We start from the raw sequence: 57,671 nt of genomic DNA, 5'->3' as shown, positions 1-57,671 counted from the left end.
TCTTTGCTGCGGGATGGACTCAACAGCAGGTGTTAGAAAAATATCCCGCACTGACTTCGGAAAAGTTACGCGCTGCTTTGGCTGCTGCGGATTCCCACTTAGTCTCAGCCATCGCTAATCCAGAATTACAAGAAATTATTGATCAAACTAGAGAATAATTGAAAAAAGGTAAAAAGTTGTTGCTTGAGGATATTGAGGGAGATGTTTGCTAGTAAAGAACGATATTAAATCTCAACTTCCCCTTAAATTTTCTCTAACTCTTTCCCGAAACTCCAACACAGCCTCAAGGGGGTCAGGCCGTTGTACATACTCTGCAATCACTGATAAATCCAAATTCGGCAGCAACTCGCTTTGCTGCATTTTTTCATATTCCTCTCCCCGAAGATGATAAACCTCAAAGCGACGATTTTTCCAGAACCAAACCTCTGTGATTCCGAGCTTTTTGTAAACTGCTAACTTGTCCAAACCGCCACTGCTGAGTACAACCTCGATCGCCAAATCAGGAAATTCTTTTTCTGTACCGATACAATAGCACTCGTCCGGTTCTGTACCGCCCTTTTTTGCTTGAATGCGGAAGGTAGTTGAACCCAATCCCCAAAACCGAGTCCGTGTTTCTTGAAAATACGCTTCTAGCAGCATCCCAATATTGGTTTTATCTCGATCGTGACGGCGACTTGGGGCCATAATTTCCAGCACTTCATCTAAATAAGTAACGCGATACCAAGGACTATCTCCGAGTTGAGTCAGTATTTGTTCATACTGTTGCCAACTTACCCCGCTGGTAATAAATCTTTCCACGGGATCTTCGGTGAAAAGCTCTAATTCGGTTGCTAAATCTTTGATTAATATTGAAGTCACCAACTGCGCCTCCCAAGTTTAGAGTCTAGTAGAAGATTGTGATTCTGTCATCAATGATTTAACTGGCGATCGCTACCTCATTTTCACTATCATCCTCTTCATTAATGCCAAATTTTTTGCAAATTTCATCAAGTGTCTGAGGTTGAATGAGTCTTGATTTAGCTCGCTTCAGTGCCGTTAACAAACGAGTTACAGTGGCAGGCGATCTCAGCAAATAAAGTGTTTCTAGCAAACTTTCTAAGGATCGCGAATTAAATAATTTACACTCTTGAAAGTGGGGAGTAGGGGTTGGGCCTAAGAGCCCGCCCTTTCTGGACGGGCGGGACGCCCATCCCACAAGAACCATCACGCATTGTAAGTTATTTAATTCTCATTCCTAATTAAACCTCAGAAATCCAAACTGCATTGTTGCCGTTAGGTCTAGTAATAATTATTACTTCCCCAGTTTCAACAGCGCGATCGCAGAGATTTTCTAAATTTGCTTCAGCGTCAGTGTATGTAATCTCAGTTGACCTACAATTCTAACTCCCACTAACTTTGCGAGCATGGCCCGCGAGCTTAACTCACGAGCCATGCCCCATTATATCACTTGTCATCCCTCACAGGCAGTGACGTATCAAGAATTTCCATCAACAATTCCAGTCGCGAAGGACGGCTCAACATCGGCACTAAATTCGGTAAGGAGTAATAATCACCCGCAAACGTAAAGGTTTCTACCGATACTTGTTTGTCCTTCAATTGCTTCTGGACATATTCGCACCAAGCACCAACTCGCACAATCACAACATCAGGAATTACCCCCAAACTGCGGCAGTAACTCTGATAAGTATCTGCAAAATAAGGTGCAGCGTTTTCGCCTTCATCTGTTACGATAATGAATTGCTCGACAACCTGCTTTTTAATTCGCATTGCTTCCACCGCGCAACCGCAACTTGTGCCGCCGCCAGCGCGAATGTGCTTGAAAGCGCGTTCCCAGTCTGTCAATTCGCTGCCGTTTGCTTGCACTGGATACGGCATCGTGTCAAAGGCATAAACGAACAGTGCAGCCTCGGAAATGCCGGAAATCAAAGCAGCGAGACGCTTTCCAACGTCGATCGCACTTTCCATTGAACCCGACTTGTCAATCAACAAACCAGTTGCTTTGGCAATCTTGCCGCGCTTCTTCACCTGTTCGTTTGTCACCGCTTCCAGCTTCGTCGCCGTTGCTGCGTCGAAGTTCGCGCCCGCACCCGCAACACTCGCTTTGTAAGCAGAAACCCGATCGCACTTTGCCGCTTCATCCAGCTTCGAGTCAATCAACTGCTTGACTTCCGGGTGTTCCATCGCGCCGCGCGACTGAATCGATTTCAAATTGTTGATAACTTCCTGCGGCGACATCGAGTTAATCAGCGCCGCCAAAACCGTTGGCGTTAGCTGTTTGATCGCACCAACTGCGATCGTATACGGAATCTTGTACTCAACAATCAAATTCGCCTGTTCCGCAGGTGTCGCCGCCTTTGCCAACTGCTTCAAAACGAATGCCAGAGAGTCTTCCGGCGGATTGTCTTTAAACAGAATAGCATTAGCGCGATCGCTCGGCTTGACGTGCAGCGTTGCGTACAAATGCTTCATCGCCTTGCGGTTGCGGATGGCGGCGCGATCGAAAAACTGTGCATTCTTTTCCCGCGATTTCAGATAGCGAGTGACAGCAGTGCGCGCGCTGCGAGGCATCTTATTCTGGTGCCGCTTCATAAAGTCCACAATCCGCGAAACTTCGTAGGGAGGGAACTCTTGCAGCATCATAAACCCGGCATCCCGGTGTTCCGTCAGCGCCGAAGTTAGCAAATTTCCGACAAAAACTTCCTTGTGGTCGCGCACGTCGCCTTGACGCTGATACCAGACTGCTAAATGACCGTAAAATATTGGGTCTAATTCGATAATTAACTTGTGGATTTCTGCTACTTTTTCTAATTGGCGGTGAGGAGTTGTCAGCAGGCTGTTGAGCATTTCCAAACGCAAATCGCGCTCTGCTGTATTCATATTCATTGGTGTTACCTTCCTATTCGATTTTGGATTTTGGATTTTAGAAGTATTCAAAATCGGTGGTTGGCAGTTGTTGCACGCTAGCAAGTGAAATTTAAAAATCACCGCGCAAGTTTGGGGAGCTTTTTTTTAGTAAACCTATGGCTAAACCTAATAGGGTCTGTATGTAAGCTCTCGCGATTGGGGCGCGGCAAAAACTGCGATTTTAAATTAACTATTTCAGGGAAACTGTTTCTAATTCGATCGCTCTCAAGTCTGGTTCAACCCAGCTATTTCGGGCTTCCCAAGACATCAGCCGATCGCGCGTGTAGTAGCGAAAGGGTAAAGTGCGATCGGCGTATTTTGCAATCAAACCGTTAGCCAAATGTACGATCGAGCGATTTTGGCTTCCATCGGCGAGATACCCGCGAATAGTTCGCACCCAAAACAGGGTTAGTGTTTCGTGATACCCGCTGTTTTTTGTGGTTTCAATTCCTTGAGCCGAGTTGTAACGTTTAATGCCATTGCGAATCGCATTTATCGCTTCTTGCTCTGAGTCATAACACAGATACCAAAGGGCAACGGTTAAATGTGCTTCGTGCGTCCATTGACTTCGCGACAGGTTGCCTTCTTGGAAGGCATGAATCAGACTGTCTATCTCCTTGGGCGATCGGTAAATTGCCAGTTTTTTTCTCATGGCTAATACCCAATTTATTTTTGAGGACGGAAGTCTTCAATACAAACAGGATTACTTAATTATTATCCTGAATTAACAACAAGAGTTTATAGCGCCTAAAAGGTCACTTCGCGCAAGTCAAGAAAGCCGTTGGCACATACGCAGGAGTTGAACCCGCGACCAGTTCCTTAAAAGGGAATTGCTCTACCAATGAGCTAGTATGTAAGCTTCCTTTGTTGGGGCGCGAAGTGGAACTTTTAAGCGTCGGATAGATATAAAAAATTTAGCTATAAAAGGCAGCGCACAAGTCAGAGAAGCTTTTTTTCACGCTCTCGAAAGGTAGGAATTGAACCTACTATTCGATTTTAAGTGGAACGTTTTTAGTTTGTAAGCTTCTTTAGTTGGGGTGCGCTGTCTAATACGTGCTTTAAGTGAATTTCTAGCCGTAAACAGCTTCTGGCCGGACAATTAAATCACCGCTGGGACGGCGATCCAGAACGTAAGACTCGAAGCGAGATCCCTTGACATCAAAATGATTTGCCAGACGTTCCTTAATAGCCTTGTCGCTCATTCCTGCCGCGATACCCAGTTGGTCTTCGGCCAGATCGTAGGAACGTCCTTCAAAACGAATGTGAACCATTACCGATACCTCCTAGAGCAATTTTGGATTTTGGATTAGTAGCTTATCTGCTCTCGACTTTGGCTTTTTGTGAGACTTAGCAAATTGCCAGTATCGGTAAAGATTCACGAAATCTGATAATCTTTACTGAAAGAAGCGCCGTTCTAAATGATAAGCTTGTTTAATTTGGCGGATTTGCTCAGCCTTTTTGGTTGATTGAAATCTGGCTGAACTTGTCTGTTCTGAATCCGCATCAAATTCGTTGAAATTAGACTGATTTCGTACAACATCTGACTCTAACAGAGTCAGTTTGTAACCGAACAGTCTCGTATAAAGTAACAACATGACCATCGAGTCTATGTTACAAGACTTTCAAATTGATGTTCATTGAAATTTTGAGCAATATTTAGTTGTCAAGGTTCAGAATTTGCACGAGAAATACAGGTTTTTGCTTGTCCTGCGCTTTCCATATTTATATACTACACGCATACTACATAAGTGTCAAGGGGGTAGCAAAAGTTTTTTTAGATCGGATATCTCGCACTATTGTCAGGAACAGGCAAGATGCCTGTTCCACAAAGAATGAATTTGATTGTGGGGAGTAGGGGTTGGGCAGGAGATCCCGCCCATAATTAGATAGGACTTATGCACGGGTAGCCCGAAACCGGGTTGTTTCACCAAAAAATATCGATTAAACATCCTTAACATAGGAAATGCTGTTGCGAATATTGTGGAAGCCAGCAGACTCGTAAAGTCGCATCGCACCTGATGAATTTTCAGCATCGACGCCGATAATAGCAGTAGCCACACCGGCAGCTTTGAGTCGATGCAAACCACCGAGCAACATCGCTCGTCCCAATCCCATTTTGCGGAAGCCGCGCCGAGTGCCGAGACAAGCAATCCAGCCTTCATTGCGCCCGGTACGATCGCACTCTTGCACACTAATCTCGCAGTAACAAAAACTGACAAATGTGCCGTCATCAGCAACAGCAATCAAGTCTAAATCATTTCTGTAATCGGGTTTAGCTAACTCGTGCTTAAATTTATCCACCGTTAAATCGTGATGATTCCAGTGATCGATAAACGACTGGTTGAACATTTCTACCCAAGCTGGGGCATCCTGTTCGCCGGGGAACTGACGCAGCGCGAAACCTTCGGGGAAGTGCGGTTCTGGGATCGGTTCAGAGAGCGATCGCGCCATGCGGCAAAAATAGCGATCGACCTTAAAACCGCAACTTCCCAGCACAGAAATGCGATCGCAATCCTCAGCGCGAGCGTAGGTTCGCAGCTTCACGCGCCCGCCCCGCATTGCAGACACTTCGCGCATCCGCACTTCACCCCAGGCGATCGCGGCTGCTTCCACATCGCCTCCGCGCGCCTCCGGGTGGACGCGAAACCACAGCCAACCGTCAATTACTTCCCCAGGCTCAGAAACTGACAACTGAGCAAAACCGATTAATTTTCCCTCCGCATCTTCCCAAAGGCGGATATCGCGTGCTACATCTAGGGACAGTTGGTTAAATTCTTGTTGTAGTTCCGAGATGGAAGTGCCTTCATCGAGCCGATCGACTTCTTCGCAAGTATTGATTAAATGGGCGATCGCATCTAAATCGCGATCGCCCGCATAGCAGCGCGCCGAGAGATTTGCCATTATAGCTAATCACCATTTCCTGTTGTTATTCAGTTTAAAAATAGCTTGGGCGATCGCACTTTTATCGATCGGATGAGCCGATTGACATTAAAAATCCGACCACGCAAACACCCCGGCGCATCAAACCGCCGCGAGTTTCGATAAATTCAGGTTCAGGATTTGGGATGCGAGTAGAAGGAGTTGAATTAGCACGTTGCTGTTTCGGGGCTACCACGGGGAGTAGGGGTCGGATTGCCCCTACGGAAAACCAGGGTTTTGTAGGGGCGGTGACAAGAGTGCCCGCTTAGCCCATAGACGAGCGGATCGGGGCTTCAGATATCGGGGCTCTTCACGAGGGATTGCCCCTACAAGAGAATGAAACAGCCGTGCGCGGGTTCGGGGAGGGTTGGGGCGGGGTAAAAAATTTACGACTCCCGCAAGGATTGCTATCTCTGCGGTGAAAAATTCCCAACGAGGAGAAACTCGATCTAAAGTTGCGAAACTCCGATCGGCCTAACTGCCCTATTCCTCTCAAAAACAGCCCTCGGTTTCAAAGCAATTCTCAACAACAGCCACAACGATCGCCATTCTCCGGGAGTTTCCTGCCGCTGCCACTGGCCGGGCCGACAGTACAGCATTTCGATCAAACAGCGGTGCTGGCTAATGTTCAGGCGATCGAACGCAATTCGCACAGTGGGAAATTCCACAAAACTGCCGTCTTTTCCATCCCGAAAACTCGACTCCAACTGAGATTTATCGCTCACCAACTCAATCTTAGCCACAGGAATAAAACAGTTCTCTTCCATAATTTTCAGAGTCGCCGAATCGCAATCAATCAAACCTTGGGCCAAAGGACGCTCAGTGCCCAACTCAACAACAGAGGGCGCTACGGATCTCCTTGCTTTGACTGCCGCACTGCGAGAGAGCGCTTTTATTTTACCCTGCAATAAACTTGTCTGAACGGCATATTTTGGCAAAATCTCTGCTGGGGTCAAACTCTCTTTACTACCATTACCTTTCACCGCAAAACTTGGCCACTGCGTCAGAGCAACTTCAGCGCCACTTTCCGAAATTACAGTAGTTATACCCCAAAAACTTTTACCGCCAATATTTAATTGTACCACCCTGCGTAAATTGAACCATTCGTAAATGTCCGGCTTAGGAATATCCACCAAAATTAGTAAGGCAATCCCGATCATCAGCAGGTTGTACGCGCTCCAAACCCATCCCAAACTCATTCCTTTTGACAACAACAAATGTGCACTTTCTGATATTGACTGTACGGTGCCTACATTTTTCACTAAATTAATGTTTAAATTGTGCCATAAACTGAATGCTGTAGCTGCGAACAAGACAATCAAAGGCCATCCCAAATTCCAGTTAAAACGAAAGCGATCGCTCGCAATTCCTTTTGGCGTCACCTGAAACCCTTTCCCAAAGGGATTCAGCATGGAACTCACCACCGTCACCGCTAAAGGAATACACTGGACGAACGAATAAATATCGGAAAGTAAAGCCGATCCCGATCTGCGGTTCAGCCAAGAAAACACAGTAAGTTGCACCAAATAGTAAGGCAGGAAAAAGTACAGCAATTCCGGCGCACTTGCCCGCAAAGGAATTATGCCGAGAAATGAATAAGCTAAAGGTATCAACAGATATAAAACCTTGGTTAAACTGGTAAACCAGTGCAGCAATCCTTCCAAATGAGATAGCCTCTGTACGAATGTAAGACCGCGAATTGTTAAAGGATTGGAATCAATAAAAAATGCCTGAAGCGTGCCTCGCGCCCAGCGTAGCCTTTGATTTAGATGAGCCTCTATATTTTCAGCCGCCAAACCCGCACTCAATTTTTCATCTAAATAAACTAAGCGATATCCAGTTGCTGACAGCCGAATTCCGGTAAAATAATCTTCGCAGATTGAATCTGTGACCAAGCCTCCCGCTGTTTCTAAAGCACTCCGCCTAACTACAAAAGATGTACCGCAACAAACCACGCTGTCGGCGCTGTCTTTGATGATTTCAATTTGCCTGTAAAAAATTTCTTCTTCCGGCGCGATCACATTTTCTAAACCTAAATTACGGGAGATGGGGTCGTGGTTGTAAAAGCTTTGCGGTGTTTGAACGAGGGCGATTTCGGGATTTTGAAAAAATCCAACTGTTCGAGTTAAAAAGTTTTTAGTGGGAATAAAATCTGCATCGAAAACTACAATTAGTTCTCCATTAGTTAGGGGTGTGGCATGATTAATGTTTCCAGCTTTGGCGTGAATATTATCGGGTCTGGTTATATACTCGCATCCCAGTTCTTTTGCCAGCAACTTGATTTCAGGGCGCTTGGTATCGTCGAGCAAATATATTTTTTTGTGGGGATAATCTAAAGCTTGACAGCCGATTACACTGCGCCGTAAAATAAAAGCCGGTTCGTTGTAAGTTGGGATAAAAATATCTACGGGCGGGGTGAAGTTTCCAGCTTCAACTGCAACTGCCATGCGATCGGCTTCTCGACGCCGGTCTTTCATTCTCAGCATTAAATACATTTGAATACTGGTGTTGAAAACCAGTAGCATTTCTAGGAAAAACAGCCCTAAACTAAAGATACCGTTGAGGGGATCGGTTAAATTTAGAGTAGCGAGCGATCGCCATAAAACGTAGCGAATGGTTAAAGCTAGAATTATTGCAACTACCACAGCGCGCGACCATTTCTGCGGTTGAGGCGAAATTTTAATTGCAGCTAAAGCGGCCGAAACCAGCATAAAAGTCGGCACTAACAAATACATCTTGCTCGTAGCAGGCACTTGCAGCCACACAGGCGGGTTTTGCTGCCAAATGTTGATTGTGGCAAAAATACCGCTGACTGTACCTTCACCGGCAAACCAGGCCCCGGCGATCGCACCTGCGAAAGCAACCGCCCCCAACACGACTAGCGTTGCCGCCCGCACCCGCGAAATCCGCCAAAAGTGGCGTTTCAAGTCTTGAAGATCAAATCTTGAAGTTGTCATAAAATAATTTTAAAGTCCCGATCGTGCCTGCAACAGTAAGGGTTTCCTGCTGTCCACTTTTTAATTCAGTTGAAAATTCCGACACACCCCAATTACTATTTTTACATTTTTTAACATTCTGACCCTTGTATGATAATTCATCTTGCTTGCTGTTGGCAAACTGCTAAGCGAGTCCAAACCTGGCCAAATATAGCAGAAGCAAGAAGGAAGAAGGCTTGAGTTACCGAGGAGAGAATTCATATCAATTGCGGTAACACTCTTTATGATGGGGAGTGGGGAGTGGGGGAATGTGGAATTGCGCGACCTTGACTTTATTATTCCCACCCAACCGGAAAAGATATCAGAAGCAATCTTCGGCAAGGATTTCAGCAATGTCAGCAACAGGCTTTCCGGCCGATTCCATAATAAAAAATATTTGGCGTTGCATAATTGCGGGATGATTTTGATTGTTTTGTGGGATGGGCCCATGAGCCCGTCCTGTGTATTTTCACAACAGGCGGGACGCCTAACCCCTACTCCCCACAAGAATCATCCTCAAATTATGCAACGCCAAATATTTCTTGTGGGCCGTTTTTGCGACGCGGCCCATAAAAAGCTTATTGAAAATGCTGCAACATCTCCGTCCTAACCCTCGGGCGCGTTTGCTATAGTTCAAAAAAAAATTATCAAGTCTACAAATCAAAGAGGATTGCTATATCAGACTATAGCAATCCTATTTGATTTAACAATTAGACGAATTTGACATCTAACTAAAGGTAGATTAATTTTATATTTATTTAAAAAAATTACCGCGATCGCAGCACAAAATCCCAGCCATCACAAAACTAATCAGCAATTTCTAATTGCGAGATTGCATAGCGGGCGACAGCCAAACTAACTCTGGCTTGTTCTATTTCCGACAATTGGGCCCAAGGTCTTTTAGTCGCCATGACCAATTCCCCCCCTTCCGAATCAACATCTCGCATCGCATAAGCCAAAGGACGTGCCAACACCTGCAAATCTTCCTCAGCCCACTGAGGCAAAATATCTAAGACGCACTCTACCATTTGGTCAGCTAAAGATTGATACTTAACAGTTGCGTTTTGTACGCTTTGAGCGATGCGGGCCAGAAAGTCTTGAGGAACGCGAGCAAATTTCTCGCGCAAAGACTTTTGCAGAGCAGTCGTCAGCCAAACTTGTTCTAATTGCGAGAATAAAACTTGCGACTTCAGGGCAATATCGCTGTCGCTGAATGAATCAGATAGCGCAAATTCCTGCTCTAGGGCAGTTAAATAAGATTCCGATTCAAGCTGGGCAGGATTCCAGGGGTAAGCAACATCAGTCTGAACAATTGTGGCGAGAAGTTCCATCTGGGCCTGAGTTTGAGAGTCGCGAAAATATTCAGAATCAGCAGATTGGGTAGCCATGATGTAATACCTAAGTGGGAGAAGGAAAAGACAGAGGGAGGACTGTGCCAAGAGCGGCGTTGCGAGCTATCAGTGGTGAGTAACTCTTTTAAATTCAGACTGGACACTCAACGCCCAGAACTTTGCTGTGCCAGTAGCCGCTTGTCTTCATTAGCTACACCCGCACCTTAATTCGTTCCGCAATCCGTCTCACTGTACCCCGAAGTTTTAGGAACCTCAATAGTGAACTCAAAAATCTGACCTTGAGAACTGCCAAATTTTAGCTGAGTCCCGCTGCGTAGCAGCAATTCTTGGTGGTGAACTCTCTGCCATCCCTCAGAGCCCAAAACTAGAGTCCCGTAGCGAGAAAAATCGCGCAGGAAGTAGCTAGGTTCTTCGCGGCTATCTCCGATAGTGTTTCGGCAGAAAATCTCGGCGTGTTTTTGAGAAACCCACTGTTCTCGAATCACTACGTCGTTTTCTTCCCAGCGTCCGACTCGAACCATACCTGCGCGAATCGGCCAAACCTGATTGGTCGATTCGGTGGATTTGGCATTTGGTCGATCGCGCCCCCGCAAATAAGCACAAGACGGCAACCGTCCCAGCCAAGTAGAAGAATTTAAAGGCAATTCAGTTTTGAGGTCATCTACCGGCTCAGTTAGCTGACCGTCAAACTCAGGGTGCATATACAGCACAGGCAGCGTCCAAGCCGGTTGATTGAACTTGTAGAGCGTTAGTAACTGCTGTCTGGCGACGGCGACTGCCCGATCGATCGACATCCGTCCGGCCAAAGCTTGGGCAAAACTTTGGATAAAACTCAGGGCCTCGCGATCGGCGATCGAGTCCCGCATCCCCAACACCGCCGGCACCCCGTGATGGATCAGTACCTCAGCCAAACTGCTGCGGGCGATCGCCTGTTGCTGGCCGTTAGTTGAGTGCAGCCTCTCCACCGCCGGCTGAGCTCCCCAGCAGGCATTAAACACCGCCAGCGTCACGCGGCACCGAACTAAAACCTGAGCTAGTTCAGTGCCATTAATCACCGTTTCCGGCCCCAAAAACAGCAAACCGCCGTCGGGGCCCGGTATCCCGTGGCCGGCGTAGAACAGAATGTTGTAACCTTGCGTTTCCAGCCGAGAAATGAGTTCCGCCGGAGTAGGTTCGATCAGAGTATCGACACGAGTCGCAACGCTGATGTCAGAATATTTGCCGCTGTCGTCGGTTTGAAAAGCGCTTTCCAGAACGCCAGCTAGGGCGAGTGCTTCTGCTTCCAACTGCAAATGACGGTTATTGCTGCTGGAAAATTGAGAATTAGCACCGCGGCCGGGTTCTGCTTGTCCCAAAACTAGCAAAATGTTGAGCGACTCCGCAGGATGCAGGGGTGGCAAAGGTTCAACATTGCTGGTAGTGCGGCTGAAAAGCAGTTGCTGCGACAGAGAAATTGCCGGTTGACCGGCTTGAGGCTGCATAATTTCCCAAGGCAAAGCAATTAAATACGGTTCGCGCAAGTCTAAGCGCACTCGCAGGGGTAGATTTTGCCCGATCGCGATACCTTTACTTTCCTGGAGACTACCCTGAATCGGCCCTTCAAACAGCCACTGCCAAAGATTAATCCCCAAATGCTGCATCAGGCGGCTGCTGTAGCTTGCCGGTGGCCGAGGCGGATGCTGATCCCCTTTGTCGCCCCACCCTTGTTGACCGAGGTGGAGCGGCACAGAGGGCGTCGGTATTCGTTGTTCAATTTCTGCCAGTATATTCTGGTTGTTTTCCGCCGAGACGAAACTGCCATCAGGATTTAGGGGCAATTCGTGAATTGTCCCGGAGGGCGAAAACATTTCCTGCCAAGCTTTCCATGATTGGGAGAGGGTATCGGGCCACATACAATCGTGGTGAACGTACCCGCTGGGATAGGGAGCTTGTAGAACCCAAGTGGCAAAATGGTTTGCCCCAGCGGTTCTCAGGCGAGCGATCGCTATACTGAGGCAAGGACTTTCAGGGCGCGCCATTCACAAAAAAGCTCGGTAAGTGGGAAGCTCAGAGACTTTAGTCCTGAGAGGAAAACGACCCGGCGATTTCAATCGCTTTGAATCCCCTTGCGGGGTAGAGGGGTATGGTTGCCCCTCTGGTGAGGTATGGTTGCCTCGATCTCCCTTGCGGGGTAATGTTAGCTTGTCGGTCAATGTTATAGAGGCTTGTTAGGCTGGCAGCACTGCCGAGCGTGACTTTAAGGCTGTTTAACTACTAGCGACAGAGCAAGGGACTAGCTTCGCATCAAGCGGGTGTCGTGACCTAAATAACGTAGCCAGTTAAGGCGATAGCTGGTCAGTACAGCTTGCTCGATCGCTCTTACAAGCGAGCGTGGCTTTAGCCCGCTCGTTACTGACAACTACCGACTCTGGATATAGGGTGGGATTGAGTTTATCTATTTGTAGTTTATCGGGTTTGGGGTGCGATCGAGTGCGTGAGATTGCTTTGGCAGTTTTTACTTTTACTTAGTGCCCAAAAATTTATCTATACTCGGTAAATCTACCCAAGTTCCCGTAGCATTCGACTCCTGGGTCAAATCCATCAACAACTGCGAGTAAACCCCTTCTCTGAGGGAGGGTATCAAGGATTTACCGGCATCTATTGCTTCAACCCACCTATCTACTACTCGAATAAACGGTGCAATTCTCCCGTCTGGATAAACTTTAGGAAACTCCAATCTTTGAGGAATTTTGATTTCAGCTAAAGGTTCTCCACCTTGGGAACCCCACAAGCGAAATCCGTGGACGTAATCTTGCTGGTTGTCGCTTCCTAACACCAACGTACCCTTACTCCCGTATATTTCCACCCAGTGTCCCCGCCCTTGATAAGTAACAGAACTCAAACAAACTTGACAAGGCGTTCCCCCGGCTAATTCCAACATCAACGTGCAAGAATCATCTGCATCAACTAATTTTAAATTTCCCCAATCATTCGGATCGGGCCGCCGCGAAATTCCTGTAATCAATTGCCCAGAAAGCCTTTGGGGCGGGCCGAACAGCCAGCTAATATAATCAAAAACGTGAGAACCCGTCGCGCCCAAAACTCCGCCACCTCGCTCTTTTTGCGCGTACCAATTCCAAGGGCGACTCGCATCAGCGCGGCTCGACACCAGCCAATCAATCTTAATTAAACGCTTTTCTCCCACATATTCTGCTGCCAATAATTCTGCTAGCATTTGCCATGCGGGGATGAATCGAAACTCAAAGTCCATTGTGGCAATTGCTCTCGAACCACCATTTTTAAGCTCGGTTAGAGATTCGTTGTTTGCCAATCTGTAAAGTTCCCTGGCTTCATTTGCTGTCAGGGCTGTGGGTTTTTCTAATAATAAATGCTTGCCTGCTTCCAAGACGGTTTTTGCCATTTCAAAATGCAAAAACGGCGGTGTGGAAATGCTGACGCCCGCCACTTCTGGGAGGGCTACTATATCGGCGATCGAGTCGCAAGCGTAGGGGATATTGTGGGTAGAGGCGAGATCCTTTGCTTTGTCTAAATTCCGGTGGTAAACAGCCACAACCTCTGTCCGGTGATGGGCCTGGAATCCGGGAAGGTGTACTTTTTGACCAAAACCTGTACCGACTACTGCAACGCCAATTTTTGACATAATTTAATAATTGGGAATGGGGAATGGGGCATTGGGCATTGGGCCTTGGGCATTGGGCATTAGTAGCAACTATAGCGGTTCTCAAAAAAGTGAGGTATGGGGGCGAGTCCTATGCCTATGCCCTATGCCCTATGCCCTATGCCCGCGAGAGCACCTCATGTTAATGAGAAAGGCTATAACAAATAACTAATGACTTCAACATCCGCCTGACGCTCGATAATTAATCCGTGTATCTGTGTCGTGCTTTCCTTCTTCCCTCATCCTTCTTCCTTCTTCCTTCTTCCTTCTTCCTTCTCCACCCATTCAATTACTTGTTTGCCCAAACTAACGCCATCAAACAAGTCAATTTCTCTGATCCCTGTAGGGCTGGTGACATTAACTTCTGTGAGATAACCGCCAATGATATCAATGCCGACAAAGTACAGTCCGTCCCGTTGCAGCACGGGTTCTAACTGAGCGCAAATTTGCAGTTCGCGATCGGTAATTTCGGTTTTTGCGACTCGGCCGCCGACGGCCATGTTGCCTCGAAATTCATTGCCGGTGGGAATACGGTTGATAGCACCGATGGGTTTACCGTCCAACAATATAATCCGTTTATCTCCCTCTTTTGCTTCCGGCAGATAAGTCTGAACCATCACTGGAATTTGCCCTTGTTGAGTGCTAATTTCGACCAGGGAGTTGAGATTGCGATCGTCGGCTTCCAAAAATAAAATCCCCTCGCCAGCTTTGCCGCCCAAGGGTTTAAGAACTGCCGCTCCTTTTTTCTCAACAAATTGCCGAATTACCTGCTTGTTTTGAGAAACAATTGTTTCGGGGATCGCTCCCTCAAATTGCAAAGCATACATCTTTTCATTCGCCGCCCGCAATCCTTTGGGACTGTTAACTACCAAAGTTTTAGCCGGATCGATGCCATCTAGAAGGTAAGTAGCGTATAGGTAAGGAATGTTGACTGGGGGGTCTGTCCGCATAAATACTGCGTCCATTGCTTCGAGAGGCTGCAAAGTAGGATGTTCTACCTGGTACCAAGCCTCAGCCGCCTCCCAGCGTCCCTCTACCACTTTTACTGGGGTGAGGGCTACCCGACTGAGCATTGCCCAGGTTTTGCCGCCGATGACGCTTAGTTCGTTGGCTTGAGTCGCCCAGACTTCGTGACCCAAATCTTGAGCTGCCTCCATCAGCGCTACGCTGGTATCGTGTCCTGGAATTAGTCGCGCGAGGGGATCGATGATGAATGCAAATTTCATTGTCAATTAAAATTAAGAATTGGTCGCAGGAAAATTTGGGCTAACGGAAAATTCGACAGGGAATGCCTCATTTTGCTGCTAGCAGGGGGTCTAGCTGGCCTAGAGCATCGAGTTTGTGCATTTCGTCGCAGCCGCCTATGTGTTGGTCGTTAATGAATATTTGTGGCAGGGTGCGGCCTCCGTTGGCTCGATCGCTCATTTGAGCCCGTGCTGCTTCATCTCCGTCGATCGCGTACTCTGTAAAATCAACCCCTTTTCGTTTCAGCAGTGCTTTGGCACGAATGCAAAACGGGCAGGTTCTCCAAGTGTAAATTTCTACTTTAGGGGTCATGGGACGCTCAAGCAATAACAATATTTTTTAATTGTAATCTTAACCATAGTGCGGACTGTTTTTACTTCCTAGGCTGAAACCCTCGATTTTTCGTTGGTAGCAAACTTGCCTAGGAGCCTTGAAACCCTTATTCTACGGTAGGCTCTCAAAAACTGTCCGAAGGATTGATCTTAACCAATCTTATTTTAATTTTTATATTTTAATTTTTTTTATATATAGCAACCTTATCTGTTGCACCGGAGGTTATTCATTGCTGAAATCCTTGCCGGGAAGTGCATTTGCCTTCTTCCTTGTTTTTACCCTGACTGAAGTCGCTATAGCTTTCTTCCTTCAACATCCGGCTCTATTTGCAGCGCACAAGCTAGGTGTCAAGTTATTTTTTATATAAATTTAAGTAAACAAATACTCACGCTTAAAAAAACGGAGACATTTTGAAGGCAAACAGGTTGGTCATCAGCCTGCCTAGCGCTGCGGACCAACCTGCTTGTTTCGCTTTCTGCACGAACCGATCATTGCTGCACCTGTCAGTAGGACTGCGATCGCAGTACCCGGTTCAGGAATAGCAGTTGAGTTTCTCGAAGGTGTGCCTTTGTATATTTGGGACAAACTCGGCTGGGTCGCCGGCGGTTCAGGTAATGGCGGCTCGGGTTTGGGGGGTGGTGATGGCGGGCTGGGGAAACAGACAGGAGAATAATTTCCAGGCCCACACACATCTTGTGCTGAAGCCGGAGGGGCGGCAGCTAGATAGTAAAACGCTGTTGCCATTGTGGCAGAGAGTCCAATTGCTAGTTTTGCCAGTGGCGTACACATAACTATTTAGTTAAACAGTGGTAAAATCGAAAAATAGAAATAGTCCTAGAGATTAGCGCTGTACGACGGGCAAGGATTTTTGAGTTCTTACAATAAATGGATGTATTCTCTGACCGACGTCTGTAAAAGATAGTATAGCGCTTGAGGTGAGTGCCCAAACACTTTCATAATAATATTATTCTCTTTCACCTTGACATCGCGTACCGTGGTTGGGCCAGAGTGAAGCAACATCTTTTTGCAACCTCTGAACCAACAGCCCTTACAGCCATTAACAAAGAGTGTTTTGACCTTGACCGCGGCCTCCGGAAATTATTTATTTAACAACCGATCGCAAAATAGAGCTGCTGTATTGTACTTTGCCATGCACAATCTGACTACTCTTTTATAATCTCATAGTTCGACTATATCTGTCCTCAGTATATGTACGTATATTCCCCGATGTCAACTATTCAAAAGGAATATTTAAGTGTTTACCGAGGGTAGAGGGCGTATTGAATGAGCTGAGCTAATCGGTCGCGGAGAGTTTCCATCCCCAAACCCTTGGCCGCCGAAATAAATACTGCTTGAGGAAATTCTTCTCGCGCCAGGGCGAGAGTCTCTCCATCTACGGCATCAATTTTGTTAAAAACTACAAGGGCTGGCCCTGGAGTTACGGGCATATCGGTCAAAATATTCATGACCGATCGAATTTGGCTCTGCCACGCGGGATGGGAGAGATCGACGAGATGCAGCAAAGCATCGGCGTCAGTGACTTCTTCGAGGGTAGCCCGAAAAGCGTCGATCAAGGCGGGAGGCAGTTCGCGAATAAAGCCCACTGTATCTGTGAGGACGATCGACAGGGGTTCCCCGGTGACGCCGGGAATGGTCAACCGTCGAGTTGTGGGGTCGAGGGTGGCAAATAACTGGTCAGCGGCATAGACTTCGGAATTTGTGAGCAGGTTGAGCAGAGTAGATTTACCGGCGTTGGTATAGCCAACGATCGCCACTGAGGGTACCTCGTGATGATGCCGATTCTGCCGCAGCCGGAAGCGGTGCGCCAGCAGTTGATTTACTTCTTGCTGCAATCGAGAAATGCGTTTGGCGATCGTCCGCCGTTCGGTTTCTAGCTTGGTTTCCCCTGGGCCTCTGGTACCGATGCCGCCACCCTGTCTCGACATTGCCTGACCGCGACCTCTGAGCCGGGGCAGGGCGTACTCTAGCTGAGCGAGTTCGACTTGCAATTTACCCTCGCTCGATCGAGCTCTTTGGGCAAAGATGTCGAGAATTACCTCTGTTCGATCGACTACGCGGATACCTATCTGAGTTTCCAAGTTCCGTATTTGTGCGGGGGTCAGGTCGCGATCGAATACAACGAGGTTAGCGCTAACCGTCTGAGCGGTGAGGGAAATTTCCTGAACTTTGCCTTCGCCGACGACTGTCTGCGGATTGGGGCGCGATCGTTTTTGGCGCACTGTTTGCAGTACCTGACCCCCGGCGCTTTCAACCAGCCGCGTGATTTCTGCCAGCCCGTCCTCAAACTCCAACTGAGTCATGTGCTGAGTCATTACACCTACCAACAGCACTTTGTCTTGGTCGGCATCGACCTCCCCCGCGACAAACTCTGCTTCAAACTCTGCTTCGAGTCCTTCCACCAAATCCAGAAAGTCTTGGTCGGCGAGTTCGTCCAAATTCAACGGTTCTGATATTTTCCAGGGAAAGTGTGGACTTTTGATTAGTGACTTTTGAATTGAAGGCTCTTCTATTTCATCAGTTGCATCTGGTTCTAACTGAGCGCTCAAAACAGAGAACTCAAAATTTGGCTGATCTCCCTGGGGTATCAGGTGAGCGAGATAAGCTTCTTGGATGTAACCAGTCGCACCGCCGCCGCGGCGCTGAAATCCTCCCCCCGTCAGTGTCAGCCAAACCAGAGCGTCCAGGCGCTGAATTGCCATTGCTGTGAGGGCTGCTTCGCTTGGGGTTTCTGGCTTTAGGTGGGTGGCGATGCAGCGAATGCCGCTGAGGCGACCTCCCCCGTAGCGGGGCAATTCTAGGGGCGCAATCTGCGTTTGGCGGGGTGTACCCACGCCGACGCGAATTACTTGTCCGCGGCGGTTGATGTAGGTGCAGATTGGTTTGTCTATTTCCGTGCTGATGGCTGCGACGCGCTGGGCGAATTCTGCAGTGGTGATGCGATCGCCCGGTAGTCGCTGGTGGTAAAGCTTTTCGAGTTGCTTGAGCTGGCTGGACTTTAAACCTTGAAGATTGCCGTAGATGGTTTCGATAACTGTTTCTCCCGATCGATCTGTTTATCTCTTATTTTAGTTAACTCAAGGACGATCGTGTTCGGGTTTTAAGTTCCAATTTAGTAAATTTTCTTGCCTCTATCAGAGCGCGGCTTCAGTATTGTCGAGTCACCAGCGCCGTTGTTTGCCGCTACGGGGCGATCGGGCTTTTCACAGCAGCAATCTCAACTTCTAGTTTTATTTAGTATCTACAGATACAGGCGATCGCTGAAAAATCTCGCGCAACAAAAGTTAACACTTTATTTTTTGTTTCTAAATCCTCCTTTAGACTTGTGTGTATCTTGAGCCTAGAGACAGATAGCAAAGCAGAAATTAGGTCGCTACCATGAGAAGCGAACATTGTTAAGGAATGTAAAAACATGGAAACTCGTCCTACTAACCTGCCTCCTACGGCTAATGCTTACAACGGCAAAGATCGGAATGCCTTTTTGTTTGGCTTCAACCCGCAAGCAGAACTTTGGAACGGTCGCTTAGCGATGATCGGTTTCTTAGCTTATTTGCTCTGGGATGCTGCTGGATATAGCGTTCTGCGCGACATTCTCCACTTTCTGCCTACCTACATTGCTCAGTAATGACGAGCAGTCTATCCTGTCTGGCAGCGTGAGAAAATGCCACCACTGCCAGACAGGCTAAAAGTTACAAATGGCAGCGAGTATGGTTTTGTCCCTTTGTATCTTTCGTTACTTTTGAATGGCATTAAAAGACTTCTTGCCGTGATTCGATGATTATGGGTGGGGGCGCTGTCGCTGGCGCGGTGAATATTAATAGCAACAGATATTTATTGCGTAAAGGCGATCGCCCCTGCTGTATTTTTGGCAAGAAATCTCATCGAGCATTTCTGATAATTTATGAAAAATAGGAGCATCAACGATGATTAACTCAAATTTACTGGCAGTAGTAGCATCGACTGTGACTGACACAGCATCAGGAAATTGGCAAAAGCCTCTGGTGATGTTTATTTGCAATATCTTAGCATTGCTAGTTCTCAGCCGCCGAATTTGGTATCCCCACGTCGGGCCGAAAATGCCTTTGCCCTTCCCGTCTTTGTTCAACAATGTTAGCGTACCGGCATTTTTGGCTTGCATGAGCGCAGGTCATTTGCTGGGAGTATTCACGATTTTGTCACTGAGTACCGGCAAGGCTATCTAGTAGAAATTGAGCTCCTTTTGTGGCGATTTCTTGCTGCAATTAGTTTGTTAAAAAGCGGACAAAAAATGGCTGGGGTAAGTGAAAAGCACTCACCCCTAATTTTAATTTTATATATGGAGTGGCGCAGAAAGCGGTTTTTTTACCATCCACATTAGATCAGCTTACTATGCTTAAACCCTTCAAATTTGACTGCAAAGCCATCACCTTGGGGAGCCGCACACATTAACCCAACTTGAAGGATTGGTGACTCAGTTAGATATGCCAGTCGCATCATTGAATAGTCTGACCCATTCAACGAGTATTGCACTTCCACCGTTTCAGCTCGGCGCTTTACCCGCAGCCACAGGGAAACAGGCGGCACTTCAAGCGGCATAACAGACCAATCGGAATAGTCTCGTGTCACAACCGCACTCACGTTTTGCACTCCCTCAACAAACTCAATGCCGCACTTGAGCCAGATATTTTCGCTCTCTCGAATCATCAATCCTGCTTGATCGTAGAGCGATCGATAGCAACCAGTAATTTTGACTTCGGCTGTAAAGTCGCCTGATACTTGACGGTAGTAAAAGTTGCCGTTATCGCGAATAAATCAGTAATGAGTTTGCCGCCAAAAGTCAGTCTTTGGGCCGGCGGTAATGTGGATAACATCGTTATCCTCATGCCATTTTGACATCCTCACGCCCGCTAAAGCGACGGTGATTCCAAACATCACTGTTTGGGCTTCCTCTTTCTGCGACCCGACTTACTTGAAGGAGTTTCCTCACTCAAACAGAGGTCGATGTCTCCAGAGGCATTATAGGTTCCCGTGTGCCCCACGGTACGCAATCCCAGTTCTAATATATTTCGCGCAGCATTCCAATCGCGGTCTAAAACAAATCCACAATGCGGACAAATATGTGTTCTTTGACTTAGCGATTTCTTCACCACCTTTTCGCAATTAGAACAATTTTGGCTAGTGTAGTGCGGTGCGACGGCAACAGTAGCTACTCCAAACACTTTGCCAAAATATTCAATCCAATTCCTAAAAGCTGTCCAAGCGGCATCAGATATAGACTTGGACAGCTTTTTGTTTTTGACCATGTTACGCACCGACAAGTCTTCGTAGGCTACCAAGTCGTTGGACTGGACTACGCACCTTGCTAATTTCACAGCAAAGTCTTTACGCCGCCTACTTACCTTGAGGTGTTTTCTGCTTAATCGATTCCGCGCCGCTTCTCTGTTCTTAGAACCTTTCTGGGTTCTGGAAAGTCTGCGATTAAGCTTTTTGAGTGACCGCTCAGACTTTCTTAAATGACGCGGGTTCTCGACGGTATTACCATCCGAGTCTGTGTAGAAATGGGTCAATCCTACGTCTAAACCAATGGTTCGTCCCGTAGGCTCTCGCTGTTCATTCCGTTCAGCATCAATACAGAATTGCACGTAGTACCCGTCGGCTCGACGCACTACGCGCACTCGTTTGATTTGACTTCGCTGGTAGAAATGCAAGTCGCGAGTTCCCCACAACTTAAATCTTCCTGCTTTGAAGCCGTCGCTAAAGTTTATGCTTCTGAGATCTTCTGAAAGCTTCCATCCACAGGTTTTGTATTCAACAGAATCGCGGGTTTCATGCTTTTTGAAACGTGGAAATCCTTTCTTTCCCGGTTTTGCCTTTTTGCAGTTGTCGTAGAAACGAGCAATTGATGACCAAGCTCTCTCTGCGGAAGCTTGCCTTGCCATTGAGTTGAGCTTGGCAGCCCAAGGGAATTCTTTGGCAAGCACCGCACAGTAGGCACTCAAGTCGTATCGATTCACACCCTTCGTATCTATCCAGTACCTGATGCAGCTATTACGAATAAAGCGAGCAGTACGAATGGCTTCGTCTAGCCTCTGGTACTGCTCGCTCTTTCCTTCTAGCTTGGCTTCAAATACTAACATTTACGTCTTGGAACTGGATATAAAACACTCTATCACAGTTCTGGGGAAATTAAAGCCGTCCTAAAAGGACGGGGCTTTAGACCCCTTTTCTTGGTAAAGGTTCGTTGTACCATTGCATTGTTTGCATCTCCTGCTAACTTCCTCCAATTCCGTGCAGTACCAAATCAGCCAAAAAATGAGATAACATTGCGTATTCTAATCCCCAACGCCAGTAAAGAAAACCAAAGGGAATTCCTAAGAGGGCATTGAGTGTAATGGTGCGGATAACGACGATCGGGGTTAATGCCCAGACATTGGCAGCCGCGGGCAAATGACCCACACCAAACAATATTGCAGCCGCCACGATGGCCAGCCAAAAAATCAATGTAGAGGGTTGCGGTTTGTCTCGCTCAAACATCTTCCAAAGTAGCCACGCAATCAATGTCATACCGAACAGTCGCAGCAAGAGTTCTTCGGTGATGCCTCCGTAGAGTGAAGCTAATATGCGTTTCCAGAGGTCAATCTTTAACGCAGTTTTTGAAGCCATTGGCGGCATCCAAGGTTCAAACCCTAAACTCAATCCTATCAGGACGATTCCACCGATGCAGCCTACAATTAGCGCCGTGTTAAGGGCAGATTTAGATATTGGCGCGAAAGGCTGTCGATATACCAAAGCACGAGCTATGGGCGTATCAAGTCCGATCGAGTTACCGAGGCGCAGTCCAATCCAACAAAAGAGAATTAGAAAAATTCCGGTTTGCAGGGCGGAGGCGATCGCCACAACAGGTAGCGGTGCAGGCAATTGACTTACTGCCGGATTGAGAGACAGGGCATAAGGGAACACCGCCAAGCTTCCCAAACTACCCAGAAACGCCCAGAACAATGCCAATCGGAAGTAATGATTTTTTGCAGTGTTAGCAGACATCATTTTTGATAAAAAAACGCATCAATTACACTAAATCAGTCTTGAATATTTGAAACATTAAAGCTCGATCGCATTTATGCAACTTGTCTCAGGCGGAATATAGCCTCGGCTAAGGTGCTAAAAAAGCTGGGAATGACGCAGGAAGGTAGCCAAAAACAGCGTGTTTTTCACCGAGGGCAGTTTGAAGAGCTCGAACTTTACAGTTTAGTTAAGGATCACAAGTGTTGAGTCTTGTTACCAAACTTTACTTCATTGCCGATATTCCTCCTACACCCCCTAAATTTATCCGGTAAAAATCAGTTTCTCTTTCCCAGTTTGAGGGTAGTGCTTATCTAGTAGATTTTTCGGTGGGCGATGTATGATTTATTATCTTAGCATTTCATATTTACCAAAGTTGCTGTGCAAAGCTTCAAGACGCTTGGCTTCTGCTGCTTGATGAAGCAAATCAGTTTCAATTTCTTGGGTGTTGGCATGATAGTAGGTGAGTGCGGCGTAGACTTCGGCGAGGGTGAGATGTCCGATGCGATCGCAAATCTCTTGAGCATTCTATCCTCGCTTGTACCAGGTTACGATCCGGCGAACGGTAACGCCTTTACCGAGGATGTGGGGACATCCGCCATGCAGTCCCGGAGTGCGTGTAATGAGCGTACCAATGTCAATAGATATTACTGCGGTGATAAATTTTAGAATTTTAACTATGCTGATAATAGATGAAAACCCTATAGAGGCGCACTGGCTATGAACTGGAAAGCACACATTCACTCAAATCCTAAAATTCTGCTTGGCAAGCCTGTAATTAAGGGGACACGAATATCAGTGGAGTTCGTTCTAGGGTTATTTTCAGAAGGTTGGACGCAGCAACAAATTCTAGAAAACTACCCAACACTTAATGCTGAATCTTTACAAGCTGTGTTTGCTTTCGCGGCGGAGTGCCTCAAAGAAGACGTATTTTACACGCCTTTACTGTTTGCTGAGGCAAGTTAATGCGGATGAGGAACGGGTGATTTTGACGTTCGATCGCGATTACGGCGAACTCATTTATCGCTTGCGGCTGCGATCGCCAAGAGGTGTCATTTATTTGCGGTTTCGTCCTCACACACCGGAAGAACCAGCATCAATATTGTTAAATTTATTACAGACCGAAGGATTGCAATTTGAGGAACGGTTTACAGTGGTGGAGCGCGATCAAATTCGTCAACGCCCCCTACCGTAGTTATTGCCGGAAGCAAGTAGTTGTGGGGATTGAGGCAGGCTTTGGGTGACGATCTTTTAGAGTATTGAGCTTGAAGTGGCGATCGAGGAATTATATCGCGGTGTGAGTTTCGATCGATTGAGCAACGGGTAATTTTGACGTTCGATCGCAAGGTGCAAAATATTATATCCCTTGGTGCTTCTGGGCCCACCGCTTCCAGGCCGCCTCTGATGCTTCTCTCACAACTAAGCTCAAATCACACTGATACAAGGCTGAACACGATAGAAAATTAATCTCTAGAACGTAAGCCAAATTACCAGAACAACAAAGATCTAGAACCCAAATTGGGTCAGGCTGCCATTGTTGTTGCGCCACCGCTTCTGCTACTTGTCGCACAATCTCAGGCATTCCGGATTGATAGTAAGGTTTCTCAATCTGCCGATATTGAGAAGCACACAAGATTTGCCCTTGGGCAATAATCACTCGCCATTCTGCTTCAATGGACTGTTCCGGTGCAACCACCACCAAAATGTTCGGGTCTTCGAGGTAATGGCGTTTCATAAAACTGTCTAAGTCCGTCACTTCTCTAGGAGAATACAGACTACCTGCAAAAGGTTTAAGTGGACTGTTGGGACGGATAAACAAACGTTTACTCTCCTCAAGATTGAAAAGTGATTTAGGCTTTTCAACCACAGAGGAAGACAACTCTGATAGTGGCAAAATATAACCCCCTGCATTCAACAGCCAAGGTTTAAGATGAGGATAATAGGCTGTGCAATGATAATGTTCAATAGTCCCGATAATTCCTGGTGTCCAAGACAAATCCCAACTGAGAATCTGTTCAGCTATATAGAGTGACCCATAGAAGATGACACACTCTGTTGGGGGAAAGAAGCGTTGATAGTCTGTTATGCCTCTGGTATAGTCAACAATCTTAACATTGTGTCCTTGCTTGCGAATCTCCGTTGCAAGTGGAGCCATAGAGCAGCCAAATACACCATCTTCTAGAATCCAGCTAACCATCTAGCTACCCTCGCCCAAGTCATATGCCAGATTAATTTATTATTGTAGCGCAAATTTCGACTAAAAACCCGGAGCGATCGCCCACACCAGTCTTGTTATCATTAAAATCAATGGCTGCAAAAGGAAGCTTAGACACTGACAGGTGAATGCCATGCAAGCCAAACTTCAACAACAACTTTCTCCTGCTGATGCCGAAGTCATTTTGAGACGCTTGCCAGAACGAATTCAAGCGGCTCCGATCACGCGATCTGCAAAAATTGAATATCCGATTTTCCCTAGCTGGTTGCCGTATTAGTTCAGCAAAATCTACAAATTTTGGGCAAACTTGCAGCGATGTCACTCAAGCGAGTGACACTCATTTGAGGTAACTCGAAAAAGTGACTAGGCGATTGCCTCAAACTTTAGCGAGAATGAGCGCAATGAGGAAAACTCGTCAGCTAGATTTACTAACTGAAGGTAAGGGTAAACTCAAGCTGAAATTAGCCACCACTAAAATTAGCAAACTCCCCCTTATTATAGCCCAACGCATTACCGTTTAAGCGTTGGTAAGCAGCCCTACTTAACTATTACTAGGAGAAACACAATGGATTCTATTCTGTATTGGAATGAAGTCGCACTCGAAGCCAATCGCATTAGTTTTACTAACGGGAAGAACGAGCAACCAGGCCCCACTCTAAGTTCTCGCGCTTTGGCGATCGTTCACTTAGCTATGTATGACGCTTATGCAGGGGTACAGGGTAATCCAGTCGTTCCAGTTGACTTATCCCCTTATCTTCCTAACTTACCTCTTCCGAAACCCAATGCCTCAGCCAATGCTGCAGTAGCCGCCGCTGCCCACGCTACATTGTCTAGCTTGTATCCCAGTCAAAAATCCTTTTTTAATCTGAAACATACTCAAGCAGGTTTACAAGGAAACGGCCTACAAGAAGGTCATGAATTTGGTCTTTTGGTAGCTCAAAAAATCTTAGAGAAGCGGCAGGACGATCCTAGCGCTAGCGATAATGGCTATGCTGCATCAGTGGCTCCTGGCGCACACCGTCCCGATCCAGATAATAGCCCTCAAGGTTTTCATGCGCCCTTCTATGGCGCACAATCAAGAGGTTTTGCTGTCACTAACCGTCATGAGTTAGATGCTCCACCTGAGCTAGATAGTCCTGAGTATATCAACGCCCTGAGACAGGTGCGCGGGAAAGGGATTGCACCTGAATTGATGGGAACTTTGCCTGCAGATATTTCTCGTCGAACTGCAAATGAAACACTCATCGGCATCTACTGGGGCTATGATGGCGCTGTTGAGTTAGGGACACCCCCTCGGTTGTACAACCAGATTGTCCGTGCCGTGGCGATCGCTCAGAATAATACTGTCGATCAAAATGCTCGTCTTTTTGCGCTAGTGAATGCTGCAATGGGAGATGCGGGTATTTTAGCCTGGGATCAGAAATACGTTTACGATTTATGGCGACCTGTCGTGGCCATTCGGGAACACGATCCCTCATTAGGCCCAACCGCTACTGGCAATAACGTCATCTCTGAGGATGCTGACCCCTCGTGGTTACCGCTAGGGGCACCGAATACGAATTCCACCGGGAAAAACTTTACGCCACCTTTTCCAGCCTATCCTTCTGGACACGCTACGTTCGGTGCAGCCGCGTTGCATATTACCCGACGGTTTTATGGCGTAACTAGCCACAGCGATGACTGCTTGTTTGATGGGATTACCTTCGTCTCTGATGAGTTCAATGGCATTAACCGAGACAATAAGGGAACTGTGCGACCCAAACACGTTCGCAGTTTCCCTGGTGGGCTGTGGCAAATGATTATCGAAAATGGCCTGAGTCGTGTCTTTTTAGGAGTGCATTGGGTATTTGATGCTTTTGCTACAGATTGTGCAGGCAATCCCGACCTCGGTCAGAATATTGGTGGTATTCCGCTTGGACTTCAGATTGCTGACGACATCTATGATAGCGGCTTGAATCTATCGACTGTCGGACCTAAGAATTAAAACTCTTTGCCCTATTAATCCTATCCCTGGCGCGAGTTAGAGGGGTTAAGCTTTACATAACAAAGCTTGCCCCTTTACCCGTTTTCTGAGTAAATGGCGATCGCCAGCGATTGTCTAAAATCTTCGTCAAGACTAGAAACTATGCGCGAGCATATCCAGTGTACTCTCGGACTTCCGGTGGATGAAAAGCCAGAACAATCCGATCTTTGGGTACGCCAGAGGCGACGAGTTCATCAGTGATGCCGTCTTCAATACCATCATAATGAATCCAGATTTTGTCATTGCGAATTTCGGCATGAACCACAGTACCATGAACTCGCAGATGATTTTCCCAACCTTCATGTATCAGCATAAAATGGTTGCGATCGCGGCTGACCACCACATAGGTAATCACATCCCCATAAGTATAAGGAATATCCGCATAGTATTGGAGAATTTTCTCCAACGTCTCACGCCATTCGTCTACGGGTTGATTTGCGGTTGCCATTGGATAATCTCCTCCGTGTTTGGGTCAAAAACTATCAGGCGAAAACCTGGTTCTTCTAGCAGCAATTGCCCAGCTTCTTCTTTAAACAACGTTTCAAAGGTGTTGCGATTAACAGCTAGGTATAGACGACGCTCTGGCTCTCGTCTTTGCAGCGTTCTGGCGTACATAAAGAACTGCCCCCAAGCATTTTCGAGGTCATGAATGGGCGAAGGGCCAAGAAAGCTTTTGATCTCGATCGCAATTTTTTCAGACCCTCGTTCAGCCGCAATTAGTTTCTGGGCACCCAAATCGACAAAGACCGAGCGGCCCCCAATTTTTAGAATCAGTGGGTCATGAGTGATTGTCCAGCCATCTTTGATGAGGGCAGTGCAGACAATATCGTGATAAAGGTCTTTGGCAGGCATAAGGGCTATTCTTTTTAGCTTCCCTGTCTATCTATCGTATACGACGCAAGTTCAGAATTATTTTAACTTGACTAAGATTCTCCGAAACCGGGTTTTTGACCAAATCTGCAGGCGGCAACGAAATATCTTCCTCAAAAACCCGGTTTCTGAACCCCAAATTAATTCGACTGAATTTGCGAATTCAAAACCTTAGAAATACGATCGCGCGTTTCCTCCAAATGAGCCCGCGTATAAGCATCAGCATTCCGATCCAAATTCCGAATACTTTTGCTCAAACCCTCCCGCAACTGTCGCAACTCGTACCAAGCCAAACTCCGCGCATCCTCTGGAACATTCGTTTTTCGCAGCACCATTCCGATCAAAATTGCTAAATGTTCCCGCTGCAAAGAACGCCGAAAAGTGGAAATTTGCATCTTCTTTTCCGGCTGCAAAACCTCTTGCCAGATATCCTTTTGCACAGTGTTCAACACTTCCGGCAACCTCAAAGCAGTTTCCGGCCCCGATTTTAACTCGGCATCCCGCAGTCGCGCCAAGCGCGTCGGAGATAGCAAAACCCGCAACACAAACCGCTGCAAAAAAGTAATTCGATCGCCGATCGGGTAATCTAGAGGAAACACCAAAGCCGGACTCCCCCAGTGATCCCAGCGCGACGGTGCCAATTTATTCAGCAATTCCGGCGCAAAACTAAACGCATCCGGTGCAAAAACGTACTTCTCTAATGTTGCTAAAGCTTCTCGCTGCTGAGAAAGTTCGATCGGCACAAACGGCAACTTCGCATTAGTATCTCCAGGGCGAATCCGATTAAACGACTGTCCCCCCACATACAAAGTCGCATTCATCACCTGGTTGAGATAATACCCGAACACCGAATCAAACATCACCCGCAGTTCGTTATAACCATCTCCCCCAACCGGAATTCGCTTTTCCAAACGCTTCCACATCGCCCTAGCATTATCCAATTGCCATTGCGAATACCTCAGCATATTGGCGCTGAGATCAAAGCTATTTGCAGCGGGATCGAGAATATCAACAGCATCCTCATCCGGCGCGTAAGCTAATTGCGCTTGGGCCCCGCGGCTGGCAATTTGTTGCAGCGCTGGTAAGTCGCTGTTCGGGTCCCGGCCGCCCATCACCTTGTAACCATACTCGATCGCCCAATCGTCATAAGGCCCTACAATCGTTGGAAAATAGTCGCCCTGCACAGTTCCGGCAGGTGCCAAATTAATCGGCACATAATCCATCACCGACGCTACCAAACCTTGCGTGCGAGTTACCTGAGTATTGTTCAAATCCTCCGGTTGCAGCATCGTACTCCCGTGAAAATTGTGCCTCAAACCGAGAGTGTGACCGACTTCGTGGGCAGCCAAAAATCGGATATATTCATTCACATAATTGTCAATCGTCCCACTGCTAGCCGCTGCATTTTCCAACAGATCGATCGACATTGCCCCCATCGCAAACTGGCGGCTCGATTCCAACCCAAAACACATATCCGAACTCGACATCAACCGCGATAAAGGCGAGCGCTTTTGCTCTTGGTATCTTTCTACCAAAGTCGGCAAATCATCAGCCATTCCACCTTGAGCATTTTCCCCGCTGCTTTTTCCTAAATCCCCATTTTCTAGCACATTCAAATAACGAGAATACATCCCGAACTGACAGGGATTGGTATTAGAACCGTTTCGCCCTTGAAAACTCTTAGATAGCGATCTATTTTGTTCCACCAAAGACCGATAACCCTGTTTGATTTCCCGGACAACATTAGCATCCAACAGAATGTCAGCATCCAAAATTTCCCCCGTCAGCGGGTTAGTGCGAGACGGCCCGATGCCGGCAAACTGAGGCTCAAAAGAACTCGACCAGCGGATAGTATTGTAGCGAACGTCAGCCGGGTCCCATTTAGCATTGTCCGGCATTTGTTTGACCTGAATTGCGTCAGTAAAACCTGCCTTTTCAAAAGCTTTGTTCCACTCCAAAACGCCCTCGCGAATTGCGTTTCGGTATTCGGGAGGCACATTATTTTCAATCCAAAAGACGATCGGCTGCACCGGAGGCGACATCGGCGCTGTCGGGATTTGCTTTTGCAAATGCCAGCGATTGATATAGCGCACAAAAGGCTCCCGGCTGCTCTTGTCAGAAAAGTCCTTATATGCTGTAAGGAAATAGCCCACTCGCTCGTCCGCAAGTCTGGGGCGGTAGCCGTTATTTAGCGGCACTTCCGAGAAACTGTAGTGAATGCGGAGGTTAAAAGCCCGACTGTCAGGAATCGAAGGTAAATAGTTAAGCTCACTGTCATTATCGCTAGAAAAACCATAGACAGAAGCAATCTCCACATTCAGCGGAAACGCTTTAACATCTTTAAAAGAAGACTTGTCTGCATCGATCGAGTACGAAGCGCCCAAAAGCATCGGCAAAATCGCTTTTACCCCGGGTAAATCGCGCTTTTCGCTCATCAGCAAATCGCCTAAATCGATCAGCAGAGTTTGTCTTTGCGGATGAAGGCTTTTGAGAGGCAAAGAATAGAGAATCGACTCGCTAAATCCCCGTGCTACCGAACCTGCTTGCGGATCGCCCGGACTTGTGCGAAAATTTATATTTGGTATCACAAACTGCACGTTATTTTGGACGCGCCGCAGTTGAAACAAGAAATCGCCGATCGGCATTCCGCTCAAAATGCCCGCTTCCCCCAAACCCGATGCCAATGTCACAAAGCACAGGAACTTTTTGTCGAGTTGTTGCGGTTTAATTTCCAGATATACTTTATCAGTTGCTTGATTGCGGTAAAGGGTAAATAATCCCTCTAACTTTTTCGCGTCTTTGACAACCTCTTCAAAGGGTGCCAGAGTTGGCTGTTCGCTACTTTGTTCGGTGCTGGGCGGCCCAGATGATAAAGCTACAGGTAAGAAGAAACCTTTATACAAACTGAAACAGAAAAATGCTAAAGATAATATAAAAAATATCAAAGGCAGATTTTTTCTCGGATTTTTTATCTGTGTATTTTTGCTATTTTCACGAAATATCAATCTTTTCATTTTCAGTCTTTAGCCACAGGAAAGAATAGTTTTGAGATTGTCGCGCCGCACTCGCAACGTTGGGAGCATTTAACTTCTAAAATAACTCACCACTCAAAAATTATAACTACTGTTTCGCTGGCCAGGGAATCATGGGATCTTGAGCCAACCGCTTAGACACTGCAACAGCACCGTAACGGTTGAGGTGGCTGGGGTCGGAAAAAGATTCTCGCGCCTGGGGCCACAATAAACTCTTATCTAGGAAAATTAGTCCGCTTTGAGCTGCTAATTCTTGCATATATTGCCGGAATTCTTGTTCGTAACCTGTCCGCACCGGGTCTAAATAATCTTCAGTCAGAGGCATATTCACAAACACGAGATTGATGTTGCGAACCTTGGTAAATTCGATCAGATTTTTGAGTGCTAGAGCTTGTTCGCCTACCAATTTAAAATTTTGATAGTCGGAGTCGTAATAACCAGATACTTTCGGGTGCTTCTGAAAGTAAGTTTCGGGATTGAAGCGTATATCGATCGGCAAAAAGCCATTTGGTTGAAACTCGCTGACGGGTTTACTCCCAGCGGTTGGCTGGGCGTTTTCAGTTGTTGGTTGGCCCAGAGGTGCGGTTTGGGGGATCTCGGTTGCAACAGGGGCTGATGGATTAACGATCGATCGCAAAAACCCTTTGAGTCGATCGCGATTTTTGTAAGTTGCAGAACCCTCCACCAACTTTTGATTCACCACTTGCTGAACAGTAGCTTGAGCTTGTCCCAAATTCTGCACCAATTCAGTCGCAGTCGCCACCGGATTGTTGGCGCTTTCCTTCGATGTTTCGGATTCTAATTGATTGGTGGGGATCAGAAAACTACCCCGGCTCAATTGCCTGTAACCTTCCGAAGAAGCGATCGCGTTAAAAGTCAAATCCGGCCGCCCGCTGTTGAGAGCCCTCGCCCCATCCGCCAACACCAGCAATTTTGGCAGTTGTTGCGGCGGCAAAATCCGGCGGATGAGCGAATCTACAACCTGGAGAGTAGCTCCATTAACTCCAAAATTGTAAGCCCTCAGCCCCGGATACCCCGAATCTGCCAAAGCTGTTTCCAAAACCGCCGGGTCGATGCCCCGCAGCGCCCTCGAACTACCGACAATTAAAATATCCGGCGGTTTTTTGTGCAGGTGAATGTACTCTTGATAGCGCGCTATCTGATCGTCAAGCTGCTCGCTCCTCAAAGTTGGGAACACCACAGGAGCAGAAACATCAGCTACAGGAACGCTAGTATTTCCCGGTTTCGTAAACCCAGAGCCATTGAAAGCCTCTTGCTGGTTCGCTTCCGGCGACGGTTGCAACGGAATTCGAGGCAAATTCACCTCCTCAGCAGGGGGAACGGGGTTCGCGGTTTCGTTCGGAAGTCTGGCTGTAACGTCGCCTAAAGCCTTGGGAGCTGAATTTTGACAATTTGGCCCGCTGCAAACTTCGGAGGCGCTAGGAGCTTGACTGACCGTCGCAGATTGCAGAAATAGACCGAGGAGCCAATCGGTATTGAAAGTCAGCAGACAGCCGGCGATCGCCCAAATCAAAGCCATGCCCGCGGCGCGATCGGCTCTCACGCCCCCCGGCGCAGCAGCATTCGTTGACAAACCATCGTTAGGAACAAACAAACCCGAAGCGACAAGCGGCTGCACCGCAGCTTGAACTAATTGCTCGCCCAGATTGTATCCGGGGAGTCTGATTTTGAAACGGGGGCGCCAGGAGTTGGGCGCCGGAGCATCGAACACCAAATTCTCGCCCAAACCCGAAAAACTCCCATCCTCCGCCGGCGCAAAGTCTGGTACCGGTTCCTTTTCCAAGACAGCCACTTGGGAGGGAGCCGGTGCGGGTGTCGCTGCTGATTCCTCGTCAACAACCGTTCTGAGGTCAATTGCGTAGCGCCACAGCGGCACTTTCTGGCCGGCGCGACGCCCGTAGACTCGCACCCCTGATACTCCCGGAATTTGTAACTGCCGCAAAAATTTAGCCACCGGCGGGCCTACCTTCGACTGAGAAGGGCAAGTCAGAGCTTCAGTCATGACGTGCAGCACGTCGGCTTTTTGCAGCACGACAGCCCGAATCCCTCCTGTTTCCAGCTTGCGCCTGAGACTGGGGTTGAGCAACCTGTTCAATAAAAAAGTCAAAGCCAATTGGTCGCCCTCAACTGCCAGCGTTCTAGCGTTTGCAGCCAAGTCGGGGTGGTGGGCTGCCGGCAAGTCCACCCAGTCTATCCACACCGGGGACTCCGGCGCCGCCTGAGAGTCCTTGGCTGGTTCTACGCCGTAGATAGTAGCTGCGCGGATGCCTTGGGGCGCGAAGGAGGCTAACAAAGGGGCGATCGCGTCGGTGGTTTGCTGCTTGTCGGGGTATTCTTGCCGTTTAGGCTTTTGTCCTTTTTTGGCAGTTTTGCTGCAAAACAGGTGGAGGGTTGCTTCTTTGAGGGTAGCCCGCACTTCGACTCTCGATGCTGCCAAGTGTTGATTTAGCAGTTTGGCGATCGACTGTACGTCTCCCCACCTGGCCCATTCCTTAAGAATTTTGTCGGGCGAAGTCAAATCCACCCGCAGCAGCCAGTCCGGCTTCGCTTCGCCGCTGACTTGGCTGGCGATCACGGCTTCCCGGAAATCCTCTAGTTGCAGTTTCCGTAGCCTGCCGGCGATGGGTTCGGCCAGCAAGGAGGGGTCGGGGCTGTAAGCTGACTCGCACAGCACCAGCAGCCGGCGTTCCTTGGGCTTGATATTTTCCGGCCCATTCACCGGCTGGGTTTCTAGGCTGGTTTTGAGTTCTTTTTCGCGAATGCTTACTTTCACCGAAACTCCCATTGGCCCTAGGATTTCGCTGAGATAGCTGGCGATCGCATCTGGATAGCCCCGGCGCGCCAACGTTTCCGGCGAAACCGTTAATGTTCCATCAGGATCGCCCTCGCCTGAGTCAGCTTGGGGGGATTGAATCAAAGCCACCGCGCCACGGTTGGCTTTGTGCTGCGGGGGAACGCCGGAACTAAAAGCTTCCCGCGTCGCAGCAGCCGAAGTGTCGATCGTTACGGGGGAAGTTTCAAAAGCTTCTGGGTATTGAATCCGGGAGGCGATGGGCAGACTTTCGGCGTCAAAATCCAGTTCTTCCCGTACTTGCGGCGGGTTGGCTGCTGTTTCTACCGGTTTTGGTGTCTGTTTGAGTTTCTGGTTGTCATTCTTAAATCTGCCGAAAAATCCGCCTCTTTTAGGGCTTGCTGGCGGTTCGTCGGGGGAAGTCGCGGGCGGCGGCACTTCGGCAACTTTTGGTTCCGGTTGCTGTGGCTGTTGCTGTCGCTTGGGACTGCTACAATCGAGCCGGACTGTCCAGTCATTTTGTCGGGAACCGATTTTGCGGCCGCACAGAAACAACTGGTAAATTTTAGGTCGATCGGGCAGCAGTCGCGTTAAATCACTGTGTTCGAGGGCGTTGGTAAATCGCGCCGTCACCAATTCTTGAGACGGACACTGCGCTGCTTCGCACAAAATGTGCAGGTGATTTCCCCGCAAACGCGCTTGTACTTGAACTTCGGGAAGCCCTAAAGCTTCTTGCGCCCACTGCGACGCGGCCGATCGATTGTCTGCCAATATGCTCCCGTTCGCATTCAACATGAAACTCTAAATTTTGCCAAAGCTGGTTTTGTTTTCTAGAAATAGCACAGTTACAGATTTTACAGACAATTATTTGATTTGCCGAGCCTAACCGTTTTGTCTGGTTTAAGCCGTGCTGGACTTAGTGTCTTGTGTTGTATCCCCTCGGCTTCGAGCCGTTGGGGAATATTTTTTTGATAATACCTCGACATTTTGGCACAGATAGGTTCAAATTAAGCCAAGCAACAAGTTATTCGTCATTAGTCATATCGTTTCCGTTTGCATCCGAATAATAATTAGACCTCTCTCATAATTCTTGTGGAACAGGCATCCTGCCTGTTCAAGACTGGCTTTTCTGGAAATGTCTATTATTTTCCGACTGTAGTGCTGTGGTTTCGTCATACTTTGCGGAGAGAGTCGCACGATCGATCGCAGTCGGGGATTATCCCGATTTTATACAAAACGTTTTTTCCGAGTGCGAGCCTAATATCTCGCGAGAAGATATTTATAGACTTGGCTACGCGGGGACGATCGCCTGCAGGATATCTTTCGTGGGATGTCACCGGATTTGATCTCAGAAGTCATTCGATTTTAGATTTTAGATTTTAGATTTTAGATTTTAGATTTTGGAGGCGATCCCACGGATCAATTCGGGGGCTTGAGGATTTTAGATTTTAGATTTTGGATTGATTCCACGGATAAATCACGTGGCGGGTACCACCTTTGAAATTCTTGGTCATTAGTCAGAAAGCAGCGGTCAAGAGGATTATTTGCCATGTAAACTGAGGATTACGGATTGACACAGGAGGAATTTATGCCGTCGGAAAACCCAGACTTGCTCAAAACTCAAACACCTAGTCCAAAGTTGCCAGTTCCCTCAGACATCTTATTGAGCTTCGTCGCCTTACCCATGCTGGGCGGGTTGGTGGTGGCTAAAGCTGCTGCTGAGTTTGTTGCGTCGATCGGCGTTGAAAGCGAAGAAGTCTTTCGGGGTTCGCGCCTTCCCGTACTCAACTTTCCTCAATCACAGGATTAGAAAGCCCAAGGAAGGATGCTGCAGCTAGAAGTTAATTTTTTTGACCCCGCCCAAAAACGGATACTAGCCCGCGACTTCTGTCTTGGAGAGATAAAAATTTTCGACCCTAGTTCAACTTCCCAGATTCATCTTGGGAGTAAATCTAAAATCGTTCGACTTAGCGCGACTGGACGCTCGCGCTAAGACGTTCGTCTCACGCCGATCGTCTAAAATCTCAAACTGCAAGTCAAGTGATCTAAAAGCTTGACAATAGGTACAATCCGTGCTGTGAGAATTAATCTTTCCTTATACTTTGTACATAAGTGCCTTCTACTTTCTAGGTTGCAAAAAGAGTCTCAAATTTGACTGCAAACAAAAGTGTTTTAGGCGAAACTAAACCATACAATTTTCTTGACACCCGCAGCTATTGAGGAACAGCCCGATGAGTTCAGTCCTCCAGTCTTCAGAACAGGCTATTGATGCAACATCTATTTCCCATTTTCCCGCTTACTCCAAATCAGACCTGTTTCTGCGAAATCGCCTCAAAGTTGTAGAGGACTTGTGGGAATCGGTGCTGCGACAGGAGTGCGGGCAGGAATTGGTGGATTTGCTCCAACAAATGCGATCGGTCAATTCCGCCGAAGGACAAGCCACTCACTTTCGCGAGTCGAATGTCGTACAGCTAATCGAAAAGCTCGACCTCAACGCCGCCATCCGCGCCGCTAGGGCTTTTGCACTGTATTTTCAGTTGATCAACATTGTCGAACAGCACTACGAACAGCGAGACCAACAGCTAGCTTACGCTAGCAGCAACGATGCTGGTGGGCGGATGTTTTCTAAGCTGCCAGGACAAGCAACGGATGCCCCCGATCGCCCGCGGCACAGGGAAGGCCCAAGCCCGGCCCAAACGGCTCTGAGCAGTGCAGACAGCAGCGAGACGATCGCCCGAGATGCCGGCACTTTTCACCAACTGTTCCCGATGCTGCTGCGCTTGAACGTGCCCAGCCAGCAAATCCAGCGGTTGATCGATCAGTTAGACATCCGCTTGGTATTCACCGCTCACCCGACAGAAATTGTCCGCCACACGATCCGCACCAAACAGCGGCGAATGGCGAAGATTCTCCAACAGCTAGACCAAGTTGACGAGAAATTTCAGGCGATCGGAACCGACTCTCAAAGCCCCTACCCGGTGTCTTGCTGGGAAGCGGCGGCTCTCCAAGAGCAACTGATGGAAGAAATTCGCCTCTGGTGGCGCACTGACGAACTGCACCAATTCAAGCCGACTGTACTTGACGAGGTGGAATACACTCTCCACTACTTCGAGGAAGTTCTGTTTGATGCTATTCCCGAACTCTACCAGCGCTTAAAGCAAGCGCTCCACGCTTCTTATCCTTATCTGAAACCGCCGAGTTACAATTTTTGCAAGTTCGGTTCTTGGGTGGGTTCCGACAGGGACGGCAATCCTTCTGTGACTCCAAAAGTTACTTGGCAAACGGCTTGCTATCAGCGCCACTTAGTGCTAGAGAAGTACATCGCGGCGGTGAAGCGACTGAACGAACTTTTGAGTTTGTCGCTGCACTGGAGCGACGTGCTGCCGGAATTGCTCGAATCTCTCGATCGCGACAAATCGGAATTCCCGGAGGTTTACGAGCAGTGGGCGATTCGCTATCGGCAAGAACCTTATCGGTTGAAGCTGGCCTACGTGCAGCAGCGACTGGAAAATACGCGCGATCGTAATTGGCGGCTCTACAAAGGAGACGAATTGCAGCGGGAGCGCGAAGCTTTGTCAGCAAATCCCGGAATGACCGGCCTTTATCGATCGGGCGCTGAGTTTTTGACCGAGCTCAAGCTCATCGAGCACAATTTAGTGGAAACAGGTTTGAGCTGTCGGGACTTGGAAAATCTGCTGTGCCAAGTAGAAATTTACGGATTTAATTTGGCTTACCTAGATATCCGCCAAGAGTCAACAGTACACTCCGAGGCTTTGAGCGAAATTGCTGAATACTTGCAAATTTTGCCCAAGCCTTACAATCAAATGTCGGAATGCGATCGAATTATTTGGCTGGCAACGGAACTGCAAACTCGCCGCCCTTTAATTCCAGCAGAATTGCCCTTTTCTCCCAAAACTTGCGAGACGATCAATACCTTCCGAATATTGCGGCAAATGCAGCAGGAGTTTGGCCCGGAAATTTGCGAAACTTACGTCATCAGCATGAGCCACGATGTCAGCGATTTGCTGGCGGTTTTGCTGTTAGCAAAAGAAGCGGGACTTTACGATCCGGCTACAGGAATTAGCAGTATTCAAGTAGTTCCCCTGTTTGAAACGGTGGAAGATTTGAAAAAAGCGCCGGAAGTAATGCAAAAAATCTTTGATCTGCCGCTTTATCGAGCTTTGCTAACAGGAGGATACGCGCAGGAACTAGCGGTAAAAAACGCAGACAATCTCAAATGCCCAATCGAAACTCTCAAATTGCAAGAGGTGATGCTGGGCTATTCCGACAGCAATAAAGATTCTGGTTTCCTCAGCAGCAATTGGGAAATCCACAAAGCTCAAAAGGCTTTGCAAATGGTTGCGGAAAAACACGGTGTGGAGCTGCGAATTTTTCACGGCCGAGGCGGTTCTGTAGGGCGCGGCGGCGGGCCTGCTTACAAGGCAATTCTCGCTCAGCCTGGAAAGAGTATTAGCGGGCGAATTAAGATTACTGAACAAGGCGAGGTTTTGGCTTCTAAATATTCTTTGCCGGAGTTGGCGCTTTACAATTTGGAAACGGTGGCGGCGGCGGTAATTCAAGCTAGTTTGCTGCACACTGGTTTTGATGGCATCGACCCTTGGAATGAGATTATGGAGGAGTTATCGGCGCGATCGCGATCGCACTACCGCCATTTAATCTACGAACAGCCGGATTTAGTCGATTTCTTCCACCAAGTTACCCCGATTCAAGAAATCAGCCAGTTGCAAATTAGTTCTCGTCCGGCCCGGCGCGGTGGCAAAAAAGACATCAGCGGTTTGCGAGCAATTCCGTGGGTGTTTAGCTGGACTCAAAGCCGCTTTTTGCTGCCTTCTTGGTACGGTGTCGGTACAGCTTTGCAAGAGTTTTTGCTGGAGGAACCGGAAGAACACATGAAACTTTTGCAGTATTTCTACTTGAAATGGCCGTTTTTTAGAATGGTAATTTCTAAGGTGGAAATGACTTTATCTAAGGTGGATTTGCAGATTGCAGAACACTACGTGCAGGAGTTAGCTTTGCCTGCTGATAAGGAGCGTTTTAACGCTTTATTCGATCAAATTGCGGCCGAATTTCACTTGATTCGCGATTTGGTTTTAACGATTACCGGACACCAACGTTTGTTGGACGAAGATCCATCGCTGCAGCGATCGGTGCAGTTGCGAAATGCGACGATTGTGCCTTTGGGCTTGTTGCAGGTTTCGCTGCTGAAACGCTTGCGGCAGCACGGTAGTGGCGGGGTTCCTGGGGTGATTCACTCGCGTTATAGCAAGGGTGAATTGTTGCGGGGAGCTCTGCTGACGATTAATGGAATTGCTGCGGGGATGCGGAATACCGGCTAGGCAAATAATTTTGAGTTTTGAATTAGTGGTGAGGTGCGCGATGGAGCACCTCACCACTGGTAGTTTCAGAATTCAGGCGATCGCCCATTGTAGTCACAGCCATAGAAAACTGTTCGCTATCCTAGCTGAGATTTTTTTATGTCTAAACGCAAACAGTCTGAAGGTTGTCGCCCGATACTGCGGCGCACTTTTTTATTTTTAACGGGCATAGCTTTGGCGCGGGTTGCGGCTGACTATTTTGCGATCGCCCAAAACCGAGATAGTTTCTTGACTCTGGCGGCTCAACTGTGGCAAAAGTCACTCGCTTTTTTATCAAGTATACAATCAAATCAAACTCCTCAATCTCTTCCTAGCAATCCCATTGTAAAATCGGCAAAAACCAATCAACCTCTGCCGAGTAATCCTATTGTAAAATCGCCCGAAAATTCTCCGGCTGTGCAGCCGTCTCAACCTCAAATTATCAAACGTTCTGCTAAGCAAACAAAACCGGTACAAGTCAGCAGCCAAAATGTAGCTGGCGCAAGTTTTTATCTCACAACTATTGACCTCGCAGACCCAGAAATTTATATCACAATTGGGTTAGCTAATAATGCAGATTTTGCCAATACTTCTAAAGTCACGCGGGGCGATGAACCTTTTGAAAATATGGTAGCGCGTTACCGGGCTGCTGTTGTTGCTAACGGGACTTTTTTTGGTAAAGATGAGCAGAAATCTGTGCTGGGAAATATGGTGGCGGCGGGTAAGTTTCTGAAATATAGCCGATGGGAAAATTACGGCACGACTTTGGGGATTAAAGCGGGAAATCAATTGGAAATGGTGACGGCTAGAACTGAAGGTAAGCCGGATTGGAGTCAACATTGGTTTTCTCTGACTTGCGGGCCGAGATTGGTTAAAGGGGGGAAAGTTTGGCTGTCTCCTTTGTCGGAAGGATTTAAAGATGCTGGTGTTTTGGGCGTGGGTTCGAGAACGGCGATCGGCTTTCCGGCTTCGAGAGATAAGTTATTTTTGGTGACTTTTCTTGATAGTTTGTCTTTGGAAGCAGAAGCTAAAGTTATGCAGAGGATCGGCTGTTTTGAAGCTATGAATTTGGACGGGGGCGCTTCGGTGGGTTTGGCTCATCAAGGGGAGATTTTATTGCCACCGGGACGGAATTTGACGAATGTGCTGGTGGTGTACGATCGCGAATATCCGGCGCCGGCTCAGTTAAAGGAGTCCTGGGAACGCTTTCAAAAGGGATCTCGACCAACGCCGGACAAATCAGTGTTTTTTGATTGATCTAGCAGAAGGAAATTCGGCAACGCGCACTGAATCGGGATGTAACGGATGGAGGAAAGAACGAAGAAGGAAGAAGGAATCGAGGGAGCATCCAGATTTTGGGTGGTGCTCCCAAGGGAAGGATGAAATCATTAGAGATAATGCTATAACCAGTGGTTGGGATACGTCCTTTCTGCCGCTAAATTATTAAAGATGACGGCGCACAAGACCAAGATTATTGATCCCTCAAAAGCAGGTGTTAGCAAAAATTTCCAGTCTGGTTGGGTCATCATGACGACTAAGGCAACTGCTCCCGAAGGCGGATGTAGAGTTCTGGTAATCTGCATAATTCCGATCGCAGTAGAAACAGCCATTCCCATCGCCCAGGGAGAAGAACCGAGAAAATGCAGAATTATTAAACTGGTGAGAGCAGCGAAGAAATTGCCCCCAATGACATTCCGGGGTTGAGCCAAAGGGCTGTCAGGGACACCAAAGATCAGAACGCTTGTAGCGCCAAACGGAGCCATTAGTAAAGGAGAATTAGTTTTTACAGCCAGATAGGACGTTGCAGTAATTGCCAAAAAACTGCCAATCCAACTCCAAAAAATATGCCGAGGATGAGGTCTGTCTATTGGGCAGGCCAATGGACACGATCGCCATCTCCCAAAGGTTTTAAACCAATAACTTTCCCATTTCAGTTGAATTTTTTTACGGTCAATCATAAATCAGGTTACTTGATAACCAGGTTTCTTAAATTGTCGGAACTAGCCTCCGCTAAAGTTAAGATATCATAACAATTTGTCAAAAAGTAGCTAAAGGCACAGATTTTTTACTTCTAGGCTACTCAAGCTGCTGCTAACCACTCGGTTGGAACTCACATCGGGCACCATTCTCAAGAACAGGCTTTCCGGCCTGTTCCACAAAGAGTAGATTTTCCTCTTGTGGAACGGGCCCCAGAGCCCGTTCATCAAAGGCTTATTGACAATGGTGCAACATCTCAGTTGGAACTGACTAGCGAGTTTGGTCGGTTTGGCAACAGACGTTATCGGCAGTCGCAAAACTTCACCGTTAGCCGTCAGAGTTATTGATGAGGGTAAAGCGAGAGGTTATTTGTAAGGTGCGAGGCCCAGTAAGCGTAAGCTGGATTGGAGTCAATATAGGTTTTCTTTGACTTGCGGGCCGAGATTGGTTAAAGGGGGGAAAGTTTGGCTGTCTCCTTTATCGGAAGGTTTTAAAGATTCTCATGTTGTGGGCGTGGACTCGATAACGGCGATCGGCTTTCCGACTTCGAGAGAGAAGTTATTTTTGATAATTTTTTTTGATAGTTTGTCTTTGGAAGCAGAAGCTAAGGTTATGCAAGCGATGCGTCCCGCCCTCGCCCGTGCTACGGCTGTTTTGAAGCGATGAATTTGGACGGTGGTGCTTCCGTGGGTTTGGCTCATCAAGGGCAGATTTTATTGCCGCCGGGACGGAATTTGACGAATGTCCTGGTGGTTTACCATCGCGAATATCCAGATCCTGCTCAATTAAAACAGTCTTGGGAACGCTTTCAAAAGGGATCTCGACCAGCACCGGACAAACCAGTGTTTTTTGATTGAATCGGCAATTACTATAATATGAAGTAAGCTTTTGCAGGCAAAGATTATGACAGCAACAAGAGAAAAAATCTGGACAGTGGAAGAATATCACCGCATGATTGAAGCTGGCATTCTCACTGAAGGTAATAAGATTGAATTGCTAGATGGGAGAATTGTTGAAATGAGCGCACAAACTCCACCCCATGCTGCTACAACCCAACGCAGCGATCGATATCTACAACACCTGCTAAGAGATTTAGCATTAATTCGCGTGCAGTTGCCAATTACTTTAGCAACTTCGGAACCGGAACCAGATATAGCTATTGTTTGTATCGAGCCGGGAGATTATCGCGACCATCACCCAAATCCTAGCGAAATCTTGCTGTTAATTGAAGTTTCCTACTCGACCTTACAAATTGATCGCCGGGAAAAGGCACCGATTTATGCGAGAGCAAATATCGCTGAATATTGGATATTAGATGTAGCGGCCCGCGAGGCATATATTTATCGGAATCCTGCACCGGGAGGCTATCAATCTGAGATAGTTGTTGCAGATAATGCTGTGATTAGAATGCTAGCTTTTCCTGAGATTGAAATTAGTTTTTCAGAACTGTTTTTGCCTGTTTAGTTGGTGTTTTACAGCAACCAAATATGAACAACGAATTTACTTCGAGCAAATCTCAAACTGACTGGCCACGCCTCGATGCCATAAGCGATCGAGATATTGATTTATCTGATTGCCCTGAAATTACGCCTAAAATGTTTGCGCTTAGCAGTAGTTCGGCGAGGTTTGCCCAACCCTCAGACTAAAGCTCAACTCACCTTACGCATAGACAGTGATGTTTTGGAGTGGTTTAAACCTCAAGGTCGTGGTAAGATAGAAAAATGAATTCAATGGCGTTTTATGTCAAATCTTGAATTATTAGACCAACTTCGGCAGTTATCCCCTGCCGAGAAGTTTCAAATGATGCAATTTTTAATGGCTGAATTGGCGAAAGAAGAAATGTTAAAGCCATTGGATAATGGCGCGGCTTATCGTGTTTGGTCGCCTTATGATTATGGTGATGCTGCTCAGAAATTAATGAGCTTATTAGAACAAGAAGAAACGAAAGAAAATGCGAAATTCTAAACGATTTTCTTTTATCGAACGAAGGAATCAAGCAGGAGAAACTAATTTTTTTCCCTGTGTACCCATAACTTTAAGCTATCGGGATTGTATTTCGGAGACTTTGGGTTTGTTGGATACGGGATCGAGTCTTAATGTTTTACCGTACCATGTTGGTTTAGCGTTGGGAGCTGTTTGGGAGGAGCAAACGCTTTCAATTCCGTTAGCAGGTAATCTTGCGCCAGTGGAAGCAAGGGGTTTAGCTGTGGTGGGACAAATTAGCGATTTTCCACCTGTTCGTTTGGCTTTTGCTTGGGCTAAATCTAACGAGCCGCCTATTATTTTAGGCCAGTTAAACTTTTTTATGGAGTTTGATGTCTGTTTTTATCGTTCACAGTTGGCGTTTGAAGTGTGTCCTAAATTTAGGGATAGTTGAGATTATGAATATGATAAAATGGTGGGTTGCAGCATAGATATGGGAAAATCTTAATTTTTTTGAGTCGAGATTGACACTACGCTCTGCAAGTAAACTCCGCTCAGAATGACATAATTACAATGACTTTCCGTGGGCCTAAAATCTCTTCATCCGCCTTAGCGCGATACACCCACAACTTAATCAGCCCGCATAACCCCCCTACTCAATAGTTTTTGGATAAGTCCTGCATTCCCTACGGAGAGTTTTCCCACTCGGCGGTAAGCTTGCGGAAATTGTATTTAGATGCACCGGGATGACAAGTAACACAACTGCTGATATTTGCGGGTTGCGACAGCTTGACTTTGGGGTGCAGAGCTTTGAAATAGCGAGAACTGGCGACTCGGTAGGCGAGTTCTTCGTCTTTGGCTTGGGGACGGGAAAAAGTTTGCAGGTAGTTCCAGACTAGCAGGCGGGGCGGGTCTACTAGCAGTTTGATGGTTTGTCCGTAGTGTTGGGGATCTTGCAGCAACCGGCGCCAAGTTTCTGTAGGTAATACTTGCGGCGGTAAAGCGATGTGACAGGTGGCGCAGTTTTCTAGATAAAGTTGCTGTCCGAGTTGGTAGTTTTCGGGGATGCGATCGACCGTACCAGTATCCTCGATCGAAGAAACCTGAGCAAGTCGCGCGGGAGTGCGAGAGTAGGCAGTCTGAGCTGCAACCCATCCGCCGCAGGTACAGCAGATAATTATCAACACCAGCAAAGTTGAATAAAGCCCCCGCAAGCCTACTCTGCGACGTTTGCGGGGTTTTTCCTGTTTCATAATTCTGAATTTATTTTTGGTTATTAAATCACTGGTATGCTCATGCCTTCGCGGGCTAAGCAGCTATTGGCGAACGCTGCCTGCACGTCTGCTTCTACGCCATCGAGAAAATTGTCGTCGTGGCCCGGATCATGGTGAAACATCACGATTTTTTTGACTCCAGCAGCTTTCGCTATTTCTACTCCTGCTTGCCAAGTAGAGTGTCCCCAGCCGACTTTCGGGGTTTTGAAGTCGTAATACTCTTCGTTGGTGTAGTTGGCGTCGTAAATCAGCACGTCGGCGTTGCGAGCTAGGTGTAACACGTTGTCGTCTAGGCGATCGGGAAAATGTTCTGTATCGGTGCAGTAGACGGCTGTGTGTCCCTCCCAGGTGACTCGATATCCGATCGCGGTGTTGGGATGGTTGAGCAGTGCCGTTTCTATTTTCACATCGTCGAGTTCGAGAATATCCCCAGGCGTCAAATCGTTAAATTTGAGGTCGGACTGCATGACTTGGATGGGGACGGGAAAATTGGGGTGTACCATTTGGTCGGCAAGACGGTGTTTGATTGTAGTGCCGTTGGGGGCGATCGCACCGTAAATGTGAAAGCAGTTCCCCGGGATAAAGGCGGGAGTAAAGAACGGAAACCCTTGAATGTGATCCCAGTGAGTGTGGCTGAAAAACATATGGGCTTCCACCGGCATTTGTCGCAGCAGGTTGAGGCCCAGAACTCGCAGGCCCGTACCACCGTCAAAAATCAGGCGTTTTTTGCCCAAGCGCATTTCTACACAGGAGGTGTTGCCTCCGTAGCGCAGTGTTTTGGTGCCGGGGGTGGCTATGCTGCCCCGCACGCCCCAAAACTGAACGACAAACTCGGTCAAAGGACTATTTTCCATAGTGGCTTTGTGATCGGAAGGCTGTGGATTGGCTAGAGAGGGTGCGGAATCTGGCATTTTTTTTAGTTTTGGCGGCAGGAACTTGGGAGTTGAAATCTTAGTTTTTACTTTTTAGTTTTTAGTCTTTAGCAATCTGTACTATAATAAAGCGCTTGATCGGGAAACCATCCGAATCCCGCACACTTGGGCTATTAGAAGCCTAAACCGTACCGATTGGTGTAGGAGATGTCACGCTTGAAAGATTATTATTTTTTGCACCCTGCGCGCTGTCCGGCGTGTTCTGTGTTCTGAGATTAAGATAGCGCCGAATAAGAGTGTTCGGGTAAAATTTCCTCAAACGTAGAACGCATTTTCCAGGGGTAGAATTTGCGCTTAATCTTACTCTAGGAGTAGTATTTTTTTCAAGATTGGGGCCGAAATGGGGTTTTGAGGAATGCCGTTCCGGTGAGTCGGCATTCACGACTGATTTGACATTGTAGCCACCCGTTCCTCGACTGCATCCCTAGACCTGCAGCATCGCCTTAAGTTCGGTTTCCTGAGTTTTTAGTCGGGTTGCAGTCGAGGAGTGCGGGCTAGGGGCTTATTTGCGATCGGCTGCGATGCACTTTTCCACTAAGGGCATGACTTGATCGACATCTTGCCAACCCAGAATTTCCGTGACTTTTTTCTCCAAATTTTTGTAGGTTCTAAAAAATTCGGCTATTTCGTCCAAGCGGTGGGGTGCTACGTCTTTGAGGGACTTATAGTGAGCATAGCGGGGGTCTTTGTCGGGAACGCACAAAAGTTTTTCGTCCCTGTCGCCTCCGTCGATCATTTCCAGCATTCCGATCGGACGGGCTGCGATAATGCACCCTGGAAATGTGGGCTCATCCATCATCACCATGCCGTCGAGGGGGTCGCCATCATCGGCTAAGGTATTGGGTATGAAGCCGTAGTCGCACGGATATTGGACTGAGGAAGACAGCACCCGATCGAGAGCAAAGGCTTGTAAGTCTTTATCAAATTCGTACTTGTTTTTGCTACCGGCGGTAATTTCGATGAGGACGTTGAGCAGTCCTGGTTTCGGCTGTGCCGGAATTAGCGATAAGTCCACAACAATATCTCCAAGTTAACAGATGATTGGGATGAGTGCTACTTGCCAAATCCCTTTGATAGCATTTTACGGGCGATCGGGCTCGATGCTCCATGAGATTGACCGAAAGCCCAGGAGTGCGATCGGGGTTGCACAATTTGAGGATGATGCTTGTGGGGTGTCCCGCCTGCTGGGAAAATACCGGAAGGCGGGATGCCCATCGCACAGTTTGAGGGGGCTATGGTTTGAGAGGGCGATCGGGATATCTTTTGAGCCCTCGCATCTAATCAATACACAGTATGGCTAGGTTATTTTGAATTTGAATCCCAACCACTGGCTGAGTTCTGTTGCTAACCATTCGATTTCTGATTCACTTAGTCCCTGCTTCACTCCTAGTCGATATTTTTGGTTGCCTGCTTGAATAATCACCTGAGAAACGTTGTAGTCAATTTCTTCAATTTCCAAATAGGAAATCTCCTGTCTGGGGGCTGAGTGGGAATGATTCCATCTCAACCCCAGCAGATGGTTGGTACAAGAGATTTGCTGCCGATCGATTCTGAGACGCACTTTCCGAAATAGCGCAAATAGAAATATTACTACTAGCGGAGATGATAAAGTTACTAATATAAATAATATAATTACCCCAAAATAATGTATAGGTAAATGATCGAATTGCCAGGGGTAAATGGAAAAAAGCAAGCGAAAGTAAAGGGCATTCACGGGAAGCGCAGCCGAAATCAGCGCCATTAAATTAAAACTGAGTCCTTGGGGCGGAATTACAATTTCTATAAACTCAGAAGTTTTTGTCAGTTTAATATCGCTGCCTTGTGGCTGCAATGGTATAGGAGTTTTGTCGATCGGGCGGGGATTTTTGAGCGCTCTCCATGCTTCCCCAGCCGAAGATAAACGTTTGGACAAACTCGGTTCTGTCATCCGCTCCAGCCAATCAATTAAATGAGGATTGAGCTGCTTTACCCGATCTGCAAATTGAATTGTCAAATCCTGCTGCGACAGTTCACTGGGATGCAAACCTGTTACCAAATAAATTAAAGTTGCCCCTAAACCGTAGAGGTCGGAAGCCGGCACCGAGCGCCCGCCAAATTGTTCTGGTGCCATATATCCGTAAGTTCCGACTACTGTAATTGTGCCACCACATTTTGCCACTTGGTTCTGCACCGAACCAAAATCAACTAAATAAACTTGTCCCACCGAGTGACCGGAGCTGCTGTGCAGTAAAATATTGCTGGGTTTAAGATCGCGGTGAATAACAGGCGGATTTTGCTTTTGCAAATAATGTAAAATTTCTAACAGCGATTTAGCTAATTGTTTCACATCGCTTTCGCTAAAAGTACGCCCCGAACGCAAATGCTCTTCCAAAGTTTTACCTTCTACATAAGTCTGTACCAGGGCAAATCCTTTGCTGTCTGGTTCGTCAATTTCGAGGTAGTCGAGGTAGCGAGGAATTGCTGCGTGAGCGAGTGCTTTTAAAGTTTCCGCTTCCCGTTCAAACAGCTTGAGGTCTTGCCATTCAAAATCGCTGCCGAGGAATAGCTGTTTGATGACAACTAATTTTTGAGTTTGCAAATCATGAGCCAGCAGCGTTTGGCGACCAGTTTGTTTGCCAAGTTGCCGCTGCACTTCGTAGCGTTCTGCTAGTATTTTCCCGGTCATCTTTTTTACCTTAATTTTAACTTGAGGCGAGGGTCGCCCACAAACCGGGTTTTTTAGCGAATCTGCGGGTTGCAAAGCGTATTTTCGTAAAAAAACCCGGTTTTTTTCATCGGAGTGCGTCCAGAACTATCTCAATTTTAGAGTCCGGTTTCTTTTTGATACCACCGGGCAATAGACTTGCTAGTTGCCCCCATTGATAGTCCTGCCATTAGCGACGGCACAAGCACGAAGACAATATACTCACTGGAGGACATAATAGGAACCCTGGCATCGTCGTTAACCTCAAGACTGTTGATCATATCCGCTATCGGCAGAAAGAAGATGATGCTTGTCAAGGTGCAGATTATGATACTAATTGCAGTTAAAACCAGTCGGTGAAGTTTGGGATTAGTTAGGGGAGCAAACCACCAGCGCGTCACAAATACTACGACTATTGCGTTCTCCAACCCCAGCAGCAACCCTATAAAAAAGCCCAGCATTCCTCCGATAATTGTTCCCAATATCGGCAAAAAAAAGGTGCTGTAAATTGCTGCACAAGCTCCTACATATAGAGCTCCTGTAAACGTACTGTACCCGATCGCATTCCAGAACAAGCTAAAGGTATTCACGGTTTTTCCCTGTTTCAATGGTAGGGAATATTTATTTATTGTCTGTGGTTTTTCGAGAACTTCTTTTGCTATTTGGACTGAGGCGGGACGGCGCTCTAAACTGGGATGCGTCATCCACTTCAGCCAATTGGTAAAACCGGAACTCAGTTGGGTGATTTGCTCGAATTCGATCTGCAAATCTTTCTGCGGCAAATCGGCTGGATGCTGCTTGGTAATTAAGGCGATTAATGTTGCTCCCAAGCCGTACAAGTCGGAAGCGGGAACAGCCCTCCCGCCAAATTGTTCTGGTGGCATATAGCCATAAGTTCCGACAACGGTGACTGTTTTCCCTTGTTGGGTTGCTAGAGTTTGAACTGCACCGAAATCGACTAGGTAGACTTCGCCGACGCTGTTTCCCGATCGATTCTTGAGTAAAATATTGCTGGGTTTAATGTCGCGGTGAATGACGGGGGGCTGTCGCTGGTGCAGGTAGGCGAGGATGTCTAATAATGCTGTGGCTAATTGTTTGACTTCGCTTTCGCTGAAGGTGCGGCCGTCTGAAAGATATTCTTGTAGGGATTTGGCTTCGATGTAAGTCTGAACTAGGGCGAATCCTTTGCGGTTGGGAGTGTCGATTTCAAAGGAGTCTAAATATCGGGGAATTGCGGGATGGGATAGGGATTTTAAGGTTTCGACTTCTCGCTCGAACAATTTTAAGTCTTCCCAGTTAAAGTCGCTGCTGAATGACAGGAGTTTGACTACTACTTGCTTTTGGGTTTTTAAGTCGCGGGCGAGTAAGGTTTGCCTTCCTGCTTGCTTGCCGAGCCGCCGATCGCACTGATAGCGATCGGCTAATATTTCTTTTGACAAATCGCCGATGCTTTGTCCGCTCATGTTGTCCTGCCCTAGAACCGATTAAACCTAGTTTAGTTGACAAAAGTGCAAGAATCGGAAATCTTCGGGCTAGGGCAAAAAAAATTTTATGTCAAAGAGCAACTGCCTTTAAGAGCCAGCGATCGCGCACTGCGGAAGACGCCCCTGAGTTAACCTTGAATTTAATTTTGGATTTGCTTGTAAATTGACTGCACTACGTCGAGCAGGCTCAAGACTTGCTGCCATTCGGGGGCATCGGGGTTGTAGCTTTTGGCGCGCTGAGCTTTCAAACTGTGGTGCAATAGGGAAAGCAGCGCCTCTGGAGGCTGTAAAGAATTGTCATCTTCATCTGCTGGGGTTTGGGCTGCATTTTCTTCGATGTCTTCTTTAATTTTTTGTGCTCGATCGGCGAGGGCTAAAGATCGGCCTGCCAGGTTTTCCGGCATTTTGGGCTGTTCGGACAAAGACGCGCTGGTTAGTTCTACCAATAGTTGACAGACTCGATCGACCCATTCGTGATCGTTTACAGAAAAGGAACCAGATTTGAACACTTGCCCGTCAGGTCTTTGCTGAATGCTTTGTACCTTCTGGATCAAAGGGATAGCCTTAACAGTGATATTTTCCGGGATTCTGGGGATATCTGACAGGGAGCTCCGAGCAATCTCCAGCAATAGTTGGTAAACCTGATCTACCCACTCAACATCTCCCGATTGCGAATTCCAATTATCCATAACTGACGCTAGTGGTTTTCTATATCTAAGACTAGAACATTGACTATCTGCGAAGGAAGCTCTTTTTAGGAGCCACTAACGCTATTAAGATTTACGCGGGCGGGGTGAGAAACCCGGTTTTTGAGCGGATTTTTCGTCGCCTTTCTCCAAGATTTTTCTCAGAAACCGGGTAACGCTGCCGCCCGTCATAACTATTTTTAAGCGCTTCAAATAATAGAAGTGCTAAGTTTGTTGCGGTAGGTAGTGCGAACGAAACACGTAGGGCGAAACCCCGGCATCTCGCTGGCAAATTCAAATCCGGTTATTTGACATACTCACGCCCGTTCTCTTCAGCGGTGATTCTTGACAGTTCATCGGGTCTTGCTACCGAAGTAGTCTTACAGTCCCTCCCTGTCCGTTTAAAGTCTCCCAATGCCCTATGGCGACTTTTACTCTTGCCTTCCGGGTTAGAGTCAACCATTGCCCTTCTAGCTGTCTTTAAGTTTGCTCTCATCGTAGCTGTTTCAACGTGTCTTGAGCCTAAAGATCCTTTGAGTCTTCAGCATTTTAATACAAAGCCGTCCTAAAAGGACAGGGTTTTAAACCCATCTTCCTGATAACCATAATACCTGTTGGAGCTTATTTACAATTACCTCAATAGGATATTAAGGTTAATTGGTGGTGGGATGGGAGGCGCACCCCCGATCGCGATCGCCCCCGCCCCGAACCCTGACGCCACCGCCAGCATTTGCTGTGGGCTACTGCTATTTTTCTGTGAGATTCCACACACCATCCCAGTTGAGTACATCTGAAAAACTATGCTGAAATAACATACAGCGATCGACGTGCAATTTAGCTGCCTTGTTTTTCGGGTCAACTTCCAGAACGGCGTTAAATTCGCGTTTGGCGTCTGTAAAAGCTTGCTTGGCTTTTGGTTCTAAGGCTTTCTTAAACTCGCTCAGCAGTTTTTTCACCCGATCGAGTCCCAGGTTTTCAAATTCCTCATCTAACATTTCTGCAACTGTCTCGCAGGCCCGACTTTTAATTTTCGCCTGCAATAGCTGCCTGATCTCTCCTGGTTTCAGCCGCTTGATTTGGGGATTTGATGGTTCTAAGATGTCTGCTTCCAACAGCTTTTTGACTTCGCCTTCTTGCAAGTATTTAATATCGTCTGCTGATAGGGGCTTGATTTTTGCTTGCAGCAGCATTTTGGCTTCCTCTTCCGAGAGGTTTTTGATGCCTTCAAATTTCAGCAGTTGGATTTCTGTCTGCAACAGTACGATGAGTTTGTCTGCTTCGGACAGGTTTTTGGGGTCGTACTCTGACAGCTTTTTCAGTTGATATAACAGGTTCTTGAGCTCGTGTTCCAACTGTTGCTCTAAATTGTAGGACAGTTTCTTAATCTCGGTCTCCGGCATTTCGGCGACATCCTTTAAGATGTTTTTCACCTCACTCTCAGAGAGTCTTTGGTGGACTGGAGTTTTGTAATGTTCGCGCCCCTTGGTGTAATGTTCTATAATTTGTTGCTGTGTTTCCGTTAGTGACTTGCCCACTGGCGAGTATCCCTCGCGGATGCCAATGAGTTCGTAAACGATTACGGGTTCGCTTTTGCCTTTGACAGTAATAAAGTCTAGTTCCCGCACGTACAGCCGATCGGCATAATCTCTGTAAGTATTGTCGCTGATGATCAAGTCGGTGCCGTACTGCTTGCTAGCGCCTTCTAAGCGAGAGGCGAGGTTTACGCCGTCTCCTATAGAAGTCAATTCCATGCGTTTGCTACTACCGATGTTGCCGCTGACAACTTCGTCGGAATGCACGCCCATACCAATGCCGATCGGCAGTTCGCCATTTGCCACGCGATCTTCATTAAACTCTGCCAGTTTTTCGCGCATTTTCACTGCCGTTTGCATGGCGCACCAAGCATGATCCTCTAGGGGCGCTGGAGAGCCAAAAACGGCCATCAGAGCATCGCCGATGTATTTGTCGAGAGTCCCTCCGTACTCAAATACGACATCTACCATCACTTCAAAATATTTATTCAGCATCACTACCACTTCTTCGGCTTGCAATTTTTCCGTAAGTGTGGTATAGCTGCGAATGTCTGAGAACAGCACCGAAACGTTTTTGCGCTTACCGCCCAATCCTGTATCGCCTGAAGCTAACAAAGCTTCGGCTACTTCTGGGGTCATGTAACGGTACATCAAGTTTTTGATTTGCTTGGCGCTGCTAATATCTTCCATGACGACTAACGCGCCGTTGACCTTGTTGGGGTCGGTAGCGTCAGTCATTGAATTAATCGAGAGATTGATACTCTGCCCTTCTCCTTCCAAGGAGAGTAAAACTTGATCGGGGTAATACTGCTGGCGATCGTTATCGTCTTCGGGAGACAAAGACGCATCAAACCATTTGGCAAAATCGCCTTTTTCTAACTTAATTAACTCGCGCAAAGATTGACCTTCGGCTAATTCTGCATCGCTGACACCCAGTAATTTTTTGGCACTGGGATTGGTCGCTACTATATTGCCTTTTTTATCTGTAGAAATCACGCCGTTAGTCAAGGCGTGCAGCATATCTTTTTGTCTTTGTTCTTGTTGTTTGACTTCGGCAAACAGTTTGGCGTTTTGCAGCGCCACTCCTGCTTGGATGTTAAACGCCTTCATAAATTCCATGTCGTTGCGATTGAAACTCGCTTTCCACTGATCGGGGGCGTGCGGCCAATCTTCCGGGTTGTAGGGCGGGAATTCTCCTTGTCGTTTTTTATTAACTAATTGGGTGACACCAATCAATTTTTTGTCGGAGTTAAATACTGGCATACAAAGCATACTGCAAGTGCGGTAGCCCGACTTTTGATCTACTTCTTTGGAAGTGGCGGCGCGCGGGTCGTCGTACACATCAAAGGGAATCAGCAGTGGTTCGCTAGATTGGGCGACGATGCCTGCAAAACCGGCGGTTCTGGGTATGCGAATTTCTTTAAGGTTGCCGCCCATCGGGATTTTCGTCCACAGTTCGTCTTTCTCTTCGTCGATCAGCCACAGGGTGCTACGATCGGCGTTCATGAGTTCTTGGGCCTGATCCATCACCCTTTTTAGGGTATCTTCTAAGTCTAAACTGCTCTGAGAAAGAGCGTTGACGGCATTCATCAGCGCCGTTGCTGCTCGTTGTCTTTGAGTTGCTGCGTAGAAAGATTTGGAAGATTCTAGAATTAGGCGAATCGAGGGAGCAAATTCTTTAAAAACTTGTTCGTCTTCTTTAGTAAATCCGTGCCTGTCGATTTGTTCGTCTAAAGTCGGGTATTTTTCGTGATTTGGTCTGAGTTTATTAATCAGTTGAACAACTGCTACTAACTCTTTTGTATCTTCATTAATTAGGGGCATTGCCAGCATTGTATAAGTGCGGTAGCCCGTTTTTTCATCAGTTTTTTTGGCGTTAGCCGATCGTTCGTCGTTGTAAAAATCGTAAGGGATATTAACCACTTTTTGGAACGTGGCTACTTCTCCTGCAATACCCACGTGGGCCGGAACTCGGATTTCTAGGTTTTTGCCATTTTCGTCTTTAGCGACGATCGCCCAGAGTTCATTTTTTTCGTCGTCTAATAAAAATATCGTGCTGCGATCGGCATTCAGCAATTCCCCTGTTTTGAGGGTAATCGACTGCAACATCTCGTTGAGGATGGCATCAAATCCCTCGCTCTCCAGGATATTGTCGAGCATTCCCAGGGTTTGATTGACAACCTTAAGTTTGTCTTCTACTTCCTTAACTACTACTGTGAAACTTTGCTTATTTAGAAGGTCGAGAATGCCGGAGAGGTTTCCTTGGCGCGGGACAATTGCACTGCTCCTAATTTCCGGGGCAGGATAGCGTTCCTGATGATTTTCACCGCCGACAACAGCGACATCAATCACGTTGTCGAGAGAAGAGTAATTGGTGGAAGATGCAGATTTCATAGACCTTTACAGAAGCTTAAGTGTAAGGGTTAGTCTCTAAGCGAAGAGAGTGGGGAAGTTGATTAGTGAGTCACCTGTCGCACAAGACTCAAGTATGTGTGAAAGTATTTCCCAGTTTACAGAACTCCGGCCACAAGGCAAGGGAAATTCAGTTGGCCTTGCTGCTGAACGGAGGGTGGGAGAGTAACGAGGCTGTGGGAGTGCTGCAATCTTTTTAGAGAATGCGAATCGTCTTTAACTAATAAGAGCGCGAGAACATAAGTCCCACTCGCTCCACGGTACTCCCTTCAGCGTCGGGTAACAGGTCGTCTCGCCGCTTGTTGAGTGGGGTTCGATGCCCCCGAAACAACCATTTACCGCGCTCTGTTCGTGGTAGAATATCGCGATGTTGACCATGAATTACACTTACCGAATCTATCCAGATGCCATTCAAGAGACTGAGCTGCTTGAATGGGCTGAGACGTGCCGAGGCGTATATAACTATGCTCTGCGCGAACTCAAAGACTGGCTTGCTTCACGTAAGTGCATAATCGAGCGGTGTTCTTTGGAACGGGAATACATTATCAGTGCATCTGAGCCGTTCCCGTCCTATCACCGACAGCAAAACAACCTGCCCAAAGCAAAAAAGTTGATTCCCCGCTTGGGTGAGGTTCATTCTCAGGTGTTGCAAACTACGATTCGCAGACTGCATGACACTTGGGAAGCTTTTCAAAAGCGTGGACTTGGATTTCCCCGCTTCAAGAAGTTTGGTCAATTCAAATCGTTTGTGTTCCCTCAATTCAAAGTCAACCCAATTGAAAGCAATTTCATCAAGCTGCCTAAGATTGGGGCGATTCGGATCAACCTGCACCGTCCAATTCCAGATGGATTTGTGGTGAAGCAGGTTCGGGTATTGTCCAAGGTTCGAGGAACACAATGGTATGTCGTGGTCACGATTGAATCGAGCGTATCTATCCCAGATGCCCCCGTTTATGGTCGAGCCATTGGAATTGACTTGGGATTGGAGCGATTCTTGACCGCTTCGGATGGCAGCTTCCAGGAACGTCCAAAGTTCTTTCGGTCTATGCAAGGCAAGCTGAAATTGCTGCAACGCAAAGCCTCTAAGAAAAAGAAGCGTTCTAAAAACTGGGAGAAGGCGCAAATCGAAGTTGCCAGAATGCACAATCGAATTGCAAACCGTCGAAAGGATTTTCACCTCAAAACGGCTCATAAACTCTGCGATCGAGCTCAAACTATTTTTGCCGAAGACCTCAATGTCAAAGGGTTGACTAGAGGGATGTTGCGTAAAGATTGTGTTGATGCTGCATTTGGACAGTTTCTCTCTTTGGCTGAATGGGTGTGCTGGAAGCGTGGGGTGTACTTTGCTAAGGTCAACCCAAATGGAACCAGCCAAACCTGTCCAGCTTGTTTTGCCACTGTCAAGAAAGACTTGAGTGTAAGAGAGCATCATTGTCCTGAGTGTGGGTATCAAACACATAGAGATCATGCAGCAGCAGAAATGGTCTTGAGTCGTGGACTAGAGAATAGAAGTACCCAGGGACTCTGGGGAAAGGAAACGGTCTGCCAAGTCGGGCTATCGGGGGTCTATGACCTAGATAAGTGGCATGGGGCAGAAATACCCAAGAGCGATCTTGGGAAGCCCGCGCTGTATGCGTAGCATCAGCGTCGGGAGTATGTCACGTAAGTTCTGCCGATCTTTGAGCCGATCGCCCGCAGAAGAATGCGTACTGGCGGGAGGGCTGCTGAAAGAGGGGTGGCCTTGTGGGACTAGCCGCAATTGTGACACTACCTGTTGCTAGTGATGTGTGCCCTTCTCTACACAATTGTGGTTTTTAACTAGAATTTATCTCTATTTTGCTGCTGTACGCTTTCAGCCCACTAAATTCACGGGGTTTTCAGCTTTTTTTTGTAAAATTTGCGGTTGACATTTTTAGTGTAACCTCCGACTCGGAAAAAACTCCGCCTTTTGGCCCCCCGATCGGCTCAAGTGTGTCGTCAGGGTTTTGCCAACTCAGTTTGGCGCAATCCAGCGGCTTCGACAAGCAGGGATTCGGCGAAGGCGATGGCTTCTGTTGCTGAGCGGCCGCTGGCGAGTTGGGCGAGTTCTTCCCGCCGCTGGTCACTGTTGAGAGCGGCAACTCTGACTACTGTGCGTTCGACTGGTTCGGAGTCGGCGGCAGGTTCGCCGATACTTGGTTCTGCTTCGATCGTCTGTTTGTTGACGCGAAAATGAAAATCAGCCATCGCGGCGATCAGCGGCTGGTGGGTGACGCAGAGAACTTGGTGTTTGTCGGAAAGTTGGTAAAGTTTTTTGGCGATCGCCCCAGCGACTCTCCCGGAGACTCCGGCGTCGATTTCGTCAAAAATCAGGGTGCCGGCGCTTTCTATTTGGGAAAAACAGGCTTTGATGGCGAGTAGAAAGCGGCTCATTTCTCCCCCGGAGGCGATCGCCCCCAGGGGTTGCAAAGGTTCCCCCGGGTTGGGGCTGAAACAAAAGGCGATTTGGTCGGCACCGGTGGCGGTTGGGGTACAAGGCGATATCTCGACTTGAAATTGCACTTTTTCCATTGCTAAGGGCTTAAGTTCTCCTACGAGGTGCGTTTCTAGTTTGAGGGCGGCTTCGCGTCGCAGGGTGGTGAGGTGGTTGCAAGCGTCTTTTAATTGCTCTAAAGCGTTCTGATATGCGAGTTCTAAGGCTTCCATTGACTCGCCTCCTTCTAAAAGTTCATTTAGTTCGTTTTGAATGCTTTGGTAGTAGTCGATCGCTTCTTTGAGCGGCCCGTATTTGCGACAAATTTGTTTGAGTTCGCGAATCCGATCTTCTACTTCTTCGAGTCTTTCGGGATCTGCTTCTAATTGTTCGCCGTAGCTGCTAATTTGCCGGCTGGCTTCTGTGGCTTGGGCTAAAGCATCGCTGACCATTTCTAGGATTGGTTGCAACTGCACATCGTAAACCGCCATGTCGCTTAAAATTACTTCGGCTTTGCTCAACAAGTCGGCGGCTGATGCGCTGTCGCCATCGTTTTGGTACAGGGCTTGGTGGACTTGGTAACTCTGCTGCTGCAATTCGACGACGTGGCCTAGGCGGATTGATTCGTGTTCTAGCTGTTCGAGTTCGTCGGCGTTTTCGAGGTGGGCTTCACCGAGTTCTCGGACTTGGTATTCTAACAAATCAAGTCTTTGCAGTCGCTGCTGTTCCGACTGACGCCTGCGTTTGAGGGCGGTTTTGGCGCTGTTGGCTGCCAGCCACGCGGAGGCGATGATCGATCGCGCTTCAGTGAGCTTTTTGCCGCCGTATAAATCGAGCCATTCTCGCTGGAGGGTTTCTTGTCCGAGGTGGACGGTTTGGCCTTGGGCGGTAATTTCGACCAGCCGATCGCGCAGTTGATCCATTAACTGGCGGTTGACGAGAATTCCGTTCAAGCGCGATCTGGTGCGTAGAGCACCGCTAGAGGCGTTAATTTCCCGGCTGCAAACGGCTAAATTTCCGTCTATGGGTTCGATTTCTTGCTCGCCCAGCCACAAAGCTGCGGCTTTGTCCAATTCAAAGGTAGCTTCCAATATTGCCCGCGCTGCTCCGGTGCGAATCGATCGGCGATCGACTTTCCCGCCCAAAACTGCATCGATCGCATCTAGGATAATCGATTTACCAGCGCCTGTTTCCCCTGTAAATACGTTCAAACTCGGGCCAAATTCTAGATCCAGGCAGTCAATTAAGGCAAAGTTTTCTATTCTGAGGGATATTAACATGAGGAATGGGGAATTGGGAATTGGGAATTGGGAATTGGGAATTGGGAATTGGGCATTGTGCCTAAAAGCATCGGACAATTTTAGATTGTAGATTGTATATTTTAGATTGAGTGGTAATCTTAATCTAAAATCCCCTATGGGAAATCCCCCATCGGATGGGGTCTAAAAGCCTCGACCAAACAGGGAATTCGCTATTGGCTCCTCCACTATGGGGCGCGTCGAATTTTCCGAGTCCCATTTTTATTTTTAACTAGAATACTTTTGATT

Annotated in this window: 55 protein-coding genes and 1 tRNA gene (1 of these 56 running past the window's edge); 22 read left to right on the top strand and 34 right to left on the bottom strand. The window is 47.5% G+C overall.

Translation table 11 applies throughout. From position 1 onward, the window contains the following. Nucleotides 1–158, top strand: partial view of a DUF433 domain-containing protein gene (locus QUB04_RS18870; RefSeq protein WP_333145284.1) — the 3' portion only. Its footprint begins 97 nt before the window's first position; only the last 158 of its 255 coding nucleotides appear in the window; its start codon lies beyond the left edge, outside the window; it ends in the stop codon at nt 156–158. A gap of 73 nt (nt 159–231) precedes the next feature. Here QUB04_RS18870 and QUB04_RS18865 read toward each other — a convergent pair whose 3' ends face one another. The 9 genes from QUB04_RS18865 to QUB04_RS18825 form a co-directional block, all read right to left on the bottom strand. Next, the gene (locus QUB04_RS18865; protein WP_333286641.1) at nt 232–858 is read right to left on the bottom strand and encodes a Uma2 family endonuclease; all 627 of its coding nucleotides are present in this window, start codon (nt 856–858) and stop codon (nt 232–234) included. A gap of 58 nt (nt 859–916) precedes the next feature. Then, nucleotides 917–1,090, bottom strand: a complete 174-nt coding sequence (locus QUB04_RS18860) for a hypothetical protein (RefSeq protein WP_333286639.1) — start codon at nt 1,088–1,090, stop codon at nt 917–919. A gap of 148 nt (nt 1,091–1,238) precedes the next feature. After that, the gene (locus QUB04_RS18855) at nt 1,239–1,361 is read right to left on the bottom strand and encodes a hypothetical protein (RefSeq protein ID WP_333286682.1); all 123 of its coding nucleotides are present in this window, start codon (nt 1,359–1,361) and stop codon (nt 1,239–1,241) included. 82 nt (nt 1,362–1,443) lie between these two features. After that, the gene (locus QUB04_RS18850) at nt 1,444–2,883 is read right to left on the bottom strand and encodes a hypothetical protein (protein ID WP_333286637.1); all 1,440 of its coding nucleotides are present in this window, start codon (nt 2,881–2,883) and stop codon (nt 1,444–1,446) included. Between the two features lie 211 nt (nt 2,884–3,094). Next, a complete protein-coding gene (locus QUB04_RS18845) occupies nt 3,095–3,556 on the bottom strand; it encodes a hypothetical protein (protein WP_333286636.1) in 462 nt (153 codons plus the stop codon). Between the two features lie 130 nt (nt 3,557–3,686). Next, nucleotides 3,687–3,759, bottom strand: a tRNA-Lys gene (locus QUB04_RS18840). 215 nt (nt 3,760–3,974) lie between these two features. After that, nucleotides 3,975–4,175, bottom strand: coding sequence for a hypothetical protein (locus tag QUB04_RS18835; protein WP_333101629.1), 201 nt, complete (start codon nt 4,173–4,175; stop codon nt 3,975–3,977). A 670-nt stretch (nt 4,176–4,845) separates the two neighbouring features. Then, nucleotides 4,846–5,805, bottom strand: a complete 960-nt coding sequence (locus QUB04_RS18830) for a GNAT family N-acetyltransferase (RefSeq protein ID WP_333286634.1) — start codon at nt 5,803–5,805, stop codon at nt 4,846–4,848. A 467-nt stretch (nt 5,806–6,272) separates the two neighbouring features. Further along, the gene (locus QUB04_RS18825; protein WP_333286633.1) at nt 6,273–8,780 is read right to left on the bottom strand and encodes a glycosyltransferase family 2 protein; all 2,508 of its coding nucleotides are present in this window, start codon (nt 8,778–8,780) and stop codon (nt 6,273–6,275) included. Nucleotides 8,781–9,069: 289 nt separating this feature from the next. On the opposite strand from QUB04_RS18825, the gene QUB04_RS18820 reads away from it, so the two are divergent. Then, nucleotides 9,070–9,408, top strand: a complete 339-nt coding sequence (locus tag QUB04_RS18820; RefSeq protein ID WP_333286631.1) for a hypothetical protein — start codon at nt 9,070–9,072, stop codon at nt 9,406–9,408. A gap of 196 nt (nt 9,409–9,604) precedes the next feature. Here QUB04_RS18820 and QUB04_RS18815 read toward each other — a convergent pair whose 3' ends face one another. The 7 genes from QUB04_RS18815 to hflX form a co-directional block, all read right to left on the bottom strand. After that, entirely contained in the window at nt 9,605–10,186 is a 582-nt protein-coding gene (locus QUB04_RS18815) for a hypothetical protein (protein ID WP_333286629.1), read from the bottom strand. Nucleotides 10,187–10,353: 167 nt separating this feature from the next. After that, the gene (locus tag QUB04_RS18810) at nt 10,354–12,168 is read right to left on the bottom strand and encodes a CHAT domain-containing protein (RefSeq protein WP_333286627.1); all 1,815 of its coding nucleotides are present in this window, start codon (nt 12,166–12,168) and stop codon (nt 10,354–10,356) included. A 482-nt stretch (nt 12,169–12,650) separates the two neighbouring features. After that, nucleotides 12,651–13,790, bottom strand: coding sequence for a Gfo/Idh/MocA family oxidoreductase (locus QUB04_RS18805; RefSeq protein WP_333286625.1), 1,140 nt, complete (start codon nt 13,788–13,790; stop codon nt 12,651–12,653). Between the two features lie 257 nt (nt 13,791–14,047). Beyond that, complete coding sequence (gene gshB, locus QUB04_RS18800) at nt 14,048–15,034, bottom strand: glutathione synthase (RefSeq protein WP_333286623.1); 987 nt, start codon at nt 15,032–15,034, stop codon at nt 14,048–14,050. A 67-nt stretch (nt 15,035–15,101) separates the two neighbouring features. Further along, the gene (grxC, locus tag QUB04_RS18795) at nt 15,102–15,365 is read right to left on the bottom strand and encodes a glutaredoxin 3 (protein WP_333106127.1); all 264 of its coding nucleotides are present in this window, start codon (nt 15,363–15,365) and stop codon (nt 15,102–15,104) included. Between the two features lie 462 nt (nt 15,366–15,827). Continuing rightward, nucleotides 15,828–16,130: a PEP-CTERM sorting domain-containing protein gene (locus QUB04_RS18790; protein ID WP_333286680.1), complete on the bottom strand. Its 303-nt coding sequence runs from the start codon at nt 16,128–16,130 to the stop codon at nt 15,828–15,830. Nucleotides 16,131–16,645: 515 nt separating this feature from the next. Continuing rightward, on the bottom strand, nt 16,646–18,238 hold the full coding sequence (gene hflX, locus QUB04_RS18785) for a GTPase HflX (RefSeq protein ID WP_333286621.1): 1,593 nt from the start codon (nt 18,236–18,238) through the stop codon (nt 16,646–16,648). A gap of 578 nt (nt 18,239–18,816) precedes the next feature. On the opposite strand from hflX, the gene QUB04_RS18780 reads away from it, so the two are divergent. Continuing rightward, complete coding sequence (locus tag QUB04_RS18780) at nt 18,817–19,029, top strand: chlorophyll a/b-binding protein (RefSeq protein WP_333041855.1); 213 nt, start codon at nt 18,817–18,819, stop codon at nt 19,027–19,029. Between the two features lie 298 nt (nt 19,030–19,327). Further along, on the top strand, nt 19,328–19,606 hold the full coding sequence (locus QUB04_RS18775) for a Photosystem I reaction center subunit PsaK (protein ID WP_333286619.1): 279 nt from the start codon (nt 19,328–19,330) through the stop codon (nt 19,604–19,606). A gap of 151 nt (nt 19,607–19,757) precedes the next feature. Here the strand turns inward: QUB04_RS18775 and QUB04_RS18770 are convergent, their stop codons facing one another. From QUB04_RS18770 to QUB04_RS18760, 3 genes are all read right to left on the bottom strand, one after another. Continuing rightward, nucleotides 19,758–20,192, bottom strand: coding sequence for a DUF1349 domain-containing protein (locus QUB04_RS18770; protein WP_333286679.1), 435 nt, complete (start codon nt 20,190–20,192; stop codon nt 19,758–19,760). 122 nt (nt 20,193–20,314) lie between these two features. Next, nucleotides 20,315–21,520, bottom strand: a complete 1,206-nt coding sequence (locus tag QUB04_RS18765) for a transposase (RefSeq protein ID WP_333286617.1) — start codon at nt 21,518–21,520, stop codon at nt 20,315–20,317. A gap of 133 nt (nt 21,521–21,653) precedes the next feature. Continuing rightward, nucleotides 21,654–22,424 (bottom strand): CPBP family intramembrane glutamic endopeptidase, encoded by a 771-nt coding sequence (locus QUB04_RS18760; protein WP_333286615.1) that lies wholly within the window; start codon nt 22,422–22,424, stop codon nt 21,654–21,656. A gap of 45 nt (nt 22,425–22,469) precedes the next feature. On the opposite strand from QUB04_RS18760, the gene QUB04_RS32550 reads away from it, so the two are divergent. Further along, nucleotides 22,470–22,652, top strand: a complete 183-nt coding sequence (locus QUB04_RS32550; protein WP_445301071.1) for a GNAT family N-acetyltransferase — start codon at nt 22,470–22,472, stop codon at nt 22,650–22,652. A 318-nt stretch (nt 22,653–22,970) separates the two neighbouring features. Here QUB04_RS32550 and QUB04_RS18755 read toward each other — a convergent pair whose 3' ends face one another. Beyond that, on the bottom strand, nt 22,971–23,180 hold the full coding sequence (locus tag QUB04_RS18755; RefSeq protein WP_333286613.1) for a DUF433 domain-containing protein: 210 nt from the start codon (nt 23,178–23,180) through the stop codon (nt 22,971–22,973). Between QUB04_RS18755 and QUB04_RS18750 the strand changes: the two genes are divergently transcribed. Both QUB04_RS18750 and QUB04_RS18745 read left to right on the top strand, forming a co-directional pair. Next, on the top strand, nt 23,163–23,408 hold the full coding sequence (locus QUB04_RS18750; protein WP_333154900.1) for a DUF433 domain-containing protein: 246 nt from the start codon (nt 23,163–23,165) through the stop codon (nt 23,406–23,408). The genes QUB04_RS18755 and QUB04_RS18750 overlap by 18 nt on opposite strands. Further along, nucleotides 23,392–23,637, top strand: coding sequence for a DUF5615 family PIN-like protein (locus QUB04_RS18745; RefSeq protein ID WP_333286611.1), 246 nt, complete (start codon nt 23,392–23,394; stop codon nt 23,635–23,637). The genes QUB04_RS18750 and QUB04_RS18745 overlap by 17 nt, the downstream gene beginning before the upstream one ends. A gap of 162 nt (nt 23,638–23,799) precedes the next feature. On the opposite strand, the gene QUB04_RS18740 is transcribed toward QUB04_RS18745, so the two are convergent. Further along, nucleotides 23,800–24,639, bottom strand: coding sequence for an ATP-grasp domain-containing protein (locus QUB04_RS18740; protein WP_333286609.1), 840 nt, complete (start codon nt 24,637–24,639; stop codon nt 23,800–23,802). Nucleotides 24,640–24,790: 151 nt separating this feature from the next. Here QUB04_RS18740 and QUB04_RS18735 point away from each other — a divergent pair, with 151 nt between their 5' ends. Next, entirely contained in the window at nt 24,791–24,934 is a 144-nt protein-coding gene (locus tag QUB04_RS18735; RefSeq protein ID WP_333286607.1) for a hypothetical protein, read from the top strand. Nucleotides 24,935–25,222: 288 nt separating this feature from the next. Further along, nucleotides 25,223–26,641 (top strand): phosphatase PAP2 family protein, encoded by a 1,419-nt coding sequence (locus tag QUB04_RS18730; RefSeq protein ID WP_333286605.1) that lies wholly within the window; start codon nt 25,223–25,225, stop codon nt 26,639–26,641. Between the two features lie 139 nt (nt 26,642–26,780). On the opposite strand, the gene QUB04_RS18725 is transcribed toward QUB04_RS18730, so the two are convergent. The 4 genes from QUB04_RS18725 to QUB04_RS18710 all read right to left on the bottom strand — a co-directional run bounded on the left by QUB04_RS18725 (nt 26,781) and on the right by QUB04_RS18710 (nt 34,189). Beyond that, nucleotides 26,781–27,128 carry a XisI protein gene (locus QUB04_RS18725; RefSeq protein ID WP_333286603.1) on the bottom strand — a complete coding sequence of 116 codons (348 nt, stop codon included), beginning with the start codon at nt 27,126–27,128 and terminating at the stop codon, nt 26,781–26,783. Further along, complete coding sequence (locus tag QUB04_RS18720) at nt 27,104–27,532, bottom strand: element excision factor XisH family protein (protein WP_333286601.1); 429 nt, start codon at nt 27,530–27,532, stop codon at nt 27,104–27,106. The genes QUB04_RS18725 and QUB04_RS18720 overlap by 25 nt, the downstream gene beginning before the upstream one ends. A 158-nt stretch (nt 27,533–27,690) precedes the next feature. Beyond that, on the bottom strand, nt 27,691–30,564 hold the full coding sequence (locus QUB04_RS18715; protein WP_333286600.1) for a zinc-dependent metalloprotease: 2,874 nt from the start codon (nt 30,562–30,564) through the stop codon (nt 27,691–27,693). Nucleotides 30,565–30,670: 106 nt separating this feature from the next. Next, the gene (locus tag QUB04_RS18710) at nt 30,671–34,189 is read right to left on the bottom strand and encodes a hypothetical protein (protein WP_333286598.1); all 3,519 of its coding nucleotides are present in this window, start codon (nt 34,187–34,189) and stop codon (nt 30,671–30,673) included. 297 nt (nt 34,190–34,486) lie between these two features. Here QUB04_RS18710 and QUB04_RS18705 point away from each other — a divergent pair, with 297 nt between their 5' ends. From QUB04_RS18705 to QUB04_RS18690, 4 genes are all read left to right on the top strand, one after another. Further along, nucleotides 34,487–34,777, top strand: coding sequence for a hypothetical protein (locus QUB04_RS18705; protein ID WP_333286596.1), 291 nt, complete (start codon nt 34,487–34,489; stop codon nt 34,775–34,777). A gap of 187 nt (nt 34,778–34,964) precedes the next feature. Beyond that, nucleotides 34,965–35,204 carry a hypothetical protein gene (locus QUB04_RS18700; protein ID WP_333286594.1) on the top strand — a complete coding sequence of 80 codons (240 nt, stop codon included), beginning with the start codon at nt 34,965–34,967 and terminating at the stop codon, nt 35,202–35,204. 421 nt (nt 35,205–35,625) lie between these two features. Continuing rightward, nucleotides 35,626–38,751 (top strand): phosphoenolpyruvate carboxylase, encoded by a 3,126-nt coding sequence (ppc, locus tag QUB04_RS18695; protein ID WP_333286592.1) that lies wholly within the window; start codon nt 35,626–35,628, stop codon nt 38,749–38,751. Between the two features lie 138 nt (nt 38,752–38,889). Further along, nucleotides 38,890–40,026 (top strand): phosphodiester glycosidase family protein, encoded by a 1,137-nt coding sequence (locus QUB04_RS18690; protein ID WP_333286590.1) that lies wholly within the window; start codon nt 38,890–38,892, stop codon nt 40,024–40,026. Between the two features lie 143 nt (nt 40,027–40,169). Here the strand turns inward: QUB04_RS18690 and QUB04_RS18685 are convergent, their stop codons facing one another. After that, on the bottom strand, nt 40,170–40,727 hold the full coding sequence (locus QUB04_RS18685; RefSeq protein WP_333286588.1) for an HPP family protein: 558 nt from the start codon (nt 40,725–40,727) through the stop codon (nt 40,170–40,172). Nucleotides 40,728–41,190: 463 nt separating this feature from the next. On the opposite strand from QUB04_RS18685, the gene QUB04_RS18680 reads away from it, so the two are divergent. Genes QUB04_RS18680 through QUB04_RS18650 form a run of 7 tightly spaced genes read left to right on the top strand, consistent with a single transcriptional unit; the run spans nt 41,191 to nt 43,123 of the window. After that, a complete protein-coding gene (locus QUB04_RS18680; protein WP_333286586.1) occupies nt 41,191–41,412 on the top strand; it encodes a hypothetical protein in 222 nt (73 codons plus the stop codon). Then, nucleotides 41,409–41,603 carry a hypothetical protein gene (locus tag QUB04_RS18675; RefSeq protein WP_333286584.1) on the top strand — a complete coding sequence of 65 codons (195 nt, stop codon included), beginning with the start codon at nt 41,409–41,411 and terminating at the stop codon, nt 41,601–41,603. The genes QUB04_RS18680 and QUB04_RS18675 overlap by 4 nt, the downstream gene beginning before the upstream one ends. Before the next feature lie 46 nt (nt 41,604–41,649). Further along, nucleotides 41,650–42,210, top strand: a complete 561-nt coding sequence (locus QUB04_RS18670) for a Uma2 family endonuclease (RefSeq protein ID WP_333286582.1) — start codon at nt 41,650–41,652, stop codon at nt 42,208–42,210. A gap of 23 nt (nt 42,211–42,233) precedes the next feature. After that, entirely contained in the window at nt 42,234–42,392 is a 159-nt protein-coding gene (locus tag QUB04_RS18665) for a hypothetical protein (RefSeq protein WP_333286685.1), read from the top strand. Then, nucleotides 42,346–42,471, top strand: coding sequence for a BrnA antitoxin family protein (locus QUB04_RS18660; RefSeq protein WP_333141330.1), 126 nt, complete (start codon nt 42,346–42,348; stop codon nt 42,469–42,471). Before QUB04_RS18665 ends, QUB04_RS18660 begins: the two co-directional genes overlap by 47 nt. A gap of 15 nt (nt 42,472–42,486) precedes the next feature. After that, nucleotides 42,487–42,711 (top strand): hypothetical protein, encoded by a 225-nt coding sequence (locus QUB04_RS18655; RefSeq protein ID WP_333141185.1) that lies wholly within the window; start codon nt 42,487–42,489, stop codon nt 42,709–42,711. Further along, entirely contained in the window at nt 42,698–43,123 is a 426-nt protein-coding gene (locus QUB04_RS18650; RefSeq protein ID WP_333141183.1) for a hypothetical protein, read from the top strand. Before QUB04_RS18655 ends, QUB04_RS18650 begins: the two co-directional genes overlap by 14 nt. Before the next feature lie 232 nt (nt 43,124–43,355). On the opposite strand, the gene QUB04_RS18645 is transcribed toward QUB04_RS18650, so the two are convergent. From QUB04_RS18645 to QUB04_RS18635, 3 genes are all read right to left on the bottom strand, one after another. Continuing rightward, nucleotides 43,356–43,922: a diheme cytochrome C gene (locus QUB04_RS18645; RefSeq protein ID WP_333286580.1), complete on the bottom strand. Its 567-nt coding sequence runs from the start codon at nt 43,920–43,922 to the stop codon at nt 43,356–43,358. A gap of 23 nt (nt 43,923–43,945) precedes the next feature. Further along, nucleotides 43,946–44,854 (bottom strand): MBL fold metallo-hydrolase, encoded by a 909-nt coding sequence (locus QUB04_RS18640; protein ID WP_333286578.1) that lies wholly within the window; start codon nt 44,852–44,854, stop codon nt 43,946–43,948. 523 nt (nt 44,855–45,377) lie between these two features. Further along, nucleotides 45,378–45,890: an inorganic diphosphatase gene (locus tag QUB04_RS18635; RefSeq protein ID WP_006634582.1), complete on the bottom strand. Its 513-nt coding sequence runs from the start codon at nt 45,888–45,890 to the stop codon at nt 45,378–45,380. A gap of 31 nt (nt 45,891–45,921) precedes the next feature. On the opposite strand from QUB04_RS18635, the gene QUB04_RS18630 reads away from it, so the two are divergent. Beyond that, nucleotides 45,922–46,176 (top strand): hypothetical protein, encoded by a 255-nt coding sequence (locus tag QUB04_RS18630; RefSeq protein ID WP_333286576.1) that lies wholly within the window; start codon nt 45,922–45,924, stop codon nt 46,174–46,176. Here QUB04_RS18630 and QUB04_RS18625 read toward each other — a convergent pair. The 4 genes from QUB04_RS18625 to QUB04_RS18610 form a co-directional block, all read right to left on the bottom strand. Next, entirely contained in the window at nt 46,173–47,540 is a 1,368-nt protein-coding gene (locus tag QUB04_RS18625; protein ID WP_333286574.1) for a serine/threonine-protein kinase, read from the bottom strand. The genes QUB04_RS18630 and QUB04_RS18625 overlap by 4 nt on opposite strands. Nucleotides 47,541–47,677: 137 nt before the next feature. Next, entirely contained in the window at nt 47,678–49,021 is a 1,344-nt protein-coding gene (locus tag QUB04_RS18620) for a protein kinase domain-containing protein (protein ID WP_333286573.1), read from the bottom strand. Between the two features lie 161 nt (nt 49,022–49,182). Then, nucleotides 49,183–49,731, bottom strand: a complete 549-nt coding sequence (locus tag QUB04_RS18615) for an inorganic pyrophosphatase (RefSeq protein ID WP_333286571.1) — start codon at nt 49,729–49,731, stop codon at nt 49,183–49,185. Nucleotides 49,732–50,474: 743 nt separating this feature from the next. Then, on the bottom strand, nt 50,475–53,654 hold the full coding sequence (locus QUB04_RS18610) for a GAF domain-containing protein (RefSeq protein WP_333286569.1): 3,180 nt from the start codon (nt 53,652–53,654) through the stop codon (nt 50,475–50,477). A 394-nt stretch (nt 53,655–54,048) separates the two neighbouring features. Here QUB04_RS18610 and QUB04_RS18605 point away from each other — a divergent pair, with 394 nt between their 5' ends. Then, nucleotides 54,049–55,311 (top strand): transposase, encoded by a 1,263-nt coding sequence (locus tag QUB04_RS18605; RefSeq protein WP_333286567.1) that lies wholly within the window; start codon nt 54,049–54,051, stop codon nt 55,309–55,311. A 338-nt stretch (nt 55,312–55,649) separates the two neighbouring features. On the opposite strand, the gene recN is transcribed toward QUB04_RS18605, so the two are convergent. Further along, nucleotides 55,650–57,404 carry a DNA repair protein RecN gene (gene recN / locus QUB04_RS18600; protein WP_333286566.1) on the bottom strand — a complete coding sequence of 585 codons (1,755 nt, stop codon included), beginning with the start codon at nt 57,402–57,404 and terminating at the stop codon, nt 55,650–55,652. Nucleotides 57,405–57,671 lie beyond the last annotated feature (267 nt).

The sequence above is a fragment of the Microcoleus sp. D2_18a_B4 genome, from assembly GCF_036702475.1.
Classification (GTDB): Bacteria; Cyanobacteriota; Cyanobacteriia; order Cyanobacteriales; family Microcoleaceae; genus Microcoleus.
This window is presented reverse-complemented; position numbering and strand designations above follow the sequence as displayed.

Excerpts from the sequence above, each read along its gene's own strand:
- QUB04_RS18760 (WP_333286615.1), bottom strand. The coding sequence starts at position 22,424 with ATGTCTGCTAACACTGCAAAAAATCATTACTTCCGATTGGCATTGTTC.
- QUB04_RS18690 (WP_333286590.1), top strand. The coding sequence starts at position 38,890 with ATGTCTAAACGCAAACAGTCTGAAGGTTGTCGCCCGATACTGCGGCGC.
- QUB04_RS18640 (WP_333286578.1), bottom strand. The coding sequence starts at position 44,854 with ATGCCAGATTCCGCACCCTCTCTAGCCAATCCACAGCCTTCCGATCAC.
- QUB04_RS18715 (WP_333286600.1), bottom strand. The coding sequence starts at position 30,564 with ATGAAAAGATTGATATTTCGTGAAAATAGCAAAAATACACAGATAAAA.
- QUB04_RS18845 (WP_333286636.1), bottom strand. The coding sequence starts at position 3,556 with ATGAGAAAAAAACTGGCAATTTACCGATCGCCCAAGGAGATAGACAGT.
- recN (WP_333286566.1), bottom strand. The coding sequence starts at position 57,404 with ATGTTAATATCCCTCAGAATAGAAAACTTTGCCTTAATTGACTGCCTG.
- QUB04_RS18825 (WP_333286633.1), bottom strand. The coding sequence starts at position 8,780 with ATGACAACTTCAAGATTTGATCTTCAAGACTTGAAACGCCACTTTTGG.
- QUB04_RS18605 (WP_333286567.1), top strand. The coding sequence starts at position 54,049 with ATGAATTACACTTACCGAATCTATCCAGATGCCATTCAAGAGACTGAG.
- QUB04_RS18780 (WP_333041855.1), top strand. The coding sequence starts at position 18,817 with ATGGAAACTCGTCCTACTAACCTGCCTCCTACGGCTAATGCTTACAAC.
- QUB04_RS18835 (WP_333101629.1), bottom strand. The coding sequence starts at position 4,175 with ATGGTTCACATTCGTTTTGAAGGACGTTCCTACGATCTGGCCGAAGAC.
- QUB04_RS18630 (WP_333286576.1), top strand. The coding sequence starts at position 45,922 with ATGAGTGCTACTTGCCAAATCCCTTTGATAGCATTTTACGGGCGATCG.
- QUB04_RS18625 (WP_333286574.1), bottom strand. The coding sequence starts at position 47,540 with ATGACCGGGAAAATACTAGCAGAACGCTACGAAGTGCAGCGGCAACTT.
- QUB04_RS18670 (WP_333286582.1), top strand. The coding sequence starts at position 41,650 with ATGACAGCAACAAGAGAAAAAATCTGGACAGTGGAAGAATATCACCGC.
- QUB04_RS18720 (WP_333286601.1), bottom strand. The coding sequence starts at position 27,532 with ATGCCTGCCAAAGACCTTTATCACGATATTGTCTGCACTGCCCTCATC.
- QUB04_RS18735 (WP_333286607.1), top strand. The coding sequence starts at position 24,791 with ATGCAAGCCAAACTTCAACAACAACTTTCTCCTGCTGATGCCGAAGTC.
- QUB04_RS18810 (WP_333286627.1), bottom strand. The coding sequence starts at position 12,168 with ATGGCGCGCCCTGAAAGTCCTTGCCTCAGTATAGCGATCGCTCGCCTG.
- QUB04_RS18850 (WP_333286637.1), bottom strand. The coding sequence starts at position 2,883 with ATGAATATGAATACAGCAGAGCGCGATTTGCGTTTGGAAATGCTCAAC.
- ppc (WP_333286592.1), top strand. The coding sequence starts at position 35,626 with ATGAGTTCAGTCCTCCAGTCTTCAGAACAGGCTATTGATGCAACATCT.
- QUB04_RS18790 (WP_333286680.1), bottom strand. The coding sequence starts at position 16,130 with ATGGCAACAGCGTTTTACTATCTAGCTGCCGCCCCTCCGGCTTCAGCA.
- grxC (WP_333106127.1), bottom strand. The coding sequence starts at position 15,365 with ATGACCCCTAAAGTAGAAATTTACACTTGGAGAACCTGCCCGTTTTGC.
- QUB04_RS18815 (WP_333286629.1), bottom strand. The coding sequence starts at position 10,186 with ATGGCTACCCAATCTGCTGATTCTGAATATTTTCGCGACTCTCAAACT.
- QUB04_RS18685 (WP_333286588.1), bottom strand. The coding sequence starts at position 40,727 with ATGATTGACCGTAAAAAAATTCAACTGAAATGGGAAAGTTATTGGTTT.
- QUB04_RS18655 (WP_333141185.1), top strand. The coding sequence starts at position 42,487 with ATGTCAAATCTTGAATTATTAGACCAACTTCGGCAGTTATCCCCTGCC.
- QUB04_RS18650 (WP_333141183.1), top strand. The coding sequence starts at position 42,698 with ATGCGAAATTCTAAACGATTTTCTTTTATCGAACGAAGGAATCAAGCA.
- QUB04_RS18775 (WP_333286619.1), top strand. The coding sequence starts at position 19,328 with ATGATTAACTCAAATTTACTGGCAGTAGTAGCATCGACTGTGACTGAC.
- QUB04_RS18830 (WP_333286634.1), bottom strand. The coding sequence starts at position 5,805 with ATGGCAAATCTCTCGGCGCGCTGCTATGCGGGCGATCGCGATTTAGAT.
- gshB (WP_333286623.1), bottom strand. The coding sequence starts at position 15,034 with ATGAAATTTGCATTCATCATCGATCCCCTCGCGCGACTAATTCCAGGA.
- QUB04_RS18725 (WP_333286603.1), bottom strand. The coding sequence starts at position 27,128 with ATGGCAACCGCAAATCAACCCGTAGACGAATGGCGTGAGACGTTGGAG.
- QUB04_RS18615 (WP_333286571.1), bottom strand. The coding sequence starts at position 49,731 with ATGGATAATTGGAATTCGCAATCGGGAGATGTTGAGTGGGTAGATCAG.
- QUB04_RS18730 (WP_333286605.1), top strand. The coding sequence starts at position 25,223 with ATGGATTCTATTCTGTATTGGAATGAAGTCGCACTCGAAGCCAATCGC.
- QUB04_RS18750 (WP_333154900.1), top strand. The coding sequence starts at position 23,163 with ATGAACTGGAAAGCACACATTCACTCAAATCCTAAAATTCTGCTTGGC.
- QUB04_RS18645 (WP_333286580.1), bottom strand. The coding sequence starts at position 43,922 with ATGAAACAGGAAAAACCCCGCAAACGTCGCAGAGTAGGCTTGCGGGGG.
- QUB04_RS18765 (WP_333286617.1), bottom strand. The coding sequence starts at position 21,520 with ATGTTAGTATTTGAAGCCAAGCTAGAAGGAAAGAGCGAGCAGTACCAG.
- QUB04_RS18610 (WP_333286569.1), bottom strand. The coding sequence starts at position 53,654 with ATGAAATCTGCATCTTCCACCAATTACTCTTCTCTCGACAACGTGATT.
- QUB04_RS18740 (WP_333286609.1), bottom strand. The coding sequence starts at position 24,639 with ATGGTTAGCTGGATTCTAGAAGATGGTGTATTTGGCTGCTCTATGGCT.
- QUB04_RS18620 (WP_333286573.1), bottom strand. The coding sequence starts at position 49,021 with ATGAGCGGACAAAGCATCGGCGATTTGTCAAAAGAAATATTAGCCGAT.
- QUB04_RS18805 (WP_333286625.1), bottom strand. The coding sequence starts at position 13,790 with ATGTCAAAAATTGGCGTTGCAGTAGTCGGTACAGGTTTTGGTCAAAAA.
- QUB04_RS18710 (WP_333286598.1), bottom strand. The coding sequence starts at position 34,189 with ATGTTGAATGCGAACGGGAGCATATTGGCAGACAATCGATCGGCCGCG.
- QUB04_RS18665 (WP_333286685.1), top strand. The coding sequence starts at position 42,234 with ATGAACAACGAATTTACTTCGAGCAAATCTCAAACTGACTGGCCACGC.
- QUB04_RS18675 (WP_333286584.1), top strand. The coding sequence starts at position 41,409 with ATGAATTTGGACGGTGGTGCTTCCGTGGGTTTGGCTCATCAAGGGCAG.